Source organism: Duganella sp. BJB1802, from assembly GCF_013369445.1.
In the GTDB taxonomy this organism is placed as follows: domain Bacteria; phylum Pseudomonadota; class Gammaproteobacteria; order Burkholderiales; family Burkholderiaceae_D; genus Rugamonas; species Rugamonas vulcania_A.
The window spans coordinates 281,781-337,220 of the sequence record NZ_JABWEF010000001.1; the positions used below are offsets into that span (position 1 = coordinate 281,781).

Annotated in this window: 54 protein-coding genes (2 of these 54 running past the window's edge); 25 read left to right on the forward strand and 29 right to left on the reverse strand. The window is 67.3% G+C overall.

Going from position 1 to position 55,440, the window contains the following annotated elements; all coding sequences use genetic code 11:
* The 5 genes from HUX88_RS01310 to HUX88_RS01325 form a co-directional block, all read right to left on the reverse strand.
* On the reverse strand, positions 1–351 hold the start of the coding sequence (locus tag HUX88_RS01310) for a quinoprotein amine dehydrogenase (protein ID WP_229219146.1). Its footprint begins 1,845 nt before the window's first position; 351 of the gene's 2,196 nt are visible here — the first part of the coding sequence; its start codon is at positions 349–351; the stop codon falls past the left edge of the window.
* Positions 267–734, reverse strand: a complete 468-nt coding sequence (locus HUX88_RS32035; RefSeq protein WP_229219147.1) for a DUF11 domain-containing protein — start codon at positions 732–734, stop codon at positions 267–269. Before HUX88_RS32035 ends, HUX88_RS01310 begins: the two co-directional genes overlap by 85 nt.
* Before the next feature lie 128 nt (positions 735–862).
* Entirely contained in the window at positions 863–2,047 is a 1,185-nt protein-coding gene (locus HUX88_RS01315; protein WP_176360554.1) for a tetratricopeptide repeat protein, read from the reverse strand.
* Positions 2,048–2,169: 122 nt separating this feature from the next.
* Positions 2,170–3,390 carry a DUF2863 family protein gene (locus tag HUX88_RS01320; RefSeq protein WP_176360555.1) on the reverse strand — a complete coding sequence of 407 codons (1,221 nt, stop codon included), beginning with the start codon at positions 3,388–3,390 and terminating at the stop codon, positions 2,170–2,172.
* Positions 3,391–3,397: 7 nt separating this feature from the next.
* The gene (locus HUX88_RS01325; RefSeq protein ID WP_176360556.1) at positions 3,398–4,264 is read right to left on the reverse strand and encodes an HDOD domain-containing protein; all 867 of its coding nucleotides are present in this window, start codon (positions 4,262–4,264) and stop codon (positions 3,398–3,400) included.
* Between the two features lie 244 nt (positions 4,265–4,508).
* Between HUX88_RS01325 and HUX88_RS01330 the strand changes: the two genes are divergently transcribed.
* Positions 4,509–5,081 (forward strand): DNA-3-methyladenine glycosylase, encoded by a 573-nt coding sequence (locus HUX88_RS01330; RefSeq protein ID WP_176360557.1) that lies wholly within the window; start codon positions 4,509–4,511, stop codon positions 5,079–5,081.
* On the opposite strand, the gene HUX88_RS01335 is transcribed toward HUX88_RS01330, so the two are convergent.
* Positions 4,986–6,644: a methyl-accepting chemotaxis protein gene (locus HUX88_RS01335; protein ID WP_176360558.1), complete on the reverse strand. Its 1,659-nt coding sequence runs from the start codon at positions 6,642–6,644 to the stop codon at positions 4,986–4,988. The two genes, HUX88_RS01330 and HUX88_RS01335, sit on opposite strands and share 96 nt — an antisense overlap.
* A gap of 15 nt (positions 6,645–6,659) precedes the next feature.
* Complete coding sequence (locus HUX88_RS01340) at positions 6,660–7,115, reverse strand: cache domain-containing protein (protein WP_117013904.1); 456 nt, start codon at positions 7,113–7,115, stop codon at positions 6,660–6,662.
* Positions 7,116–7,347: 232 nt separating this feature from the next.
* Here HUX88_RS01340 and HUX88_RS01345 point away from each other — a divergent pair, with 232 nt between their 5' ends.
* The 4 genes from HUX88_RS01345 to HUX88_RS01360 are packed head-to-tail and all read left to right on the forward strand — an operon-like array spanning position 7,348 to position 11,874.
* The gene (locus tag HUX88_RS01345; protein WP_176360559.1) at positions 7,348–8,808 is read left to right on the forward strand and encodes a KamA family radical SAM protein; all 1,461 of its coding nucleotides are present in this window, start codon (positions 7,348–7,350) and stop codon (positions 8,806–8,808) included.
* An 8-nt stretch (positions 8,809–8,816) separates the two neighbouring features.
* On the forward strand, positions 8,817–10,106 hold the full coding sequence (locus HUX88_RS01350) for an MFS transporter (protein WP_176360560.1): 1,290 nt from the start codon (positions 8,817–8,819) through the stop codon (positions 10,104–10,106).
* Entirely contained in the window at positions 10,103–10,978 is an 876-nt protein-coding gene (locus tag HUX88_RS01355; RefSeq protein ID WP_229219149.1) for a 2OG-Fe(II) oxygenase, read from the forward strand. Before HUX88_RS01350 ends, HUX88_RS01355 begins: the two co-directional genes overlap by 4 nt.
* Positions 10,979–11,019: 41 nt before the next feature.
* Complete coding sequence (locus tag HUX88_RS01360) at positions 11,020–11,874, forward strand: fumarylacetoacetate hydrolase family protein (protein ID WP_176360561.1); 855 nt, start codon at positions 11,020–11,022, stop codon at positions 11,872–11,874.
* Here HUX88_RS01360 and HUX88_RS01365 read toward each other — a convergent pair whose 3' ends face one another.
* A complete protein-coding gene (locus tag HUX88_RS01365) occupies positions 11,875–13,206 on the reverse strand; it encodes an aspartate aminotransferase family protein (protein ID WP_176360562.1) in 1,332 nt (443 codons plus the stop codon).
* A 107-nt stretch (positions 13,207–13,313) separates the two neighbouring features.
* Here HUX88_RS01365 and HUX88_RS01370 point away from each other — a divergent pair, with 107 nt between their 5' ends.
* Both HUX88_RS01370 and HUX88_RS01375 read left to right on the forward strand, forming a co-directional pair.
* Entirely contained in the window at positions 13,314–13,868 is a 555-nt protein-coding gene (locus tag HUX88_RS01370; RefSeq protein ID WP_176360563.1) for a carboxymuconolactone decarboxylase family protein, read from the forward strand.
* A gap of 17 nt (positions 13,869–13,885) precedes the next feature.
* Complete coding sequence (locus HUX88_RS01375; RefSeq protein ID WP_176360564.1) at positions 13,886–14,887, forward strand: serine hydrolase; 1,002 nt, start codon at positions 13,886–13,888, stop codon at positions 14,885–14,887.
* Here HUX88_RS01375 and HUX88_RS01380 read toward each other — a convergent pair.
* From HUX88_RS01380 to yjgA, 3 genes are read right to left on the reverse strand one after another with little or no spacing between them, the layout of a single operon-like run.
* Positions 14,884–15,552, reverse strand: a complete 669-nt coding sequence (locus tag HUX88_RS01380) for an alpha/beta hydrolase (protein ID WP_176360565.1) — start codon at positions 15,550–15,552, stop codon at positions 14,884–14,886. The two genes, HUX88_RS01375 and HUX88_RS01380, sit on opposite strands and share 4 nt — an antisense overlap.
* 8 nt (positions 15,553–15,560) lie before the next feature.
* Positions 15,561–16,169 (reverse strand): molybdopterin adenylyltransferase, encoded by a 609-nt coding sequence (mog, locus tag HUX88_RS01385; protein WP_176360566.1) that lies wholly within the window; start codon positions 16,167–16,169, stop codon positions 15,561–15,563.
* Complete coding sequence (yjgA, locus tag HUX88_RS01390) at positions 16,159–16,770, reverse strand: ribosome biogenesis factor YjgA (RefSeq protein WP_176360567.1); 612 nt, start codon at positions 16,768–16,770, stop codon at positions 16,159–16,161. The genes mog and yjgA overlap by 11 nt, the downstream gene beginning before the upstream one ends.
* Positions 16,771–16,864: 94 nt before the next feature.
* Between yjgA and pmbA the strand changes: the two genes are divergently transcribed.
* Positions 16,865–18,217, forward strand: coding sequence for a metalloprotease PmbA (gene pmbA / locus HUX88_RS01395; RefSeq protein ID WP_176360568.1), 1,353 nt, complete (start codon positions 16,865–16,867; stop codon positions 18,215–18,217).
* Positions 18,218–18,220: 3 nt separating this feature from the next.
* Here pmbA and HUX88_RS01400 read toward each other — a convergent pair whose 3' ends face one another.
* The 3 genes from HUX88_RS01400 to paaX form a co-directional block, all read right to left on the reverse strand.
* Positions 18,221–19,342, reverse strand: a complete 1,122-nt coding sequence (locus HUX88_RS01400; RefSeq protein ID WP_176360569.1) for a hypothetical protein — start codon at positions 19,340–19,342, stop codon at positions 18,221–18,223.
* A 103-nt stretch (positions 19,343–19,445) separates the two neighbouring features.
* Entirely contained in the window at positions 19,446–20,576 is a 1,131-nt protein-coding gene (locus HUX88_RS01405; protein ID WP_176360570.1) for a carboxypeptidase family protein, read from the reverse strand.
* 169 nt (positions 20,577–20,745) lie between these two features.
* Positions 20,746–21,672: a phenylacetic acid degradation operon negative regulatory protein PaaX gene (gene paaX / locus HUX88_RS01410; protein ID WP_176360571.1), complete on the reverse strand. Its 927-nt coding sequence runs from the start codon at positions 21,670–21,672 to the stop codon at positions 20,746–20,748.
* Between the two features lie 176 nt (positions 21,673–21,848).
* Between paaX and paaA the strand changes: the two genes are divergently transcribed.
* From paaA to paaZ, 12 genes are read left to right on the forward strand one after another with little or no spacing between them, the layout of a single operon-like run.
* Positions 21,849–22,835, forward strand: a complete 987-nt coding sequence (paaA, locus tag HUX88_RS01415; protein ID WP_176360572.1) for a 1,2-phenylacetyl-CoA epoxidase subunit PaaA — start codon at positions 21,849–21,851, stop codon at positions 22,833–22,835.
* A gap of 10 nt (positions 22,836–22,845) precedes the next feature.
* Complete coding sequence (paaB, locus tag HUX88_RS01420) at positions 22,846–23,130, forward strand: 1,2-phenylacetyl-CoA epoxidase subunit PaaB (protein ID WP_020701068.1); 285 nt, start codon at positions 22,846–22,848, stop codon at positions 23,128–23,130.
* A gap of 12 nt (positions 23,131–23,142) precedes the next feature.
* Positions 23,143–23,895 carry a 1,2-phenylacetyl-CoA epoxidase subunit PaaC gene (gene paaC / locus HUX88_RS01425; protein WP_176360573.1) on the forward strand — a complete coding sequence of 251 codons (753 nt, stop codon included), beginning with the start codon at positions 23,143–23,145 and terminating at the stop codon, positions 23,893–23,895.
* Positions 23,896–23,906: 11 nt separating this feature from the next.
* Positions 23,907–24,452 (forward strand): 1,2-phenylacetyl-CoA epoxidase subunit PaaD, encoded by a 546-nt coding sequence (gene paaD, locus HUX88_RS01430; RefSeq protein WP_176360784.1) that lies wholly within the window; start codon positions 23,907–23,909, stop codon positions 24,450–24,452.
* 7 nt (positions 24,453–24,459) lie between these two features.
* Positions 24,460–25,539, forward strand: coding sequence for a 1,2-phenylacetyl-CoA epoxidase subunit PaaE (gene paaE, locus HUX88_RS01435; RefSeq protein WP_117013885.1), 1,080 nt, complete (start codon positions 24,460–24,462; stop codon positions 25,537–25,539).
* A 22-nt stretch (positions 25,540–25,561) separates the two neighbouring features.
* The gene (paaG, locus tag HUX88_RS01440) at positions 25,562–26,353 is read left to right on the forward strand and encodes a 2-(1,2-epoxy-1,2-dihydrophenyl)acetyl-CoA isomerase PaaG (RefSeq protein ID WP_176360574.1); all 792 of its coding nucleotides are present in this window, start codon (positions 25,562–25,564) and stop codon (positions 26,351–26,353) included.
* Position 26,354: 1 nt separating this feature from the next.
* Positions 26,355–27,947 (forward strand): 3-hydroxyacyl-CoA dehydrogenase PaaH, encoded by a 1,593-nt coding sequence (gene paaH, locus HUX88_RS01445; RefSeq protein WP_176360575.1) that lies wholly within the window; start codon positions 26,355–26,357, stop codon positions 27,945–27,947.
* On the forward strand, positions 27,940–28,410 hold the full coding sequence (paaI, locus tag HUX88_RS01450) for a hydroxyphenylacetyl-CoA thioesterase PaaI (protein ID WP_117013882.1): 471 nt from the start codon (positions 27,940–27,942) through the stop codon (positions 28,408–28,410). The genes paaH and paaI overlap by 8 nt, the downstream gene beginning before the upstream one ends.
* 22 nt (positions 28,411–28,432) lie before the next feature.
* On the forward strand, positions 28,433–29,743 hold the full coding sequence (gene paaK / locus HUX88_RS01455; RefSeq protein WP_176360576.1) for a phenylacetate--CoA ligase PaaK: 1,311 nt from the start codon (positions 28,433–28,435) through the stop codon (positions 29,741–29,743).
* 9 nt (positions 29,744–29,752) lie between these two features.
* The gene (gene pcaF, locus HUX88_RS01460) at positions 29,753–30,958 is read left to right on the forward strand and encodes a 3-oxoadipyl-CoA thiolase (RefSeq protein WP_176360577.1); all 1,206 of its coding nucleotides are present in this window, start codon (positions 29,753–29,755) and stop codon (positions 30,956–30,958) included.
* A 12-nt stretch (positions 30,959–30,970) separates the two neighbouring features.
* Positions 30,971–31,582 (forward strand): phenylacetic acid degradation protein PaaY, encoded by a 612-nt coding sequence (paaY, locus tag HUX88_RS01465; RefSeq protein ID WP_117013879.1) that lies wholly within the window; start codon positions 30,971–30,973, stop codon positions 31,580–31,582.
* A gap of 15 nt (positions 31,583–31,597) precedes the next feature.
* On the forward strand, positions 31,598–33,643 hold the full coding sequence (gene paaZ / locus HUX88_RS01470) for a phenylacetic acid degradation bifunctional protein PaaZ (RefSeq protein WP_117013878.1): 2,046 nt from the start codon (positions 31,598–31,600) through the stop codon (positions 33,641–33,643).
* 19 nt (positions 33,644–33,662) lie between these two features.
* On the opposite strand, the gene HUX88_RS01475 is transcribed toward paaZ, so the two are convergent.
* Positions 33,663–34,172 (reverse strand): MarR family winged helix-turn-helix transcriptional regulator, encoded by a 510-nt coding sequence (locus HUX88_RS01475; RefSeq protein ID WP_176360578.1) that lies wholly within the window; start codon positions 34,170–34,172, stop codon positions 33,663–33,665.
* Between the two features lie 78 nt (positions 34,173–34,250).
* Here HUX88_RS01475 and HUX88_RS01480 point away from each other — a divergent pair, with 78 nt between their 5' ends.
* The 3 genes from HUX88_RS01480 (at position 34,251) to HUX88_RS01490 (ending at position 36,287) form a co-directional block, all read left to right on the forward strand.
* Positions 34,251–35,123: an EamA family transporter gene (locus HUX88_RS01480; protein ID WP_176360579.1), complete on the forward strand. Its 873-nt coding sequence runs from the start codon at positions 34,251–34,253 to the stop codon at positions 35,121–35,123.
* Between the two features lie 34 nt (positions 35,124–35,157).
* Entirely contained in the window at positions 35,158–35,769 is a 612-nt protein-coding gene (locus HUX88_RS01485) for a nitroreductase family protein (RefSeq protein WP_176360580.1), read from the forward strand.
* Positions 35,770–35,858: 89 nt separating this feature from the next.
* Positions 35,859–36,287, forward strand: coding sequence for a hypothetical protein (locus tag HUX88_RS01490; RefSeq protein WP_117013874.1), 429 nt, complete (start codon positions 35,859–35,861; stop codon positions 36,285–36,287).
* Positions 36,288–36,290: 3 nt separating this feature from the next.
* On the opposite strand, the gene HUX88_RS01495 is transcribed toward HUX88_RS01490, so the two are convergent.
* Complete coding sequence (locus HUX88_RS01495) at positions 36,291–37,517, reverse strand: Xaa-Pro peptidase family protein (protein WP_176360581.1); 1,227 nt, start codon at positions 37,515–37,517, stop codon at positions 36,291–36,293.
* A gap of 155 nt (positions 37,518–37,672) precedes the next feature.
* Between HUX88_RS01495 and HUX88_RS01500 the strand changes: the two genes are divergently transcribed.
* A complete protein-coding gene (locus tag HUX88_RS01500) occupies positions 37,673–39,301 on the forward strand; it encodes an S-layer protein (RefSeq protein WP_176360582.1) in 1,629 nt (542 codons plus the stop codon).
* Here HUX88_RS01500 and HUX88_RS01505 read toward each other — a convergent pair whose 3' ends face one another.
* The 12 genes from HUX88_RS01505 to HUX88_RS01560 form a co-directional block, all read right to left on the reverse strand.
* The gene (locus HUX88_RS01505; protein WP_176360583.1) at positions 39,302–41,827 is read right to left on the reverse strand and encodes a M4 family metallopeptidase; all 2,526 of its coding nucleotides are present in this window, start codon (positions 41,825–41,827) and stop codon (positions 39,302–39,304) included. It abuts the gene before it with no gap.
* A gap of 128 nt (positions 41,828–41,955) precedes the next feature.
* Positions 41,956–42,459 (reverse strand): type II secretion system protein, encoded by a 504-nt coding sequence (locus HUX88_RS01510; protein ID WP_176360584.1) that lies wholly within the window; start codon positions 42,457–42,459, stop codon positions 41,956–41,958.
* On the reverse strand, positions 42,434–42,808 hold the full coding sequence (locus HUX88_RS01515; RefSeq protein WP_161085347.1) for a type II secretion system protein: 375 nt from the start codon (positions 42,806–42,808) through the stop codon (positions 42,434–42,436). Before HUX88_RS01515 ends, HUX88_RS01510 begins: the two co-directional genes overlap by 26 nt.
* Positions 42,809–42,812: 4 nt before the next feature.
* On the reverse strand, positions 42,813–43,313 hold the full coding sequence (locus HUX88_RS01520; RefSeq protein WP_176360585.1) for a type II secretion system protein: 501 nt from the start codon (positions 43,311–43,313) through the stop codon (positions 42,813–42,815).
* 2 nt (positions 43,314–43,315) lie between these two features.
* A complete protein-coding gene (locus HUX88_RS01525; protein ID WP_176360586.1) occupies positions 43,316–45,274 on the reverse strand; it encodes a secretin and TonB N-terminal domain-containing protein in 1,959 nt (652 codons plus the stop codon).
* Entirely contained in the window at positions 45,271–45,840 is a 570-nt protein-coding gene (locus HUX88_RS01530; RefSeq protein ID WP_217916187.1) for a hypothetical protein, read from the reverse strand. Before HUX88_RS01530 ends, HUX88_RS01525 begins: the two co-directional genes overlap by 4 nt.
* Positions 45,837–46,433, reverse strand: coding sequence for a type 4a pilus biogenesis protein PilO (gene pilO, locus HUX88_RS01535; protein WP_176360587.1), 597 nt, complete (start codon positions 46,431–46,433; stop codon positions 45,837–45,839). Before pilO ends, HUX88_RS01530 begins: the two co-directional genes overlap by 4 nt.
* Entirely contained in the window at positions 46,421–46,981 is a 561-nt protein-coding gene (locus HUX88_RS01540; protein WP_176360588.1) for a hypothetical protein, read from the reverse strand. The genes pilO and HUX88_RS01540 overlap by 13 nt, the downstream gene beginning before the upstream one ends.
* On the reverse strand, positions 46,978–47,913 hold the full coding sequence (locus HUX88_RS01545; protein ID WP_373886737.1) for a hypothetical protein: 936 nt from the start codon (positions 47,911–47,913) through the stop codon (positions 46,978–46,980). The genes HUX88_RS01540 and HUX88_RS01545 overlap by 4 nt, the downstream gene beginning before the upstream one ends.
* Complete coding sequence (locus HUX88_RS01550) at positions 47,900–49,600, reverse strand: GspE/PulE family protein (RefSeq protein ID WP_176360589.1); 1,701 nt, start codon at positions 49,598–49,600, stop codon at positions 47,900–47,902. The genes HUX88_RS01545 and HUX88_RS01550 overlap by 14 nt, the downstream gene beginning before the upstream one ends.
* Complete coding sequence (locus HUX88_RS01555) at positions 49,597–50,799, reverse strand: type II secretion system F family protein (RefSeq protein WP_176360590.1); 1,203 nt, start codon at positions 50,797–50,799, stop codon at positions 49,597–49,599. Before HUX88_RS01555 ends, HUX88_RS01550 begins: the two co-directional genes overlap by 4 nt.
* A gap of 98 nt (positions 50,800–50,897) precedes the next feature.
* A complete protein-coding gene (locus tag HUX88_RS01560) occupies positions 50,898–53,435 on the reverse strand; it encodes a M4 family metallopeptidase (protein WP_176360591.1) in 2,538 nt (845 codons plus the stop codon).
* Between the two features lie 754 nt (positions 53,436–54,189).
* On the opposite strand from HUX88_RS01560, the gene HUX88_RS01565 reads away from it, so the two are divergent.
* Complete coding sequence (locus HUX88_RS01565; protein ID WP_117013860.1) at positions 54,190–54,846, forward strand: hypothetical protein; 657 nt, start codon at positions 54,190–54,192, stop codon at positions 54,844–54,846.
* 7 nt (positions 54,847–54,853) lie between these two features.
* On the opposite strand, the gene HUX88_RS01570 is transcribed toward HUX88_RS01565, so the two are convergent.
* Positions 54,854–55,440, reverse strand: the 3' portion of a protein-coding gene (locus HUX88_RS01570; RefSeq protein ID WP_117013859.1) for a DUF6445 family protein. The gene runs 70 nt beyond the window's last position; only the last 587 of its 657 coding nucleotides appear in the window; its start codon lies beyond the right edge, outside the window; it ends in the stop codon at positions 54,854–54,856.

Below are 55,440 nucleotides of genomic sequence, written 5' to 3' on the forward strand. Positions count from 1 at the left end.
CAGCGTGGCCGTCAGCGTGGCGCTCTGGCCGTCGCTGGCCAGCACGGTCAGCGTGGTGCTGTACTCGCCCACGGCCAGGCCGGCCGGGTCGAAGGCGGCGCTGAGCGTGCCGCTGCCGCTACCGCTGGCGGGCGTGGGCTGCCAGGCCGCGCCGCTGCTGGCGCTCAGCTGCGGCCCTCGCCGCTGATGGCGATGCTGACCGGGGCCGGCGCCGCTGCGCCTGAGTGGGCGGTGGCGTTGAAGGCGACGGCCGGCATGGCGCTGAGTCAGCTGGCCGGCCGGCTCTGCAGGCTGTAGGGCAGCAGCATGGGCGAGCCGGGGAACTGGCTGGCGCAGCCGCTGTCGCGGCACAGGCGCACGCTGAGGTTGCCGGTGTAGGTGCCGGCCGCCAGCGACGGCGCGGTCTGCAGCACGGCGTGGTACTGGGTGTCGCTGTCGCGGATCAGCTGGGCGGTCGGCAGCAGCACGCCGTTGCTGTCGACGATGCTGGCGACCACGGTGCCGGCGTTGGCGAAGTCGGCCGGACGGGCCACGCTGGCGATGACGTTGAGGGTGAGCGAGGTGCCGGCGTTGACGGTGCCGCGCACGGTGGCGGGGTTGAAGCTGAGGGCGGGCGACACGGCCGGGGTGCCGGGGTCGGGCGCGGCGGCGCTGCCGCCGCCTCCGCCGCCGCATCCGGTCAACAGGGCGGCGAGCAGCAGCGGGAGGAGATAGACGGACCTGGGTCTCAGCATGGCGGTATCCTTGGGGTGAGCACAGCTTGATTTACACATTTTACAATTGTTGCGTAGTTGCAACTATGTGTCAAGCTCCGGGGCGCGTTTGAGGGGCGCGCCCCGGCCAGAATACCACCGCTGCGCGCTTATTTGCCCGCCGCGTGCGCCTCGTACGCGCGGATGCGGTCCAGCTTGGCCGAATACAGGTCGTGGTCGCCGCGCGTGGTGCTGTTGGCCAGCGCCTGGACCATGTGGGCGTCCGCCTCGCCCAGGTTGCCCAGCTGGTAATTGGCCACCGCCAGCCAGAATTGGAACTCGTGGTAGTCCGGCACCCGGTCGACCTCGCGCGCGAACAGGTCGCGCGCGCCGGCGTCGTCGCCGACGCGCATGGCCTCCTGGCCCAGGTTGAAGTAGTGGAAGGGCGGCTCGGGCTCCAGCTGCGCCAGGCGGGCGCGCAGCGTGGCCGCCTCGGCCAGCTTGCCGGGCCGGCGCTGGGCCTCCAGCGCCTGCGCCAGGTTGGACAGGACGATGGTGTTGGCGGGCGCCTGCGACAGCGCGTAGCGCAGCACCTGCTCGGCCTCGGCCAGGTTGCCGTGGTGCTGGTAGACCACGGCCAGCGTGTTGTAGGCGTTCAGGAAGCCCGGATCCTGCTCGACCGCCTTGCGGGCCGACCAGTAGGCCTCGTCCAGCTTGACCTGCGACAGCAGTTCGGCGGCGCGGTTGTTCAGGTACATGGCGACGATGGTGCGCTCCTCCAGCGGCCGGGCGGTTTCGCGCGCCTTGGGCGGGATGGGGATGAAGTCCACCGTCAGCGAGTTCGACAGGTCGACGCTGTAGCCCTCGCCGTAGCTCAGGCGCTGGCGGCCCAGCGCCAGGTTGACGTGGTTGCTGGCGAAATACAGGTCGCCGGCGCGGCTCCAGCTTTCGTCGACATCGACCTGCTGGAACTGCACCACCAGGTTGAGCTCGCGCGCCAGCGCGGCCGTCATGATGGCCAGCGACAGGCAGTTGCCGGCGCGCGCGGCGAAGGTCTGGGCGGCGTTGCGCGTCATCGCCGAGTCGTACTCGAGCTGCAGCTTGTCCTTGCGGTACAGGGCGTCGAACAGTTCGCGCCGGGGATCCTTGTGCGACAGGCCGTGGCCGATCTCGCGGCCCAGGTAGTCGCGCATGGCGGGGCTGACCTCGAAGATGTGGCTGGTGTCGACCGGCGCCGCCGGCGGTTGGAACAATTGATCGTGGAATACCATCGGCGCGGCCGCGCGCGGGGCCGGCGACGGGCCGGCGCAGCCGCACAGCAGCGCGGCGCACAAGGCCAAGGTCCATGGTTGCATGACGAGTCTCCCTTTGCCGCGGAGCACAAGCCGGCGCCGCACGAGGCAGCGGACTCTGTGTTCCGCTTGGGGAAAGTATCCTCGGCTCCCGGGGCGATGTCAAACGGGAATTTGCGTTGGCCTCAGGCCAGCGGACGCGGCTCCACCGGCTGGCCGTCGGCGTCGAAGCGCAGCGCCACCAGCACCTCGGCGACGCCGATGCTGGCCAGCGCGTCGCGCAGGTCGTCGACCTCCAGCTCCAGGTCGGCGCCCAGGTCGAGCGGCTTGTCGCCGTGGGCCAGCACGGCGCCGTCCTCGCTCAGCTGCACGCGCAGCACCATCTCGTCGTCGACGTCGAACGGGGCGATGACCGCGCTCAGCCGGTCCGGCGCGCGCGCGCCGATGGCCTGGTTCAGCGCCGACAGCAATTGCAGCGTCGCGTATTCGGCCTGGCCCTGCTCGCGGGCGCCGAAGAACAGGTCCTGGTACAGGAAGTTCAGGCGCAACGCCGGGTCGGCGCCGCAGCCGCGGCCCAGGCAGCGCGCCACCAGCGGCGCGTGCTGTCCGGTCCATTTCTGGTAGCGCGCGGCGCGCTGGGCGAAGTAGGCGTCGGCCGCCTTTTCGCCGGCCGGCACCTTGTAGAAAGGATCGTCGGCGCGCTTCATGGCGAAGCCGAGCAGGAAGCGCAGCTCGACGGCGGCGTCGTCCGGGCCGAAGCCGGTGGCCGACCAGCCGGCCGCCATACTGCGCTCGAGCGCCGGCGCGGCGGCGATCTTTTTCTCGGTCAGCGACTGCGCCGCCTCGCGCACCATGGCGTGCAGCTGGCCGTAGGTGACGCGCTCGAACTCTTCCAGGTCGTAGGCGTGGCTGACCAGCACCACCTTGGCTTTCGGGCTTTCCAGGCCGGCGTCGGTGAAGCTGTCGAGCAGGGCGTCGTAGGCGGCGCCGTCCTGGAAGTCGTGGGCCGGGTCCAGGCCGCCCCGGCTGTGCACGAACACCGGGATGGCGAAGGCGTCGATCTCCATCTCGGGCGCGCCGTCGCGGCGCAGGATCACGCTGGCCGCGCCCTCCTCGATGGCGTTGCGCAGGTAGCGGTAGCCGTCGCGCGACTCGTCGCGGGCCAGCTCGACGGCGCCGTACAGCACCTCGTCCTTGCCCTGGTTGAGCAGCTTGCGCAGCAGGCGCTGGAAGTCCAGCCCCTTTTGCGCCAGCTCGGCGCGGGTGCTGTCGGCCACGATGTCGTGGTTGAACTCGCCGTCGGCCAGGTCCAGCGCCAGCGCGCACAGTTCGGTGGTTTGTTGTTCGTCTTTCAGTTCCGGGGAATTGGCGGATTTGCGCGGTACGGGGCGCTTATTTTTCGGCATGTTTTTCTTATCGTTCGGTGTGGAAGGCTTCGTGCAGTTCGTCCAGCAGGTCGGCGGTTTCGTCTTCGGACAGGCCCAGGTGGCGGCAAGCCTGGTCGCCGCCTTTTTCCCACTCGTAGGACAGCTGGCGGCTGTGGAAGCGGGCGATGCCTTTTTCCGCCAGCAGCGCCAGCGCCACCAGCGAGCGCACGGCGTCGTCGGTGGCCGGGTCGTCCAGCACGCGGTAGTCGTGGTGCAGCAGGATGGCCCAGGAGACGTCCGGCGACAGCCCCCAGTTGCGCGCCAGCAGGCAGCCGATGGCGGCGTGGTTGGTGCTGTAGCGGCTGTCCTCGATGACGGTGAAGGTCTGGACCGCGTCGTCGCAGGCGTCGGCGTAGGTGGCGGCGTAGTCGGCGAAGCGGTTCATCAGCAGCGGCACGCCGATGTCGCAGAACAGGCCGAAGGTGTGGGCGATGTCCGGCGGGGCGATGCGCAGCTTGCGCGAGAAGAACACCACCGCCTGGGCGCGGCGCGCCGACACTTCCCAGAACGCGTTCAGGTCGGCCTCCTTGCCCTCGATGGCCTGGCGCGCCAGCAGCCCGGTCAGCAGGGCCGCGCACTGGTTGATGCCGAGGAAGTTGATGCCCTGCTCGACCGACTTGGCCTTGCGCGCGGCGCCGAAGAACGGCGAGTTGGCCAGCTTGAGCAGGGCGCCGGACATGCCGACGTCGTTGCCGATGATGCGGGCGATGCGGCGCGGCGACGGGTCTGGCTGGGCCAGCTCGCGCTGCAGGTCGACGAGCAGGCTGGGCCGGGGCGGAATACGGATGGAGCGCATCAGCGCTTCTTCCACCGCGTTTTCTACTGGCATGGCTGGGGCTGCTGCTGTCGTCATTGTCTTCTTCAGGGGGTAAGGGCTGGCGTTGCCAAGGTGATACTATAAACCAGTGCGCCGGCGCATGCCGGGCGTGCCTCACAAGATTATCGCCGCAAGCGCGGGCGGCGCGCACGAATTTCTCCCGATTTTCTGCCGGGGCCGCCATATTTTGTCGCTAAAAGCCGTGGCGCGCGCCGTTTCGATAATCATTTGTCACGCCTTTCGTGGGCGTGCGGTCCAGATTGCCCTTTACAATACGCGGATGGACAAGCATCTGGCTGGCATCGATTTCAGCGCGCCCTCGGCCGAGGTGGCGCGGCGCCTGATCGGCGTCACTTTATTGGTGGACGGGGTGGGCGGGCGCATCGTCGAGACCGAGGCCTACGACCGCACCGAGCCGGCCGCGCACAGCTTCAACGGGCCGACGCCGCGCAACTTCTCCATGTTCGGCCCGCCGGGGCGCAGCTATGTGTACCGCTCGCACGGCCTGCACTGGTGTTTGAACTTCGTCTGCCGCGAGGAGGGCCACGGCGCCGGCGTGCTGATCCGGGCGCTGGAGCCGCTGGCCGGCCTGGAGCGGATGCGCGCGCGGCGCGGGCTGGACGAGCCGCGCCTGCTGTGCGCCGGGCCGGGGCGGCTGTGCCAGGCGCTGGGCGTCACGCGCGAGCACAACAACCTGGCGCTGGACGCGCCGCCGTTCACGCTGCTGGCGCCGGAGGCCGGCGCCGCGGTCGCGGTGCTAGCCGGCCCGCGCATCGGCATCAGCAAAGCGGTGGAGCTGCCGTGGCGCTTCGGCCTGGCCGGCTCGCGCTTTTTGAGCAAGCCCATGCGCTGACGGCGCCTCCACCTTGAACACCGACACCGCCTGCGACAGCTGCACCGCCTGCTCCTGCAGGCTGGCGGCGGCGGCCGCGGCCTGCTCGACCAGCGCGGCGTTCTGCTGCGTCACATCGTCCATCTGACCGACCGCCTGGTTGACCTCGGCGATGCCCTGGGCCTGCGCGGCGCTGGCGTCGCTGATGCGGGCGATCACCTCGTTGACCTGCTGCACCGAGGCGACGATGGCCTCCATGCGCTCGCCGGCCTGCTGCACCGAGGCGCTGCCGCTGTCGATGGTGGCCACCGAGGTGGCGATCAGCGCCTTGATCTCCTTGGCGGCGGCGGCCGAGCGGTGCGCCAGCGTGCGTACCTCGCTGGCCACCACGGCGAAGCCGCGTCCCTGCTCGCCGGCGCGCGCCGCCTCCACGGCCGCGTTGAGCGCCAGGATGTTGGTCTGGAACGAGATGCCGTCGATCACGCCGATGATGTCGACGATCTGGCGCGAGCTGGCGCGGATCGAGGCCATGGTCTGCACCGCCTGGCGCACGGCGGCGCCGCCGGGCGGGGCCAGGTCGGCGGCGCCGGCCGCCAGCTCGCAGGCCTGGCGCGCGCCGGCCGCGTTGTTCTGCACCGCCTGGGTCAGGCTGGCCATGGCGCTGGCGGTCTCCTCCAGCGAGCTGGCCTGCATCTCGGTGCGGGTCGACAGGTCCAGGTTGCCGCTGGCGATCTCGTGCGAGGCGCAGTCGATCGCCTTGACCGAGGCCAGGATGGCGCTCAGCGTCTGGGTCAGGTTGTGCATGGTGTGGTCCAGCATGCGGGCGGTGTCGGCGATCTCGTCGCGGCCGTGGTTGCCGCCCTGGCCGGCCGACAGCCGCCCGGCCGCCAGCGCCACCACCACGTCGGCGATGGCGCGGATGTCGCGCAGCATGGCGCCGCGCACCGCCATCGTCACGCCCAGCGACAGCGCGATCGACAGCAGCACCATCAGCGCCATGCTGTTGCCCAGCGAGTGGAACTCGGCGCGCGCGCGCGCGTAAGCCTGCTCGCTGAGGTTTTTCTCCAGCGCCGACAGCTGCGCCAGCTGCTCGTTGAACAGCAGGAACTGCTTCTCGCCGTGGGCCATGGCGTTGGTGGCGATGCTCTGGTCGATGCTGGCCATCTCCATGGTGTCCTGCACCGCCTTGCGGTAGGCCACCAGCGTCTGCAGCAATTGGCCGGCGATCTTGTGCTCGGCCGCGTCCTCGTCGGACGTGGTCTGCGCCGCCAGCTGGCGCAGCTGGCCCTCGATGGCGGCGTGGCCGGCCTTGAGCTGGCGCGCCAGCGCGTCCAGCCGGGCCTGCGAGAAGCTGCCGTTGACCCAGGCCAGCAGCTGGTAGATGTGGGCGTGGGCGTAGCGCGTCTCGCCGGTGATGTCGGCGGCCAGGCGCAGGCGCGCCGCGCGCACCTGCACCAGGTTTTCCAGCGAGGCGTTCTGGCGCACCATGCCGTAGTAGGCGGCGGCGGCCATGACGATCAGCAGCAGCAGCACCAGGCCGGGCGCCAGCAACAGTTTGGGACCGATACGCAGTTTGTTCAGCATGGTGCTCTCCCGCCGCTATTTTTTGTAGATGCCCGCTTCCAGCACCACGTCGCCGACCCGCAGCACGTAGGTGGTCTTGGGTTCGATCTTGCCGTTGCCGGGGTTCTTGTACTGGTAGTCGACCCAGCCGTGGCCCTTTTTGGCGGCCAGGTCGATGATCTCGCGCCGGTACTTCTTGCCGCTGGCGTCGGGCACGTCGGTCAGGTCCTTGCCGACGATGGAGGGGTTGAACGGGTGCGCCAGCACCACGCCGGTGGCCAGGTCGCGCAGGTCGACGTACAGCGAACCCTGCACGAACTCGGGGTCCTTGGCGGCGACCTTCTTGATCATCTCGTCCTTGCCGTGGGCCTTGATGTAGGCGGCGCCCTTTTCCACCATGGCGATGGCATCCTTCTCGGTGGGCTCGGCGGCGCCGGCGGTGGTGTGCAACAGCGTGGCGGCGACAGCGGCCAGCAGGGCGGTCAGTCTCATGGCGGTTCCTTGTGTGGGGGAGGAGGAGGGACTTGCTCCCACCAACTGTACGCCGCTGCCGCCGCCGGGAATTGCGCTGCCGCAAGTTCTGGCCGTGTGGCAATTTTGCACGCGCTCTGCGTCAAGGGAAAATGTATTTCCGTGGGTCAGTTGATTTTCGGCAATCGCCTTTTCGGCGGGCGGCCTAGCATGCAGTTTCCGCCCTCCCCTTTTATTGCGATAGGAACCAGCGATGACCTCTACTCCGACAGCTTCCTGGAACAGCGCCGGCGCCCAGGCGCCCAAGTTCAAGCCCTTCATCCGCCAGACCATCTCCCATTCCCGCCAGTGGGAATGGCTCACGCCCGACCTGCAGGAAGCGGTGCAGGTGGTGTCGCACGTGCTGCCGTTCCGCACCAACGAATACGTGATGGATCACCTGATCGACTGGAGCAACATCCCCGACGATCCGATCTTCCGCCTGACCTTCCCGCACCGCGACATGCTGGCGCCGGACGACTACGCCCAGCTGCGCGAACTGGTGCTGGGCCGCGCCAACCAGCAGGCGTTGACCGAGCTGGTGCGGCGCATCCGCCTGCGCATGAATCCCCATCCGGCCGGGCAGATGACGCACAACGTGCCGCGCGTGAACGACGCGCCGCTCAAGGGCCTGCAGCACAAGTACAAGGAGACGGTGCTGTTCTTCCCCAGCGCCGGCCAGACCTGCCACGCCTACTGCACCTTCTGCTTCCGCTGGCCGCAGTTCGTCGGCATGGACGACATGAAGTTCGACGCCAAGGAATCGCACCAGCTGGCCGACTACCTGCGCCTGCACCCCGAGGTGACGGACGTCTTGATCACCGGCGGCGATCCGCTGATCATGAACACCCGCTCGCTGGAGGCCTACATCGAGCCGCTGCTGGCGCCGGACCTGGCGCACATCCAGAACATCCGCATCGGCACCAAGTCGGTGGCGTACTGGCCGCAGCGCTTCGTCACCGACCGCGACGCCGACGACCTGCTGCGCCTGTTCGAGCGGGTGGTCGACAGCGGCAAGAACATGGCCATCATGGGCCACTACAACCACGCGGTGGAGCTGCGTCCGGAGATCGCGCAGCAGGCGGTCAAGCGCATCGTCGGCACCGGCGCCACGCTGCGCATGCAGGGGCCGCTGATCCGCCACATCAACGAGGACCCGCGCAGCTGGGCCGAACTGTGGCAGACCGGCGTGCGGCTGGGCGCCATCCCGTACTACATGTTCGTCGAGCGCGACACCGGGCCGCGCGAGTACTTCCAGCTGCCGCTGGTGCGCGCGCACGAGATCTTCCAGCAGGCCTACCAGATGGTGTCCGGCCTGTCGCGCACCGTGCGCGGGCCGTCGATGAGCGCCTTCCCCGGCAAGGTGGTGATCGACGGCATCGTCACCATCGGCGGCGAGAAGGTGTTCGCGCTGCAGTTCCTGCAGGCCCGCAACGCCGACTGGGTGCGCAAGCCGTTCTACGCCAAATTCGATCCCAACGCGACCTGGATGGACGAACTGAAGCCGGCCTTCGGCAAGGACAAGTTCTTCTTCGAGGAGGAGGGCGGCAGCCGCAGCGAGTACGGCGCCGAGCCGCCGGGCCAGCGCAAGGTGATCCCGCTGATCGCGGCGCGCCAGGACGACGGGCAGCGCGGCGGCGCGGCGGCCGGCTGCGGCGCCCACAATTCGGCGTAGGTGGCGCCATGTCCGGCCGCGCGGTGTTCGTGCTGGTGTTCCTGCCGTTCGCGCTGGGCCACTATTTATCGAGCCTGATCCGCACCGTGAACGCGACGCTGGCGCCGCAGCTGATGGCGGCGCTGGCGCTGACCCCCGGCCAGCTTGGCCTGCTGACCAGCGCCTTCTTCCTGGCGTTCGCGCTGGCGCAGCTGCCGGTCGGCATGGCGCTGGACCGCTGGGGCCCGGCGCGGGTGCAGCCGCCGATGCTGCTGCTGGCGGCGCTGGGCGCGCTGGCCTTCTCGGGCGGCCGCAATTTCGCCGAGCTGCTGGTGGCGCGCGCGCTGATCGGGCTGGGGCTGGGCGGCTGCTTCATGTCGGCGGTGAAGGCGGTATCGACCTGGATCGCGCCGGCGCGGCTGCCGTCGGTGCAGGGCTACCTGATCGCGGCCGGTGGCCTGGGCGCGGCATCGGCCACGCTGCCGGTGCGGCTGGCGCTGCACTACACCGACTGGCGCGGCCTGTTCGTGGGATTGGCGGCGGCGGCGGCCGGCCTGGCGCTGCTGATATGGCTGGTGGCGCCTTCCGCGCCGCCGGCGTCGTCGTCATCGTCATCGGCGGCGCGGCCGGCCAGCCTGGCGGTGCTGCGCGAGGTGTTCAAGCATCCGGCCTTCCGCGAGGTGGCGCAGCTGGTCATGGTGCCGCACATGGTGTTCTTCGGCATACAGGGGCTGTGGATCAGCCGCTGGCTGAGCGACGTCGCCGGCTTTTCCGAGGCGGCGGTGACCTATCTGCTGTACCTGGGTATGGCGGCGGTGATCTTCGGCGCCATCGCGGTCGGCATGATCACCGAGTGGGCCGGGCGGCGCGGCGTGGCGCCGATCTGCGTGGCGGCGGCCGGCGTGGCGCTGTTCATTGCGGTGCAGCTGGGCTTCGTGCTGAACTGGGCGCCCAGCTTCCAGCTGCTGTCGGTGGTGTTCACGCTGGTGGGCACGGTGACCGGCATCGAGTACGCCATCGTCGCGCAAAGCCTACCGCCGTCGCTGACGGGGCGCGGCGCCACCTGCCTGAACCTGCTGATCTTCCTGGGCGCGTTCGCGATGCAGGCCGGCTTCGGGCTGGTGCTGGGCTGCTGGCGGCCCGACGCTTTGCAGCACTATCCGGCGCAGGCCTACCAGGTGGCGTTCGGGTTGCTGGTGCTGCTGCAGTTGCGTGGACTGTTGCTATTCGCGCGGCGGCGCTGGGGTGCGGCGGCGCAATCCGGTAGAATCGATCATCCATCCGGTAATCCGGCAACCAGCCCTCCGATCACACGATGACCTCTCCATCCACCCCCTTTGCCTCCCTGCCGGCCGTGTGGCGGGACTGGATCATGGAAAACCTGGAGCGCGCCTGCAATCCGCTGGACATGGCCAACAGCATGGCCGCCTCCGGCCAGCACAGCATGGCGGTGGCGCGCGCCGCCATCGACGAGGCGCTGGCGCTGCACGCCGCAGAAGGGCAGGCGCCGGCGGCCAGCGTGTTCGTGGCGCCGCAGCAGATGCCCTACATCGACCTGGAACGCAACCTGATCGCGGTGCAGGACCGCATGGTGGAAGTGTTGTTCGTGCTGAAGCAGCCGCAGATCATCCTGCTGGGGAATGTGCTCAGCGACGAGGAGTGCGACGCCATCGTCGCCCATTGCGGCACGCGCTACACCCGTTCCACCGTCACCGGCGAGGCCGACGGCGCCAGCGTGGTGCACGAGGGCCGCACCAGCGAGATGGCCTTCATCCAGCGCGGCGAGGCCGAGGTGGCCGAGCGCATCGAGCAGCGGCTGGCCGAGTTGGCGCACTGGCCGGCCGAATGCGGCGAGCCGTTCCAGCTGCAGAAGTACGGCGTGACGCAGGAGTATCGTCCGCACTACGACTGGCTGGACCCGGACAGCAGCGGCCATCGCAGCCACCTGGCGCGCGGCGGCCAGCGGCTGGCCACCTTCATCCTGTACCTGAGCGACGTGGAGCAGGGTGGCGGCACGGTGTTCCCCGGCCTGGGGCTGGAGGTGTATCCGAAGAAGGGCAGCGCGCTGTGGTTCCTCAACACCGACGTCAATCATCAACCGGACAAGCAGACCTTGCACGGCGGCGCGCCGGTGGTCAGCGGCACCAAGATCATCGCCAACAAATGGCTCAGGCAGGGGCGCTACGGTTAGAATGGCGGGCATAGACCCACCGTTTTTAACCTAGGAACCCCATGAGACTCGTTCGTTACGGCCGTCCCGGCAAAGAGAAACCAGGCCTGATCGATGACGAAGGCAAGCTGCGCGACCTGTCCGGCGTGATCGCCGACATCGACGCGGCGCAGCTGGCGCCCAAGGCGCTGCGCAAGCTGGAAAAGATCCCGCACGCCTCGCTGCCGCTGGTGCGCGGCAATCCGCGCTACGGCGTGCCGGTCGCGCGCGTCGGCAAATTCATCGGCATCGGCCTCAATTACTCGGACCACGCGGCCGAATCGGGCATGCCGATTCCGAAGGAGCCCATCGTCTTCATGAAGGCGATCTCCTGCCTGTCCGGCCCGGACGATCCCATCATGCTGCCGCAAGGCTCGAAGAAGACCGACTGGGAAGTGGAGCTGGGCGTGGTGATCGGCACGCGCGCGCAGTACGTCAGCGAGGAGGACGCGCTCAAATACGTGGCCGGCTATTGCGTGGTCAACGACGTGTCGGAGCGCTCGTTCCAGCTGGAGCGCGGCCCGCAGTGGGACAAGGGCAAGGGCTGCGACACCTTCGGCCCGGTCGGCCCGTGGCTGGTGACGCCGGAGGACATCTACGACGTGCAGAAGCTGGACCTGTACCTGGAGCTGAACGGCAAGCGCATGCAAACCGGCTGCACCGACACCATGATCTTCTCGGTGGCGCAGATCGTCAGCTATCTGTCGAAGTTCATGACGCTGGAGCCGGGCGACGTGATCGCCACCGGCACGCCGCCGGGCGTGGGCCAGGGCCGCAAGCCGCAGCGTTTCCTCAAGAAGGGCGACGTCCTGCGGCTGGGCATCGCCGGATTGGGCGAGCAGCAGCAGGACGTCGTCGCCTGGACCGCGCCGAAGTAATCACGTCGCGCTGGTCAGCGCGCGGGTCAGCGCGTCGGCCAGGCGGCTGGTGATCTCCGCCAGTTCGGCCTCGGTGGCGATGAACGGCGGCGCCAGCAGGATATGGTCGCCGTTCCGGCCATCGATGGTGCCGCCCATCGGATAGACCATCAGGCCGCGCGACATGGCCTGCTCCTTCACCGCCGCGTGCAGCTGGCAGGCCGGATCGAAGGGCTGCTTGCTATCGCGGTCGCGCACCAGCTCCAGCGCCAGCAGCATGCCGCGCCCGCGGATGTCGCCCACGTGCGGATGGCCGCCGAAAGCGTCGCGCAGCATGCGGCGGAAGGCCGCGCCGCGCACCGTGACGGCGCCCAGCAGGCAATCCCTCTGTATCACCTTCTGCACCGCCAGCGCGGCCGCCGCCGCCACCGGATGGCCCATGTAGGTGTGGCCGTGCAGGAAAGCGCCGCTGCCGTCGCGCAGCTGGCGCACGATGTGCTCGCGCGCCAGCACCGCGCCGATCGGCTGGTAGCCGGCGCCCAGGCCTTTGCCCAGCACCACCAGGTCCGGCACCACGCCGTCCTGTTCGAACGCGTACAGCGTGCCGGTGCGGCCCATGCCGCACATGACTTCATCGAGGATCAGCAAAATGCCGTACTGGTCGCACAGCTTGCGCACGCCCTTGAAGTAGCCGGGCGTGGGCGGCACCGCGCCGCCGGTGGCGCCGACCACGGTCTCGGCGACGAAGCCGATGATGTGCTGCGGGCCTTGCTCCAGGATGGTCGTCTCCAGCTCGGCCAGCAGGGCGGCGGTGTAGTCTTCGGTGCTCTGGCCGTCGGCGCGGCCGCGGTACTCATTGCAGGGCGAGACGCGCGGCACCTCCATCAGCAGCGGCTCGAACGGACGGCGGCGCCACTCGTTGCCGCCGATGGCCAGCGCGCCCAGCGTGTTGCCGTGGTAGCTCTGGCGGCGGCCGATGAACACACTGCGATCGGGTTGGCCGGCTTCGAGCCAGTACTGGCGCGCCAGCTTGAGGGCGGTCTCCATCGCCTCCGAGCCGCCCGAGACCAGGTAGACGTGATCGAGGTCGCCGGGGGCGTCGTTGGCCAGGCGGGTGGCCAGTTCCTCGGCGGCGTCGCAGGTGAAGAAGGCCGTGTGGGCGTAGGCGTTGCGGTCGATCTGCGCGTGCATGGCGGCCAGCACGTCGGGATGGGCGTGGCCCAGCGAGGAGACGGCGGCGCCGCCGCTGGCATCGAGATAGCTGCGGCCCTGGCTGTCGCGGACAGTCAGGCCGGAGGCGCTGACGGCCAGCGGCGGCGTGCGGCGCAGGTTGCGGTGGATGATGTGGCTCATGGCGTCCTTTCAATCGGGGTGACGAAGAGCAGACGATAGCCGTGATCGGCTTGTGTTCTGTTGATCTATGCCGCACCATGAGCGAATATTGTTTAAGGATGCCTGCCATGGATGATCGTTTGGGACCCATACCGTTTGCCGACATGAGCGCCGCCCAGCAGGTGGCGGCGCAGGCCGTGATCGACGGGCCGAGGGGAGCCTTGTACGGGCCCTTCGTGCCCTTGATCCGCAGCCCGGAGCTGATGGCGGCGGCGCAGCGCATGGGCGAGTACCTGCGCTACCGCAGCGCGATCGGCACGCGGCTGACGGAGCTGGCGATCCTGGTGACGGCGCGGCAGTGGAGCCAGCAGGTGGAGTGGGCGATCCACGAGCCGATCGCGCGCCAGTACGGCATCGCCGACGAGGTGGTGGCGGCGGTGGCGGCGCGGCGGCGGCCGGAGGGCATGGCGGCCGACGAGGCGCTGGTGCACGACTTCTGCATCCAGCTGCACCAGCGGCAGCGGGTCGACGACGAGACCTACGCGGCGGCGCTGGCGGCTTTCGGCGAGCACGGGGTGGTGGACCTGATGGGCATCAACGGCTACTACACCTTCCTGGCGATGGTGATGAACGCGGCGCGGACGGCGGTGCCGGCGTCCGCCGCCACGCCGCTGCCGGATTGACGAGCAAAGCGATCCTGATGAATCAACTGAGAGATTATTTTTTGCGCCTGCAAGCGGCGCTGCCCGCCGACGGACCTGGCTTCAGCGCGCTGGTGGTGCGCGATGGCGAGGTGGCGTTCGAGCTGCATCATGGCCTCGCGTCGCTGGAGCTGGAGGTGTCGTTGTCGGCGCGGTCGGCGTATTACCTGGCGTCGGAGTCCAAACAGTTCACGGCGGCGGCCGTGCTGGCGCTGGTGCGCGCCGGGAAGGTCGGGCTGGATGATGACGTGTGCTCGTTGCTCCCGGAGCTGGCCGGCTTCGAGCAGCCGTTCGCCTTGCGCAGCCTGCTCAATCACAGCAGCGGGATCCCGGACTACTTCCAGTTCTTGCGCTGCCAGCCGGGCAGGCACGAGGCGGACTACTTCAACAACGCCGACATCCTGCGCGTCATCGCGCGCATGGACACGGTCGATGGCGGCGCCGGGCATCGCTACAGCAACAGCAATTACATCCTGCTGGCGGCGCTGGTCGAGCGCCTGAGCGGCGTGCCGGCCGCGCGCTATCTGCGCGAGACGCTGCTGCAGCCGCTGGGGATCACGCGCATGGGCTTCGACGACGACCGCCAGAACGTGCTGCCGCATCGTGTGTGCAGCTACGAGGCCGATGCGGCGCGGCCGGGCGGCTACCGCCAGCATCTGGGCAATGCCAATACGGTGGGCGACGGCGGCATGTACGCCAGCACGCGGGAGCTGGTGCTGTGGGAACGCGCGTGGCACCGGCAGTGGGCCGATCCGGATAGCTTGCTGCACGCGATGCTGCAGCCATCGCCGCTGGCCGACGGCACGGTGCCGGATTACCGCTTTGGTCTGGAGTGGGTGCGGCGCCAGGAGCACGACGTGGTGTTCCATGGCGGTTGCCTGTGGGGCTTCAATACGCTGATCGTGCGCCTGCCGCAGCTGCGCATGTCGGTGATCCAGCTGGCCAATTCCGACCGCGCGCAGCCGGAACTGGAGCCGCTGGTGGCGGCGGCGCTGGCTTAGGCCAAAACCTTTTTCAGCCAGGCGCTGATGTGGTCCACTTCTTCCTGGCACAGCGAGTGCTGCATCGCGTAGTCGTGCCATTCGACGTTGTAGCCGAGCTGCTTGAGCAGGTCGCGCGACTGTTCGGCGCGGGCCACCGGGATCACCGGGTCCATGCGGCCGTGCACCATGAAGATCGGCGTGGCCAGGCTGGCCGCCGTGTGTTCGGCGGCGGCCTTGGCGGCGATCGGCACGTAGCCCGACAAGCACATCATGCCGGCCAGCTTTTCCTGCAGCCGCATGCCGGTCTGCAGCGTCATCGCGCAGCCCTGCGAGAAGCCGGCCAGGATGATGCGTTCGGCCGGGATGCCGCGCGCCTTCTCGCGCTCGATCAGCGCCTCCACCTTGGCTTGCGACGCGCGCAGGCCGGCTTCGTCTTCCTGGCGGCCCAGGTCGCTGGCGACGATGTCGTACCAGGCCCGCATCACGTAGCCGTTGTTGATAGTCACCGGCATGGTGTCGGCGTTGGGGAAGACGAAGCGGATCGGCGGCAGGCCGCGCAGGTCCAGCTCGTGCAGCATGGGCACGAAGTCGTTGGCGTCGGCGCCCAGGCCGTGCATCCAGATGATGGCCACGCTCGGGTTGGCGCCGGTTTCTTTTTCGATGGTTTGCAGCAGGGTGCTCATGGGCGTCCTCAGGGTTGGGGGCGTTGCGCGGATTTGGGCCGGAAGGCCTTGCACACGGCCGGGTCGGTTTCCATGTAGGGGCCGCCGATCAGGTCGACGCAGTACGGCACGGCGGCGAAGATGCCGCCCACCAGCGTGGCGCCGGCCGCGTCCTTCAGGCCGCCTAGCGTCTCGGCGATGGCCTTGGGCTGGCCCGGCAGGTTCAGCACCAGCGCGGCGTGGTCGGCGGTTTCGCGGATCACGGCGGTCTGGCGCGACAGGATGGCGGTCGGCACGAAATGCAGGCTGATCTGGCGCATCTGCTCGCCGAAGCCCGGCATTTCCTTGGTGCCGATAGCCAGTGTGGCCTCGGGCGTGACGTCGCGCCGCGCCGGGCCGGTGCCGCCGGTGGTCAGCACCAGGTGGCAGCGGGCCACGTCGACCAGCTCGGTCAGCGTGGCTTCGATCTGTACGCGCTCGTCGGCGATCAGGCGGGTTTCAACACGGTAGGGAGTGGTCAGCGCGCGCGCCAGCCAGTCTTGCAGCGCGGGCAGGCCGAGGTCCTGGTAGACGCCGCCGCTGGCGCGGTCGGACACCGACACCAGGCCGATGACCAGGGTGTCGGTGTTACTCGTCATCGGACTCGCTGTCTTCGTCGTCATCGCCGGCGTCGGCCGGCTTGGCCTTGCCCTTGGCCGCCTCGATCTGCTTGAGGATCTGGAAGATCTCGCGGTAGGCCTTCGGCGGCTTGTTCTCGGCCTGTTCCTTGCGGGCGTTGCGGATCAGGGTGCGCAGGTGCTGCACGTCCAGTTCCGGATTTTCCGCCAGCAGCGTGGTGAGCGCCTTGTCGTCGGTGAGCAGCTTGTCGCGGCGGCGTTCCAGCGCGTGCATGGCCGCGGTCTCGGACTTGGACGCGCCTTTCCAGGCGTCGATGGCCTGCTGGATCACGGCCACTTCGGTCTCGTCCAGCGTGCGCATCTTCTTGCCGACGAATTGCAGCGCGCGGCGCCGGCCTTCGTGGTTGGTGATCTGCTGGCATTCGAGGATGGCGTCGCGCACGTCCTCGGGCATGGGCACGCGCTTGACGCGGTCGCGGGGCGATTCGACCAGGGTCTCACCCATTTTCTGCAGGGCGTCGGACTGGCGCTTGAGTTCGGATTTGGAAGGACGTTCGTACTCTTGCTCGAATTCGGTGGAGCTGAAGCCCACGCCGCCGCTGCCGCGATTGGGATTTACCATAATATTAACTTTCTGTCAGGCGCGTGGCCGCACCTGTAAACTGTAAACGACTGCTATGATACCTGTTTTAGCGCCCACCCGAAGATTACAGCCCATGAGCGATACCCATTTCACCCACACCCAGGACCAGTTGAAGCAGCTCGCACGCGACGTGCTGGCGTTTGCCAAGGAGCAGGGCGGCACCGATTGCGCCGTCGAAATCAGCGAGGGCAGCGGCCTGTCGGTGTCGGTACGTAAGAGCAAGATCGAGACCATCGAGCAAAACAAGGACAAGGGCATGGGGGTGACGGTGTTTATCGGCCAGCGCCGCGGCAACGCCAGCACCTCGGACTTTTCCCCCGCCGCGCTGAAGGCGACGGTGGAGGCGGCCTACAACATCGCCCGCTTCACCTCGGACGACGATTGCGCCGGCCTGGCCGACGCCGACCAGCTGGAAATGGCGCCGCGCGACCTCAAGCTGTTCTATCCGTGGGACATCAGTACCGCCGACGCGGTGGCGCTGGCCCAGCGCGCCGAGGCGGCCGGTTTCGACGTCGACCCGCGCGTGACCAACTCCGAGGGCGCCGGCGTGCACGTGCAGCAGTCGCACTTCGTGGCGGCCAACTCGCGCGGCTTCATCGGCGGCTATCCGTACTCGCGCCACACGCTGTCGGTGGCCATGATCGCCGGCAAGGGCGCGAAGATGCAGCGCGACGACTGGTACACCTCGGTGCGCGACGCCAAGCAGATGTCGGCGCCGGAGGCGATCGGCCGTTACGCGGCCGAGCGCGCGCTGGCGCGCCTGAACGCGCGCACCATCGACACCCGCACCTGCCCGGTGCTGTTCGAGGCGCCGCTGGCGGCCGGCCTGCTGGGCGCCTTCGTGCAGGCCACCTCGGGCGGTGCGCTGTACCGCAAGTCCAGCTTTCTGCTCGACTCGCTGGGCAAGCAGGTGCTGCCCAAGCATATCCAGATCAAGGAAGACCCGCATGTGGTCGGCGGCGTCGGCTCGGCGCCGTTCGACGAGGAAGGCGTGCGCACCGTCAAGCGCGACGTGGTCAAGGATGGCGTGGTGCAGGGCTATTTCCTGTCGACCTATTCGGCGCGCAAGCTGGGCATGAAGACCACCGGCAACGCCGGCGGTTCGCACAACCTGTCGCTGACCTCGTCGTTGACCAAGAAGGGCGACGACTTCGCCGCCATGCTGCGCAAGATGGGCACCGGCCTGCTGGTGACCGAGCTGATGGGCCAGGGCACCAACTACGTGACCGGCGACTACTCGCGCGGCGCGTCGGGCTACTGGGTGGAGAACGGCGTGATCCAGTATCCGGTGGAGGAGATCACCATCGCCGGCAACATGAAGGACATGCTGGCGCAGATCGTCGCGGTGGGCGCCGATGTGCTGGTGCGCGGCACCAAGCAGACCGGCTCCATCCTGATCGAGAACATGGTGGTGGCGGGCGGTTGACCGTCACTCGCGCTTGCACAGCGCGCTAGCCGGCAGGCCGCAGGTGATCAGGCGGCCGACGCCGGCGTTGGTCAGGTAGTTCAGGTGGGCGTAGTCCGGGCGTTCCAGCAGGCCGAAATAGGTCGGCGCGTTGGAGGCCAGGATGTTGTAGACCACCACGCCTTCGCCGGCGTATCTGTCCGCCGGCAAGGTATACGACAGCAGGTCGTTGGGATCGGTGAACGCCACCAGGGTCAGGCGCTGATCCACGGCGGCCGCCGTGCGCCTGGCGTTCATCCGCTTTTGCAGCAGCCGTTGCAGGCTGTCGGACGCCGGGGCCAGCGGCGCGGCGCCGATCTGCTGGTCCGCCAGCGACAGCAGCGGAATCTGGTTGGCCGCCATCACCAGCAGGCGCAGGCGGTCCACGGCCCGCTGCGCCACCAGCGCCGCCGGCGAGCCGGGCGCTTCCTCCGACATGCGCAGCAAGGTATCGAACAGGATCTTGCTGCCCATGCTATGCGAAATCACCACCAGCGGCACCTCGGGCGAGGTCTCGCTCGTCCCCATCACTTGCAGGATCGCGTCGCGCATGCGGCGCTGGATGTCGTCGCGCGCCACGCCCTGGTAGACCAGCGCGTCGGGCAGGCAGTCGTCGATCAGGCCGTCCTTGAAGCGGGCGTTGAGCCGCGCGCGCGACGGCGTGAACGGCGGCGCGCCTTCGCAGACGGAGGACTTGCCGGTCTGGTCGTAGCACAGCTGGCGCTTGAGCGGCGTGGTCAACGGCGACCAGATCAGCGCGTCGAAGCGCAGCTTGCCGGCCGACGTGGCCACGTTGGACGAGACGATCTGGATCTGCGGCCCGCCGGTGCCGGCCGCGCGCGTGGACGTGGGGCTGGTGGCGGCCGTGAGCGGCTGCATCAGTTGCGACACGACCACGCCGGCCCAGCTGGCGTCGTGGGTGCAGATGCCGTGCACCAGCAGCACATCGGCGGACTTGCCACCGGCGCGGGCGGCCAGGTCGATCAGGCCGGGGAAGTTGGTGTTGGCGTCGAGCGGTTGCGGCGGTTGATAGGGGGTGGTGCAGGCGCACAGCGTCAGCACAATCAGCAACAGTGCGCGGCGTCGTATTTGAGTCAGGGTATTCATGCTGAACCTCCAGTGGCGGCGCGCCAATGCGCCGATGAGGTCCAGTGTATTTTTCCCTGCGGCGGCGACCTTGTCGCGCCGCAGGGAAGGGCTCAGCGAAGGCTTACTGCTGCGCCACCAGCGATTGCAGCACCGGCTGCAGGATGGACTTGCCCAGTTCGGCGCTGCGGGCGCCGTTCCAGCCGGTCTCCGGGTCCGGATCGTTGGCGTTGTCCTTGAACGGCATCTCCAGCGTCAACGACAGGCAGCCGAAGGCGTGGGTGATGTGCGGCGAGCCCATCGTCAACGTCTCGTCGGTGTACGGCGTTTCGCCGTAGCCGTGGTCGTCCTGGAAGTCCGGGCTGGCGATCAGGAAATTGTCGATGAAGTATTGCTGCGCTTCGGCCTGGTCCGGCGTGAAGTCCGGCAGCGACTCGCTGCCCGCCACGAACACGTAAGGCAGGCCCTCGTCGCCGTGGATGTCCAGGCACAGGTCGCAGCCCACTTCCAGCATTTTTTTCTTGACCAGGAACACTTCGGGGCTGCGTTCCATGGTCGGGTTCAGCCACTCGCGGTTCAGGTTGGCGCCGGCCGCGTTGGTGCGCAGGTTGCCGCGCACCGAGCCGTCCGGGTTCATGTTCGGCACCACGTAGAACACCGCTTCCTTCAGGCACTGGCGGCCGAAGGGATTGGCCGGGTCCAGCAGCGCCTCGACCATGCCTTCGACAAACCACTCGGCCATCGTCTCGCCCGGATGCTGGCGCGCGATGACCCAGACCTTTTGCTCCGCTTCCGGATCGCCGATCACCAGCATGTTCAGGTCGCGGCCGTCGATGGTGCTGCCCAGGTCGACCAGCTTGACCAGCGGCGACAGTTGCGCATTGTCCAGCAGCGACAGGTGGCGTTCCCACGAGTACGGCTCGAAATAGGCGTAGTAGACGCTGTCGTATTCCGGCGTATGGTTGATGGTCATCACGGTGCCGTCATAGGTGGTCGGCACGCGGAACCAGTTGTCGCGGTCGTAGCTGGCGACGGCCTGGTAGTCCTTCCAGCCGTCCGGATAGGCGGCGGAGCCGGCGTTCAGGAAGCGCAGCGACAGCGGCGTGGACTGCGCACCCTGCACGCGGAAATAAAACCATTGGGTGATGTCCGCGTGGGAGTCCTTGCGGATGTTCAGGTCGATGGCGGCCGGATCGTCGGCACGCAGGACCTCGATGGCGCCGGCGTCGAATTGCTGGCTGATTTTGATAGACATGGCTGAATCCCGGTAAATTCTATGTAAGAAGTTTGTTTGCGCTTGTGGCGCAGTGGCGACATGATACAGCCTCCGGGGCCACCTCTGGGGTCAAGTCTGCATTCGGACACGAGCTCGCCGTAGCGGCCGCTACGGCAGAGCTCGTGTCCGAATGTCGACTTGACCAGACTTAGGCCAGCCCGCCGAAGCGGTCGAAGAAGGCCGGCTCGGCGGCGGGGGCGCCGGCGTCCTCGCGGCGCAGCGTGGCGTCGATGTGCTGCTCGGCCGCCGCGAACACGGCCAGGTAGATGGCGCGTGTGAGCTCGTAGGCCAGCGCGCCCGGCCACGGCGTCGGCAGCAGCTCGACCGGCAACTGCGGATCGTGCAGCTGCACCCGCCGGTAGGCGTGGATCAGCAAGGTGCGTATCACGTAGGCGTGCTGCGGCGTCAATCCGCCGTCCGCCGCGGCCGCCCGCACCACCGCCAGCAACGGCTCGAATTGCGCGATGAAGTGCTGATAGCCCTGCGCCACGCCGGTCAGATCCCAGCCCGCCGCCACCAGCTCGCTCAACGGCCTCCCGCTGACCTGGCGCATGGTCTTGCCCTGCACCACGTACAGCTTGCCCGCCACGCCCAGCCGCTTGAGCAGCTCGTCGAGCGCCGGACCGTCGGCCGCCGGATGGCCCATGATGCCGGGCGCGATCACGCTGTAGCCTTCCCACAGCAGCTCCTTGCGCACAGCGCTGCGCTCGGCCGCGTCGAGCGCGCCGTCGCCGTTGAGGACCAGGGTCCAGCTGCCGTCCCAGTGCACATTGAGCGGCGCGTAGATGCGACGGTAGGCGTGCACGAAGCGCGCCATCGCCGGCGGCGTGATCGCGTACGAACTGCGCCGCCCGTCGCGCTGCGCGCCCAGCCAACCCTCCTGCGCCAGCCGGAACACCGCCGTGCGCAGCAGCCGGTCGTTGACGCCGAACGGCGCCAAGAGCTCGATCAGGCTGCCCAGCCACACCATGCCCCCGTGCGGCACGATGGCATCGCCGAAAATGGTCACCACCAGCGATTTCGAGCGGGGCGGGTCGCTGGCCAAAAATCCGGCTATCCAGTCGTTGCAATTCATGGGCGAACTTCTCTTTCTATACACACAGACAAGAGTTTACTTTGCCTGACCATCGGCGCAGCATTTATTTCACGTCCCTTGCCAATGGGATACCGATTTGCAATCTGAGTCAAAAAAAACGTAGTCAAACAAAAATATGTATCGTATTATTGCCCATCAGCGATGAGGAGACAGCGATGTATGCACAAATGGTGGAGACGGGCCTGAGCACGGTCCGCACGGCGGACGACATGGCCGCCGACGAGCGCGCCTTCCAGGCGCGCATCGACGAGGGCGTCAAGATCGAGGCCAAGGACTGGATGCCGGACGCCTACCGCAAGACCCTGATCCGGCAGATTTCCCAGCACGCGCACTCGGAGATCGTCGGCCAACTGCCCGAGGGCAACTGGGTGACGCGCGCGCCCACCCTCAAGCGCAAGTCCATCCTGCTGGCCAAGATCCAGGACGAGGCCGGCCACGGCCTGTACCTGTACAGCGCCGCCGAGACGCTGGGCGTGTCGCGCGACGAGCTGCTGGCCGCCCTGCACAGCGGCAAGGCCAAGTACTCCAGCATCTTCAACTACCCGACCCTGTCGTGGGCCGACATGGGCGCGATCGGTTGGCTGGTCGACGGCTCGGCCATCATCAACCAGATCCCGCTGTGCCGCTGCTCCTACGGCCCGTACGCGCGCGCCATGATCCGCGTCTGCAAGGAGGAATCCTTCCACGCCCGCCAGGGCTACGACATCATGATGTCGCTGGCGAAGGGCACGCCCGAACAAAAGGCGATGGCGCAGGATGCGCTCAACCGCTGGTGGTGGCCGTCGCTGATGATGTTCGGCCCGTCCGACGCGGAATCGGTCAATAGCGCGCAATCGGCGCAGTGGCGCATCAAGCTGTTCTCCAACGACGAGCTGCGCCAGCGCATGGTCGACCAGACCGTCCCGCAGGCAGAGTACCTGGGCCTGACCATCCCCGACCCCGATTTGAAATTCAACGCCGACACCGGCCACTACGAATTCGGCGCCATCGACTGGAGCGAATTCCACAACGTCTTGAAGGGCAACGGCCCGTGCAACCGCGAGCGCCTGCGCACCCGCGTCAAGGCCTGGGAAGACGGCGCCTGGTTCCGCGACGCGCTGGTCGCGCACGCCGACAAACACGCCAACGCCAAAGCAGCATAAGGAGATCAAGATGAGCAAAGAATGGCCACTGTGGGAAGTCTTCATCCGCAGCCAGCACGGGCTGGCGCACAAACACGTCGGCAGCCTGCACGCGCCGGACGCCGAGATGGCGGTCAACAACGCGCGCGACGTCTACACCCGCCGCAATGAAGGCGTGAGTATCTGGGTGGTGCGCGCGGCCGACATCGTCGCCAGCAGCCCTGGCGACAAGGGCGCGCTGTTCGAGCCGTCCAACAGCAAGGTGTACCGCCATCCGACCTTCTTCCCGATGCCGGAAGAAGTCAAGAACCTGTAAGCGGAGTCCAACGTGCAGACCAAAGTAAACTACCTGCTGCGCCTGGGCGACAACGCCCTGATCCTGAGCCAGCAACTGTGTCAGCTGTGCGGCAAGGGCCCGGCGCTGGAAGAGGACATGGCGCTGACCAACGTGGCGCTGGACCTGCTGGGCCAGACCCGCCTGTGGTACGAGTACGCGGGCGAGCTGGAAGGCGCGGGCCGCGACGAGGACAAGCTGGCCTACCACCGCGACGCCCACGACTTCAAGAACTGCCTGCTGCTGGAACAACCGAACGGCAACTACGCCGACACCATGGTGCGCCAGTTCTTCTTCGACGCCTGGCACTACTTCCTGATCGTCGGCCTGACGCGCAGCAGCGACGCGCGCATCGCCGCCATCGCCGAGAAATCGCTGAAGGAAGTGACCTATCACCTGCGCCGCAGCGGTGATCTGATCGTGCGCCTGGGCGACGGCACGGACGTCAGCCACGCCAAGACCCAGGCCGCCGTCAACGACCTGTGGATGTACAGCGGCGAGGTGTTCGCCTACGACGCGGTCGACGAGGCGATGGTGGCCGAAGGCGTGGCCCCGGCCGCCGCCGACCTGCGCGCGCAATGGCTGGCGCACGTGGCCGAGATCTTCGCCGAAGCCACGCTGACCATGCCGCCGGCCGACGCCTGGATGCAGAGCGGCGGCAAGCAAGGCCGCCACAGCGAGCACCTGGGCTACATCCTGGCCGAGATGCAGTTCCTGCAGCGCGCCTATCCCGGCGCCACCTGGTAAGCGTGAACGCCATGACAGCCGCCACCAACGCCGCTGACCGTTCGCCCGCCGCCGCCCAGGTATGGGCCTGGCTGGCCGAGGTCTCCGATCCCGAGATCCCGGTCATCTCCATCGTCGACCTGGGCATCGTGCGCGACGTGCAGCTGGCCGCCGACGGCGCCTGCACCGTCACCATCACGCCCACGTACTCCGGCTGCCCGGCCATGCAGGTGATCGCCGACGCCATCACCGGCGCGCTGCACGCCCAAGGCCTGCAAGACGTGCGCCTGCAAAACCAGCTCTCGCCCGCGTGGACCACCGACTGGATGAGCGAGGAGGGCAAGGCCAAGCTGAAAGGCTACGGCATCGCCCCGCCGGCGCAGCAGGTGATCGACATCAGCGGCCTGCATGCCGGCGCCGCCGTCTCGCGCCGCGCGCAACCGCGCCTGACGGTGGCCTGCCCCAACTGCGGCTCCACCCACACCGAAATCACCAGCCAGTTCGGCTCCACGCCCTGCAAGGCGCTGTACAAATGCCTGGACTGCCGCGAGCCCTTCGACTACTTCAAGTGCCACTAAAAAGATCATGAGCAAATTCCACCCGCTGACCGTCTCGCAAGTGCGCCACGAAACGCGCGACACCATCGCCGTCACCTTCGCCGTGCCGCCCGAGCTGCAAGAGAGCTTCAAATTCCAGCAAGGCCAGCACCTCACGCTGCGCGCGCAGATCGGCGACGAAGACGTGCGCCGCTCATACTCGATCTGCTCCGCCGTGCAGGACGGCGCGCTGCGCGTGGCCATCAAGCGCACGCAGGGCGGCCTGTTCTCCAGCTGGGCCAACGACACCATCCAGCCCGGCACCACGCTCGACGTGATGCCGCCGATGGGCCACTTCAACGTGCCGCTGGACGCCGCCAACCATAAGCACTACCTGGCCTTCGCTGCCGGCAGCGGCATCACGCCCATCCTGTCGATCATCAAGACCACGCTGGCGGCCGAGCCGCACAGCCGATTCACGCTCTTCTACGGCAACCGCGCCTCGTCGTCGGTGATCTTCAAGGACGAACTGTCCGACCTGAAGGACACCTACATGGAGCGCCTCAAGCTGGCCTACGTGATGAGTCGCGAGCAGCAGGACATTGAACTCTTCAACGGCCGCATCACCAAGGAGAAGGCCGCGCAGTTCCTCAAGCACTGGGTGTGGGTGGAAGACATCGACGTCGCCTTCATCTGCGGCCCGGAAGACATGATGCTCGGCGTCTCGGAAGCGCTGCAGGAAGCCGGCATGCCCAAGTCGCAGATCAAGATCGAGCTGTTCGCCGCCAGCATCCCCAAGCACCAGCACAAGCCGCGCGCGATCGATCCGCAAGCCGGCCGCCACGAAACCGAAGTCACGGTTATCCTGGACGGCAACGCCACCAGCTTCACCATGGACCAGGACAAGGAGTCGCTGCTGGACGCGGGCCTGAAGGCCGGCATCGACATGCGCTACTCGTGCAAGGGCGGCGTGTGCTCGACCTGCCGCTGCAAGCTGATTGAAGGTAAAGTCGACATGGACGTGAACTACGCGCTGGAAGACTACGAGATCGCGCGCGGCTATGTGCTGAGCTGCCAGAGCTTCCCCATCACCGAGAAGGTCGTCATCGACTTCGACCAGGCCGAATAAGAACCATTCCACCGGAGACGCCATGAACTACGAGAACATCCTCTTCGACATCACCTACGGCGTCGCCACGCTGACGCTGAACCGTCCCGATAAGCTCAACAGCTTCACCCAGGCCATGCACGAGGAAGTGCGCCACGCGATGCAGAAGGTCAGTCACGACAAGAGCGTGCGCGTGATGGTGCTCACCGGCGCCGGCCGCGGCTTCTGCGCCGGCCAGGACTTGTCGGACCGCGCGGTGGAGCCGGGCGCGCGTCCGGTCGACCTGGGCGACTCGGTGGAAAAGAACTACGCCCCGCTGGTGCTGGCGCTGCGCGCCTTGCCGATGCCGGTGATCTGCGCCGTCAACGGCGTGGCCGCCGGCGCGGGCGCCAACATCGCGCTGGCCTGCGACATCGTGCTGGCCGCCAAATCCGCGTCCTTCGTCGAGGTGTTCTGCAAACTGGGCCTGATCCCCGACACCGGCGGCACCTACTTCCTGCCACGCCTGATCGGCAGCGCGCGCGCCATGGGCCTGGCCATGCTGGGCGATAAGCTCAGCGCCGAAAAAGCCGAAGCCTGGGGCCTGATCTGGAAGGCCGTGCCCGACGAGGAACTGGCCGCCGAAACGCAGGCGATGGCGCGCCACTTCGCCACCGCGCCGACCAAGGGCCTGGCCTTCACCAAACAAGCCTTGCACTGCAGCCCGCACAATTCGCTGCAACAGCAGCTGGCGCTGGAGTGCGAGATGATGAGCGAACTGGGTCGCAGCGACGACTACCGCGAAGGCGTGGCCGCCTTCATGGAAAAGCGCGCCCCGCAATTCAAGGGGAAATAACATGGCAGCACTCCACACCGACCGCGCCATCGCCGTCATCGGCAGCGGCGCCATGGGTGCCGGCATCGCCCAGGTGGCGGCCGTCGCCGGCTACACCGTCAAGCTGTTCGACACGCGTCCCGAAGCCGTGGCCAAGGCCATGTCCGACATCGCCGCAGCGCTCAACAAGCTGGTGGCCAAGGAGCGCATGAGCGCCGTCGATTGCGCCGCCTCCATCGCCCGCGTGCAGGCGGCCATCACGCTGAACGACGTCGCCGGCTCCGCGCTGGTGGTCGAAGCCATCGTCGAAGACCTCGACGTCAAGCGCGGCCTGTTCGCCGAGCTGGAAGCCATCGTCGGCGACGACTGCATCCTCGCCACCAACACCTCGTCGATTTCGGTCACCGCCATCGCCGCCAAGCTGCGCGTGCCGGCGCGGCTGGTCGGCATGCACTTCTTCAATCCGGTGCCCTTGATGGCGTTGGTCGAAGTGATCAGCGGCCTGGCCACCGATTCCGCCGTCGCGCAAACCGTGTACGACACCGCCGCCGCGTGGGGCAAGCAGCCGGTGCACGCCAAGTCCACGCCGGGCTTCATCGTCAACCGCGTGGCGCGGCCGTTCTACGCCGAAGGCTGGCGCCTGCTGAACGAGCAGGCCGCCGACGCGGCCACCATCGACGCCGTCATGCGCGATTGCGGCGGCTTCCGCATGGGGCCCTTCGAGCTGATGGACCTGATCGGGCATGACGTCAACTTCTCGGTCACGCAATCGGTGTTCGGCGCCTACTTCAACGACCCGCGCTTCACGCCGTCGGTGCTGCAGCAGGAGATGGTCAACGCCGGCTTCCTGGGCCGCAAATCGGGCCGTGGCTTCTACCACTACGGCGACGCCGCCCCCGCCATGTCGCAGCCGCAGGCCGAAGCCGCGCAGCCCAAGCCGGAATTCGTCAGCTACACCATCGAGCCGGGTGCTGCGGTTGGGCCGTCGCACGCCATCGGCGGCGCCGTGAGCGACGCGCTGGCGGCGCGCCTGCGCGCTTCCGGTATCAACGTCTCGCACCGCAAGACACCGGAAGCGCGCAGCCACGTCGTCGGCACCGACGACGCGCCGGCCTTCCACTGCAACGGCGCCGCCGTCTACTTGACGGACGGCCGCAGCGCCACCCAGCGCGCGCACGACAGCCATCATCCGGACACGGTGCTGTTCGACTTGGCGCTGGACTACGCCAGCGCCAAGCGCATCGCCGTCAGCCGCGCCGACCAGTGCTCGGCCGAGGCCTACAACGCCGTGGTCGGCCTGTTCCAGGCTGCCGGCTTCACCGTCACACGGCTGGACGACGTGCCCGGCATGGCCGTCATGCGCACCGTCGCCATGCTGGCCAACGAGGCGGCGGACGCCGTCAACCAGGGCGTCTGCAGCGCCGCCGGCGCGGATCTCGCCATGCAGAAGGGCGTGAACTATCCGCGCGGCCCGCTGGCCTGGGCGGACGTTGTAGGTATCGGCCAGATCGTGGCCGTGCTGTCCAACCTGGCCGCGGGGTATGGCGAGGACCGCTACCGCGTGTCGCCGCTGCTGCGCCGCAAACACGCAGCGGGAGGACGCTTCCATGACTAAGACCGCAACGCTGGCCGCCGCCCCCGCGCTCAGCGCCGACGAAGCACAAGCGCTGGCGCAAGCCGTCGGCGCCGCCATGTTCGACAGCGATCCCGCCTCGCAGGGGCTGGGCATGAAGGTCGACGCCATCTCGCCGGGCCACGCCCGCATGTCGATGCCGGTGCGCGCGGACATGTTGAACGGCCATGGCAGCTGCCACGGCGGTTTCATTTTCACGCTGGCCGACAGCGCCTTCGCCTTCGCCTGCAACAGCCACAATCTGACCACCGTGGGCGCCGCCTGCACCATCGACTACCTCGCGCCCGCCCGGCTGCACGACGTGCTGACCGCCGACGCCAGCGAGCAGGCGTTGGCCGGCAAGAGCGGCGTCTACGACGTCAAGGTCACCAACCAGGACGGCCGCACCGTCGCGCTGTTCCGGGGTAAGTCGCACAGAGTCAGCGGCCATATCGTGCCGCAGTAAGCAGAACAAGGAGGAGACACCGATGGTTCAACGCATTCCCGCGCCGTCCGATCTGGAACCGATCGAACGCGCCAGCAAGGACGAGCTTCAAGCACTGCAACTGCAACGCATGCAATGGTCGCTCAAGCACGCCTACGACAACGTCCCGCACTACCGCGCCGCTTTCGACGCCGCCGGCGTCCATCCCGACGACCTGCGCACGCTGGCCGACCTGGCGAAGTTTCCCTTTACCGGCAAGAAGGAACTGCGCGACAACTACCCGTTCGGCATGTTCGCCGTGCCGCGCGAGCAGGTGGTGCGCGTGCACGCCTCCAGCGGCACCACCGGAAAACCGACGGTGGTCGGCTACACGCAGAACGACATCGACACCTGGGCCAACGTGGTGGCGCGTTCGATCCGCGCGGCCGGCGGCCGGCGCGGCGACATGGTCCACATCTCCTACGGCTACGGCCTGTTCACCGGCGGCCTTGGCGCGCACTACGGCGCCGAACGCCTCGGCTGCACGGTGGTTCCCATGTCCGGCGGCCAGACCGAAAAGCAGGTGCAGCTGATCGAGGACTTCAAACCGTCCATCATCATGGTCACGCCGTCGTACATGTTGAACATCGTCGAGGAATTCCAGCGCCAGGGCCTGGACCCCGCCGCCAGTTCGCTCAAGGTCGGCATCTTCGGCGCCGAGCCTTGGACCGACTCCATGCGCGGCGAGATCGAGCAGCGCGCCGGCATCGACGCGGTGGATATCTACGGCCTGTCCGAAGTGATGGGTCCCGGCGTGGCCAGCGAGTGCATCGAGAGCAAGGACGGCCCGGTCATCTGGGAGGACCATTTCTACCCCGAGATCATCGACCCCGAAACCGGCGAGGTGCTGCCGGACGGCGAGGAGGGCGAGCTGGTATTCACCTCGCTGACCAAGGAAGCGCTGCCCGTGATCCGCTACCGCACGCGCGACCTCACGCGGCTGCTGCCGGCCACTTCGCGCTCCATGCGCCGCATCGACAAGATCACCGGCCGCTCGGACGACATGCTGATCATCCGCGGCGTGAACGTGTTCCCGTCGCAGGTTGAAGAACTGATACTCAAGATGCCTAAGCTGGCGCCGCAATACCAGCTGGTCATCTCGCGCGACGGCCACCTCGACAAACTCGACGTGCTGGCCGAGTTGCGGCCCGGCGTGGCCGACGGCGAGATCCCCGCGCTGGCGCGCGAACTGGAACACCGCATCAAGACCAACGTCGGCGTCAGCACCAAGGTGCGCCTGCTGGCCCCCAACGGCATCGAACGCACATTGACGGGCAAGGCCCGCCGCGTGGTCGACCAGCGCCCGAAACATTAAGGAGATTCCGTGAACGACGCTTTTATCTGTGACGCCATCCGCACCCCGTTCGGCCGCTACGGCGGCGCCCTGGCCGGCGTGCGCGCCGACGACCTGGCCGCGCTGCCCATCGCCGCGCTGATCGCCCGCAATCCCGGCGTGGACTGGTCCAAGGTGGACGACGTCTACTACGGCTGCGCCAACGGCGCCGGCGAAGACAACCGCAACGTCGGCCGCATGGCCGCGCTGTTGGCCGGGCTGCCGGTCGACGTGCCGGCCAACACCATCAACCGCCTGTGCGGCTCCAGCCTGGACGCGGTGGGCATCGCCGCGCGTTCCATCAAGGCCGGCGAGGCGCAGCTGGTGATCGCCGGCGGCGTGGAGAGCATGACCCGCGCGCCTTTCGTCATGGGCAAGGCCGACAGCGCGTTCTCGCGCGCGGCCAAGATAGAGGACACCACCATCGGCTGGCGCTTCGTCAACCCATTGATGAAGGCGAAGTACGGCATCGACAGCATGCCGGAGACGGCCGAAAACGTCGCCCAGGAATTCGACATCAGCCGCGCCGACCAGGACGCGTTCGCGGTGCGCAGCCAGCAGCGCTGGGCTGCCGCGCATGCCGCCGGCGTGTTCAAGGACGAAATCGTGCCGGTCACGCTGGTGCAGAAAAAAGGCGATCCAAAGATCGTCGACACCGACGAGCATCCGCGCCCGGACACCACGGTCGAGATGCTGGCCAAGCTCAAAGGCGTGGTCAAGCCGGATGGCAGCGTCACCGCCGGTAACGCCTCGGGCGTGAACGACGGCGCCTGCGCGATCCTGCTGGCGTCGGCCGCCGCCGCCGAGCAGTACGGCCTGCGCAAGCGCGCCCGCGTGCTTGGCATGGCGACCGCCGGCCTGGCTCCGCGCATCATGGGCTTCGGCCCATCACCGGCGTCGAAGAAGGTGTTGGCGCAGGTCGGCCTGACCATCGAACAGATGGACGTCATCGAATTGAACGAAGCCTTTGCCGCGCAGGGCCTGGCCGTCACGCGCGACCTGGGCCTGGCCGACGATGCGGCCCACGTCAACCCGAACGGCGGCGCCATCGCCATCGGCCACCCGCTGGGCGCATCCGGCGCGCGGCTGGTGCTGGCGGCGTTGAACCAGCTCGAACGCACCGGCGGCCGCTACGCGCTGTGCACCATGTGCATCGGCGTTGGGCAGGGCATTGCCCTCGTCATCGAGCGCGTGTAAGCGGGCGCCGTCATGGTCAAGGTCTACGAAATCAACGGCGTCACTCCGGTGGTCCACCCGACCGCTTACGTGCATCCCAGCGCGGTGCTGATCGGCGACGTCATCGTCGGCCCGCGCTGCTACGTCGGCCCGCTGGCCGCGCTGCGCGGCGACTTCGGCCGGCTGATCCTGGAGGAGGGCGCCAACCTGCAGGACACCTGCGTCATGCACGGCTTCCCCGGCTGCGACACGGTGGTCGAACGCGACGGCCATATCGGCCATGGCGCCGTGCTGCATGGCTGCCGCATCGGCCGCAACGCGCTGGTCGGCATGAACAGCGTGGTGATGGACAACGCCGTCATCGGTGCCGACAGCATCGTCGCCGCGATGAGTTTCGTCCGCGCCGGCATGCAGGTTCCGCCGCGCAGCCTGGTGGTCGGCACGCCGGCCAAGGTGGCGCGCGAACTGCGCGACGACGAGATCAAATGGAAGACCGAGGGCACCGGCCAGTACCAGGAACTGGCGGTGCGCTCCATGAACACCATGCGCGAAGTGGACGCGCTGACCGAAGTGGAACCGGACCGCAAGCGCATCGAGTGGGAAAGCTCGCTGCCGCTGCATCTTCATAAAAACGCCCAAGCATAAACAACGGAGACAAACATGGCATCAACCCTGCAAAGCTGGATCGGCGGCCGATGGATAGGCGCCGAAGCCTCCGCGCCGCTGCACAGCGCCTTGAACAACTCGCTGATCTACCACACCCACGCCGAGAAAATCGACTTCGACGAAGCCGTCACCTACGCCCGCAAGACCGGCGTGCCGGCGCTGATGAAGATGGACTTCCAGCAGCGCGCCGCGCGCCTGAAGGCGCTGGCGCTGTACCTGGCCAGCCGCAAGGAAGAGTTGTACGCGATCTCGCACCTGACCGGCGCCACCCGCGCCGACAGCTGGGTCGACATCGAAGGCGGCACCGGCACGCTGTTCGCCTACGCCAGCATGGGCAGCCGCGAGCTGCCTTCGTCCAACGTGCTGCACGAAGGCCCGGCCATGGCGCTGGGTAAGAACGGCGGCTTCTCCGGCACCCACATCCTGGTGCCGCGCGGCGGCCTGGCGGTGCACATCAACGCCTTCAACTTCCCGATCTGGGGCCTGCTGGAGAAGTTCGCGCCCAGCTTCCTGGCCGCCATGCCGTGCATCGGCAAGCCTGCCTCCGCCACCAGCTACCTGACCGAAGCCCTGGTGCGTATGATGAACGACTCCGGCCTGCTGCCGGAAGGCGCGCTGCAGCTGGTCATCGGCGGCACCGGCGACCTGCTGGACCGGCTGGGCGGCGCCGACGTCGTCACCTTCACCGGCTCGGCCGACACCGCCGCCAAGCTGCGCACCAACCGCAACCTGATCGCCAACTCGGTTCCGTTCACCGCCGAGGCGGACTCGCTCAACTGCGCCATCCTGGCGCCGGACGTCACGCCTGACGACGCCGAATTCGACTTGTTCGTCAAAGAGGTGGCGCGTGAGATGACCGGCAAGGCCGGCCAGAAATGCACCGCCATCCGCCGCATCATCGTGCCGGAAAATATGGTGGACGCCGTTGGCACACGCCTGCGCGAGCGGCTGGCCAAGGTCAGCGTCGGCGATCCGTCGGTGGAGGGCGTTCGCATGGGCGCACTGGCCTCCAAGGACCAGCAGCGCGATGTGGCGGAGCGCGTCGAGCTGCTCGCGCGCGGCAACGAGGTGCTGTTCAGTGAACGCGACGGCTTCAAGCTGGTCGGTGACGGCGTCGCCAACGGCTCCTTCTTCGCGCCGACGCTGCTGCTGTGCCGCGACGGCATGCGCAACGACGCGGTGCACGACATCGAAGCCTTCGGCCCGGTCAGCACCATCATTAGCTACAACGGCATCGACGAGGCGCTGGCCTTGGCCGCGCGCGGCAAGGGCTCGCTGGTATCCACGCTGGTGACCAAGGAGCCGGCCATCGCCGCCTACGCCGTGCCGATGGCGGCCGCCTCGCACGGCCGCGTGCTGATCCTGGACCGCGAAGCGTCGGTGGACTCCACCGGCCACGGCTCGCCGCTGCCGCAGCTCAAGCACGGCGGTCCTGGCCGCGCCGGCGGCGGCGAGGAACTGGGCGGCATCCGCGCGGTGCGCCACTTCCTGCAGCGCGCCGCCATCCAAGGCTCGCCGACCATGCTGGCCGCCGTCACCGGCGAGTACGTGCGCGGCGCCAAGGTCCAGGAGAGCGAAGTACACCCGTTCCGCCGCTACTTCGAAGACCTGAAGATGGGCGACTCGCTGCTGACGCACCGCCGCACCGTGACCGAGGCGGACATCGTCAACTTCGGCGGCGTCTCCGGCGACTACTTCTACATGCACTTCGACGACATCGCCGCCAAGGACACGCAGTTCGGCAAGCGCATCGCGCACGGCTACTTCGTGCTGTCGGCAGCCGCCGGGCTGTTCGTCTCGCCGGCGCCCGGTCCGGTGCTGGCCAACTATGGTCTGGACAACCTGCGCTTCATCACGCCGGTGGCCATCGGCGACACCATCCGCGCGCGCCTGACCTGCAAGCGCAAAGTGGACCGCAACCGCACCGACGACAAGGGCGTCGGCCAAGGCGTGGTCGCATGGGACGTTCAGGTGACCAACCAGAACGACGAACTGGTGGCCAGCTACGACATCCTGACGCTGGTGATGAAACGCGGCTGACCTTTGCGGCCGGCGGGCCTTACTCCGCCGGCTCCAGCACCGCCAGCAGTTTGATCAGCCCCGTGTCCAGCAAGGCCAGTTCGGCTGGGCTCAGGGGCGACAGGATCTTGTGTTCATTGTCGACATGCGCGGCCACCGCGCGGTCGATCAGTTCCAGCCCCGCCGGGGTTAGCCGCACCAGCAGGCTGCGGGCATCCGTGGGGTTGGGCACCCGCTCGACCAGCGCGCTGGCCTCCAGCCGCTGCAGCCGGTGCGTCATGGTGCCGGAGGTGATCATCATCGCCGAGAACAGCGCGGTCGGCGCCAGGCAGTAGGGCGCGCCCGAACGCCTAAGCGTCGCCAGCACATCGAATTCCCACGCACCCATTCCAAATTCGGCGAAGGTCGCGTCCAGCCTGCGCTGCAGCAGCGCGGCGCAGCGCTTCAGCCGTCCTATCGTCGCCATCGGCGCCACGTCCAGTTCGGGGCGCTCGCGGCGCCACTGCGCCACGATGGCGTCCACGGCGTCCATCGGTCTTTCTTTCGGCATCGCACACTCCAATTTATCTTGACATCAAGATTGTTTTTGATCAGACTTCCATTTTATCTTGAAGTCGAGACAAATGCCATGAGCGAGAAAAGCACGACATCGTCCCTGATCACCACACTGACCACCGCGCTGGCGCCGGCCATCTGGGGATCGACCTACATCGTCACCACCCAGCTGCTGCCGCCGGACCGGCCGTTCATCGCCGCGCTGTTGCGAACCCTGCCTGCCGGCGTGCTGCTGCTGATTTTCATGGGACGCCTGCCGCCGCGCGCGGAGTGGGGCCGGCTGGCGGTCCTGTCGGCGTTGAACATCGGCTTTTTCCAGGCGCTGTTGTTCATCGCGGCCTATCGCCTGCCGGGCGGCTTGGCGGCGGTGGTCGGTGCGATCCAACCCTTGCTGGTCATGGGGCTGGCCTGGCTGCTGGACCGGCGTCCGCCGGCGCGGCTGGCCGTGGGCGCCGCCGTACTGGGCGTGCTGGGGATGGCGGTGCTGCTGCTCTCGCCCGGCGCTGCCTGGGACGCGGCGGGCATCGCGGCTGCGCTGGCTGGCGCGGCCTGCATGGCGGCCGGCACCTACCTCACGCGCCGCTGGCGCAGCGAGCTGCCGGTGCTGGCGTTGACCGGCTGGCAGTTGCTGCTCGGTGGCTTGATGCTCGCGCCGCTGGCCGTGCTGGTCGATCCGCCGCTGCCGGCGCTGGGCACGATGCAGGTGCTGGGCTATGTCTACTTGTCGCTGGCCGGAGCGCTGCTCGCCTACGCCTTGTGGTTCCGAGGGATCGCCCGGCTGTCGCCGGTGGCCGTGTCTTCACTGGGCTTGTTGAGTCCATTGGTCGCGGTGGTGCTGGGCTGGGCCTTGCTTGGGCAGGCGATGAGCGGCTTGTCGCTGGCCGGCCTGGTCACGGTACTGGCCAGCATCCTGGCGGTGCAACGGGCTTCCGCGCAGCCCCGCTGATACGCGCTTTTCAAACAACCACAGAGGGAACCAAATGAACATCAAACACCTGATCGAATCGCGCATCTCCGCCAACCGCTTCGACACCAGCCGTGCGCTGAGCGACGCCGACATCTCGGAGCTGGTACGCCTGGCGACGCTGGCGCCGTCGGCCTACAACTTCCAGAACTGGAAATTCATCGCGGTGCGTACGCCGCAGGCGAAGGAGCGCCTGAAGGAGGTCGCCTTCGGCCAGCAGAAGGTGGCCGATGCGCCGGTCACCTTCATCATCGTCGGCACGCTGGCCGCGCACGTGGGTCTGCCGCTGGCGTTGAAGCCGTCGGTGGACGCCGGGATCATGCCGCAAACGGTTGCCGATGTGTGGGTGGGCATGGCGCTGCACACGCATCCCGGCAATCCGCAGTTGCAGCGGGACGAAGCGCTGCGTTCCGCCTCGCTGGCTGCGATGACGATGATGCTGGCCGCCGAGGGTATGGGGCTGGCCAGCAGCGCCATGAGCGGATTCAACGCCGCCGGGGTAAAACGCGAATTCAACCTGGGCGAGGACGACGTGCCGGTCATGCTGCTGTCGATCGGCTACGCCGCCGCCGGCAACTGGCCGCAGAAGCTGCGCAAGCCGCTGCAGGAAGTGATGGAATTCGTTTGAGCCGCGTCATGGCCGCGCCGGGAATGGCTGGATTTTCCCGGCGCGGCGGCGCAGAATGCAGACTTCTTTCTCACGGCAGGGCAGTGAACATGGCGCAGACTTTCCACAAGCAGTCGATCGGCTTCAATCCATTCCTGAGCACGCGCGACTGGATAGTTTGGGGGTGTCTGGTCGCCGGCTTCCTTGCCGTCGCCTTGTTGGCCAGTTACTGGGAGCCGACTGCGCTCGTGCGGGGAGTGCTGGTCGGCGCGTGCATAGGCCAATTGCCGTCGCTGTTGATGTGCCTTCCGGTACGCGGCACAGTGGATGCGGCAGGGGAGACGGCCTTCATCGGCCGCGTTCAGCAGTTCGGTTTCGTCCCGGCGGGCGAAACCGATGAGGGCCGCATCTTCAACTACAAAACCCCGCGCTGGATGCGTTGGGACTCCAACCGTGTCGTGATCCGTCCCGCCGACGGCGTCCTGCATGTCACCGCGCCGCTGTACTTCTACAACCGGCTCAAGCGCATGCAGGCATAAGGCTTACTTGCGCAGGCCGAACGGATCGTCGATGCTGTGCGCGGGCTCGGTGAACCATTTCGGGCCGTTCTCCGTCATGTAGAAATGGTCCTCGTGGCGCACGCCGAATTCGCCGGGGATGCAGATCATCGGCTCGTTCGAGAAGCACATGCCCACGTCCAGCGGCGTCTTGTCGCCGCCGACCAGGTAGGGCCACTCGTGGATATCGAGGCCGATGCCGTGGCCGGTGCGGTGCGGCAGGCCAGGCAGCTTGTAGCCTGGACCAAAGCCGTCGGCCTCCAGCGAACGGCGCGCCGCCATGTCCACCTGCTCGCACGGCACGCCCAGCTGCGCCGCGTTGAAGGCCGCCAGCTGCGCCGCCTTCTCGCTGTTCCATACCGAGCGCTGACGCTCGCTGATCTCGCCGTACACATAGGTGCGCGTGATGTCGGAAATGTAGTTGTGCAGTTTGCAGCCTGTATCGATCAGCACAGTGTCGCCCCGTTGCAACGTTTGCACATAGCTCACGCCATGCGGATACGCGGTCGCCTCGCCAAACAGCACGATCACGAAGTACGAACCGGACGCGCCGACCTTGCGGTGCGCGCGGTTGATGAACTCCTCCACTTCGGTGGTGGTGATCCCTTCGCGCAGCATGCTGGCGGTGGCCACGTGCACGGCCAGCGTCATGTCCTTGGCGCGCTGCATCAGCGCGATCTCGTTGGAGGATTTACGCGTGCGGCAGTGCGCCGTGACCTGGCGCGCGTTCTCCAGCGTGTAGCCGTCGGCCAGCGGACGGATGCCGTCGTAGATGAAGAAGGCCGCGCTCTCGCAGATGCCGATGCGCGGCGCGGCGGCGCCGGCGGCAGGCGCGATGCCCATGCGCTTGAGCGTGTCGATGAACAGCTGGTACGGGCTCTCATGCTCGTGCCACGTATTGACGTTGCCCTCGACCAGCATGAAGTCCTTCAGCGTGCTCTCTTCGAAGGCCGGGGCGATGTACTCCACCGCGCCGCTGGCCGGCAGGATGGCGCCGACCATGCGTTCGCTGGGGTACCACTTGGTGCCGGTGAAGTAGGTCATGTTGGAGCCGGCGTTGACGTAGATCGCCGCGATGCCCTGGTCGCGCATGTAAGCCTGCGCGCGCGCCAGGCGCTGGAGGTGTTCGTCCTTGCCGATGGGGACCGCGCCTGCAGTCATGTCGGACAGCGAGGCCAGTGCCTCTTCCATGGTTTTTCCGCCAATAGTCATTTTTATAACCCTGATTTAATTTGCGTGGCCGCGCGGAGCTTGGTCTGCGCCAGCCGGGGATCATAGCAGTTTTGCACGCGCCGCCAAGTCACAGGCGCGTAATAGTCCGATGCTAGTGTGCCGAATTCCGCATCTACTTTCAGGACTCACTTATCATGTCGTTCGTCTCCCATTTTCGCCCACGCCAATTGCTGATCCCCACCGCCATCGCCATCATGCTGACCGCAGTCGCCTGCGGCGGCGACCAACCGGCCGACATCGTCGTGCCGCCGCTGCCGGCCGGCCGCTGGATCGCCGGCGACCTGCACACCCACACCACGCAGTCGCCCGACACGGACGTCAGCCAGACGCTGGACAAGGTGCTGGGTAAGGCCTTCACCAATTATGGCCTGGACTGGATGGCGATCAGCAACCACCTGCGCCTGTCGTCGCGCGACGAGAAGGGCGCATCGCTGCCTGCGGGGATTCCGCTGTCGATCGGCGTCGAACGCTATGAGATCCCGCACGTGCAGGCCTTGCAGGCGGCCGGCACCTACGCCGACAAGTTGATCTTCTCCGGCTTCGAATGGGACATGCCGACCCATGACCACATCGGCATCGGCCTGTTCGAGGGCGGCGACAAGCTGGCCTCCAGCACCAAGGGCATGAAGGAATTCGAATACCTGTTCACCACCCGCGACCCGGCGCTGTTCGATGCCGCCGATGTCGCCGCGTGGAAGAGCAAATACGGAACCACCCGCTACAATGCCAGCGCAGACGACGCGCTCAAGGCTATCAGCTGGTTGAAGGACAACTACCCGGACACCAGCTACGCCGTGGTCAACCACCCGTCGCGCAACAAGGGCAGCTACACCGTCGACGACTTCCGCCGCTTCAACGATATCGCGCCGAACATCGTGTTCGCCATCGAAGGCATGGTAGGCAACCAGATGGAGCCGGACCGTGGTGGCTACACCGCCGCCTACACGCCGGAGAACGCGCCGTTGCGCGCATACGGTGGCGTCGATTACATCGTCGCCAAGGTCGGCGGCGTGTGGGATGCGCTGCTCGGCGAAGGCCGCCGCATCTGGAACCTGACCGACTCGGACACCCACTTCAAAATCGTCGGCGGCAACAGCAGCGGCTACTTCCCCGGCGAGTACGCGAAGAACTACGTCTTCAACAGCGCCCAGGGCAAGCCGGCCGCGAAGGACCTGCTGCAGGGTCTTCGCTCGGGCAAGATGTTCTCGGTCTACGGGGACTTGATCAACGCGCTGGATTTCAACCTGGCCAGCAAGGACGACCGCAAGGAGATGGGCGGCGAATTGAAGGTCGCCAGCGGCGACAAGGTGACGATCACCATCCGCTTCAAGTCGCCGGCGAAGAACAACTACGAGAAGCCGGTCGACAGCGGCACGGCGGCCAACGTCAAGCCGGTGGTCGACCACGTCGACCTGATCGTCGGCGACGTGAACGCCAAGGCCACGCCGGGCAGCGCCGCCTACAGCGTGGCCACCAACGCCAGCACGCGCGTGGTGAAGCGCTTCACCAGCGCGGACTGGAAGGTCGATGCGGACGGCTACTTCAGCATCAGCTACGAAACCACCGCCAGCAAGAACCAGTACTACCGCCTGCGCGGCACCAACCTGGGCACCGATGTCGCCGGCCTGACCCAGGACGGCGAACCGCTGGCGGACCAGCGCACCGGCACCACCGACAACACGGCGCGCTTCAACGACATCAACGACCGTAACTACCGCAGCCTGTGGTTCTATTCGAACCCGGTGTTCGTCAGCCTGCGTTGATTACTTCGCCAGCAGGCTGACTTTGTCGAGCACAAAGGAGGTCTGCTTGCCGCTGTCTTCGCGCATGACGAACGACAGCGTCACTGTGCGGCCCTTGAAGGCCGACAGGTCGTAGCTGCGGATCTGGTAGCCGTCGGCGGCGTCCAGGTTGGACCAGGTGGCCAGCGTGCGCAGCACCGCGCCGCTGCCGCTCCTCACGGTGACGGTCAGCCGGTCGTAGACCCTGCGGGCGGTTTCGTCGGTGTCGATGTGCAGCGCGAAGGTCAGCATCGCCGACGTGGCGTTCGACGGTATCGTCACCGACTGGGTCAGCGTTTCGATGGCGTAGAAGCCATTGCCGCCCATCCAGGCGTAGCGCGTGCCCTCGTAGGCCTGCTGGCCGGAGAAGCTGCCGATGTCGCCGGTGCTGCCATGCCAGCCCGTGGTGCCGTTTTCGAAGCCGCCGTTGGTCACCAGCTCATTGCCGCCACCGCCGGCGGCCACCGTCAACGTCGCCTTGGACGAGGTGGCGCTCTTCTGCGGCGATGACGTATCGCTGACGACCGCGTTGAACATCGCGCCGTTGTCGGACAGCTGCGCGGTCAGCGAGTAGGTGGCCGACGTGGCGCCGGCGATCTCCGCGCCATTGCGCATCCACTTGTAGGAGTAGGGCGGCGTGCCGCCGCTGGCGCCCACGCTGAACGACGCGGTGGCGCCCGGCGCCACGGTCACGCTGGCCGGCTGCGTGGTGATCGTGACGTCGCTGCCGGTGGAGCCACCCTCGTCGACGTCCGCGCCGACGTTGATCGCCGCGTAGGCGCGCTGCACCGCGATGGCCTCCTTCGAACCGGCGCCGTACAGTTCCTGCGCCGACGCCAGCACCTTGGAGCGCGCGTCGGCGTAGTTGGTCGTCGAGGTGAACTTGGTGGTCAGCGATTTGAACCAGATGCGGTAAGCCTTGTCGTTGCCGATGCCGGTCATCGCGGCCGGGTTCTTGACCAGGTATTTGCTGTAGTAGTCGGAGGCCGGGTCGGAACTGGAACCCTGCGACAGGAAGTAGTACATGCGGTTATTCGGCCCGCTGGAATAGTGCACGTCCAGGTATTTCAACGTGCTGCTCCACGCGTCCGGGCTGCTGCCATCCTTGCTTGGCTTGTACATCCAGCGCAGCGGCTGGCCGGACTTGCTGATCTCCTTGCCCATCATCCAGTCGTTGCCGGTGGCCGGAATCACCGCGCCGGTGCCGCCGTTGCGGGCATAGGCCTCGATCATTTCGCCGCCGATGTCGGAGTTCGATTCGTTCAAGCCGCCGGACTCGCCGGAGTACACCAGGTCCGCCGTCGACGCGGTGACGCCGTGCGACATCTCATGGCCGATCACGTCGATGGAGCCCAGGCTGTAGAAGGTGTCGCCGTCGCCGATATACATGCATTTGCAGCTGTCGTCATAGAAGGCGTTGTCGTAGGCCGTGTCGACGTGTGCCGCGATGTAGGTGGCGGTGTTGTTCCCGTCCAGCGAGTGCCAACCCAGCGCGTTCTTCAAGCCGTCGTAGGTGTTCATCAGGCCCCACAGCGCGTTGACCGCGGCGGTCTGGCCGTTGGCGTTGGTGGTGCTGCCGCCGTTGTAGTTTTGGCCGTCGCCCCAGACGTTGGTGCCGTTGACGTAGATGGCGCCGGGGTCGGGATTGTTGGCCGGGCTGTGGTTGGCGTTGGTGATCGCCATGCCGCCGAATTTTCCGCCGGTGCCACGCGTGCTGTCCAGCATCTGGTAGCCGCTGCCGGTTTGCGAGGTCTGGATCGGCACCTGTCCGTTGTATTGACTGTTGCCGGTGCCGACCACTGTCTTCAACGCCTGCCACTGCGCGATGATGGCGCCGGTCCTGGCGTTGACGATGGTGTCGAAATAGACTGGCTTGCCGTCTTCGGCCAGGCGCAGCTTGACGTAGTAGGCCAGCTCGTAGCGGTCCACCACTTCCTCCACGTCCAATGCATTGAGCTCGGCGTCGGCCTTGCCGGCGGCCGAGGGCATGCGTACCGTCTTCATGATCGGGTAGATCGTCAGCTCGGCGCTGGGAGGCCAGCGGTTGGAGGCGCGCGGCGCGACAGATTTGGCCGCCATGGCGATGGCGTCGGCGGCGCTCAGCGTCGGTACCATGTCGCCGATGGAGGTGGGTGCCAGGCCGGCGGCCAGCTGGCCGCGCCGGTCGGCGGTCGAGACGCTGACGATATTGCCCGCCGCGTCGGTGACCACCACCGACTCCGAGCCGAACACCGGCAAGCCTTTGTACGTGTGCCGGGTGCGGACGATCTTCTGTCCGGCCGCGCCGGGATGGACGCTGCTGATGCGGAAGCTCAGCTCCGGCGCCACTCCGCGCGCGGCCTCCATCGCGGTCAGCTTCGCCACCAGGCCGGAGCTGTCCTGCGGCGTGAGCGTGTTGACCGGAGGGGCCATCAGTTGGTCTGCCGCGAGCGTCGCGGTGGCGGCCAGCAGCGACGTCGCGGCGGCGACGGCGGTGGTGACGGTAAGCAGGCGTGTACGCAGGATCATCTCATCCTCCCAATTTCAACCGTTCCAGCTGGCATCGAATGATGTCGCCGATTCCGCGTGGCGGATGAATCACGCTAGATCGCGGATGAATGGGACGTTCTGTCCAAGATCAATAACTGCGCAACAAGTCAGCGTTTGGCGTCCGCACTCTGCGGCACGGTGAACAGGTCGTGCGGATAGGTGAACAGCCAGTCGGCGTAGCGCGGCTTTTTCGCCAGGCCGGCGTCGTCGTCGTCGAAGTTGTCCTGCTTGATGGGGCGCTGCGCGGAGGTGGAGCGGATGCCGACGATGCGGCCCTGCTGCAGCACCAGGGCCCAATCGGGCTTGCCGGTGATCGGATCGTTGTACAGGCGGCGCAGGTGGCGTTTGGCGCTGGGGAAGCGCGGGTCCTTCAGCAGCTCCTCCAGTGTCAGCGGATACTGGCCGGCGCCGTTGGCTTTGTTGTAGGCCTCCAGCGCGTGGCGAAACTCGTGGCCGATGAACAGCAGCTCGCGCTCCTTGTCGCGCCGCATGGCGGTCGCATACAGGTCGGCGGCGATGGTCAGGCCGACGCCCATGAAGGCCACCAGCATCAGCGTCCACAGATAGGCGAAACCGCGTTGCCGTTTAAAGCTGTTCGTACGGCGTGCCATCGCGGGTCTTTCCTTTTGCGCCGCTGCGGATGTCGGCCACGCCGGGTTTTTCGGCGTCGGCGGACGGCAGCAGCAGCCAGGTGGTGGCCGATTCCGTCACCGGATCCAGCGGCACCTTGCGGAAGTAGCGCTGCGTGACGAGGTCCGCCAGCGCCGCCGGGTACTCGCCCTTGTCGGCGTAGTATTTGTCGATGCCGCTGCGGAGCACTTGCAGGTTCTCCCTCAACGCCACTTCCTTCGATTTGTCGACCGAACTGAAATAGCGCGGCAGCGCGATGGTGAGAAGCAGCGAGATGATCGCCAACACCACCAACAGCTCGACCAGCGTGAATCCCTTGTTGCGCTTCATGGCGTCACCATTGTTTGAGGGGGATGCCGTTCAGGCCCATGACGGTGGAGCGGGAGCTGACGTCGAACACGTCCTCGCCTTCGGTCGGGTTGTCCGGCGGCGAGGCGTAGGAGCGTACGGCCCAACCGCCGCTGGCCGCGCTGTTGGCGAAGCCGTTGGCGTTGCCGTCGGCCGGCGCGAACGGATCGCGTGGAACACGGCGGAGGAAGTACATGTTCTGCTTGCGCGGGCTGCGCTGATCCGGCACGCCGACGACCAGGTCTTCCAGCTTTTTAGGATAGCCGGAATCGCCCATCGCCAGCTTGATGCGGCCGTTGTCGGCGGCGCGCTTGTAGGCGTCGATGGCTTCGCGGATCTCGATCAACGCGGCGCGCAGCTGGTGCTCCTTTTCGCGCTGCAGCGCCACCTGCGCCATCGGCGCAGCCACCATCGCCAGCGTGGCGAGGATGGAGAGCGTGATCATCAACTCGATGAAGGTGAAGCCGCGTTGGGCCTTGCGCTGCATGGCTACTGGCCTTTCTTCGGCGGCGTGCGGCGGACCGGGTCGACCGGCTCCGGCTTTGCCTGCGGTGCCGGCGGCGGCGCGGCGCCGCCTGTCATGCCGGAGCCGCCGGTCATGGCCGAGCCGCCGGGCGCCAATGCCGGCGCGGTGTCGCGCGGAGTGGGCGCCATGTCGGCCGCCGTGTCGGGTACGGCGGCCAGCGTGGTGCCCATCTGGCTACGTCCGCCGATATCGGTTTCGGTGCCGGAGTTGAATTCCGCCGCCGACAATTCCGGCCTGCGGATGGAGCGCAGCACGCGCGGCGTGATCGACAGCACGATCTCGCTGCGGGTCGAATCGTCCTTCTGGGTGCCGAACAAACGGCTCAACACCGGCAGCTCGCCCACGCCGGGCACCTTGTTGGCGGTGGTGCGGTCCTCGTCGCTGATCAGGCCAGCCAGCACCTGCGTCTCGCCGTCCTTCAGGCGCAGCACCGTGGCCGCGCTGCGCGTGCCGATCTGGTAGGCCTGCGTGCCGGATTTACTGACGATCTCCTTGACCACGCTGCTGACCTCCAGGTTGATCTTGATCGCCACCTCGTCGTCCAGGTAGACGTTGGGTTCCGCGTCCAGCTTGAGGCCCACGTCCACGTAGTTCACGCTGTCCGAGCTGACGCCGTTGTTGGTGGTGACGGTGATCACCGGCACGCGGTCGCCGATCAGCACCTTGGCCTTGTCCTTGTTGCGCACGCGAATGCGGGGATTGGCGAGGATGTTGCTGTCGGTGTCGTTCTTGTTGGCGTTGATGGACACGGTGCCGAAGCCAAGGCCGATGGTGCTGCCGCTGATCTTGTGCAGGTCGCCCACGTTCAGCGAACCGTATTGGCCGCTGCCCAGCAGGGTCAGGCCGACGGTGTCGGGCCAGCGCACGCCCAGCTCCTGGATACGCGAGCGCTTCACTTCCAGCACTTCCACCTCCAGCATGACCTCGGGATCGGCCACGTCCTGCACGGCGATGATGCGTTCGGCCATGCGTATCATCTCCGGCGTGTCGCGCATGATGATGGTGCCGATGCGTTCATCGGTGACGATGTCGCGCGCCTTCAGCAGCGTCTTGAGCGAGAAGGCCACCGTCTTCACATCGGAGTTCGCGAGGAAGAAGCTGCGCACCAGCAGCTGCTGGTAGTCCTTCTGCTTCTGCGGGTTGTTGGGGTAGATGGTGATCGAGCGGTCGCCGGTGATGCTTTGCTCCAGCTGGTTGGCGCTCAACAGCATGCCGATGGCTTCCTCGATGCTGGTGTCGCGCACCGAGATGGTGGCGCGCAGGTTGGGATCGACGTCGCGGTCGAACACGAAGTTCAGGCCCGACACCTTGCTGATGAAATCGAACACGGCGCGCAGCGGCGCGTCGCGGAACTCCAGCGTGACCGGCTTGCGGTAGGCCATCGCCAGTCGTCCGCTGGCGGGGCGCAGGCGGGTCTGGGCGTCGTTGATCTGGGTCTTGAGCCGCAGCAGGTCGCGCTGGTTGGGGCGCTCCACCAGCAGGGGGCGCAGCAGCTCCTGCGCCTGCGCCAGATTGGCGTCGCCGCCGCGCTGCAGCAGGGCTTCCGCTTCGCCCATCGTTTGCTGGTGGCGCTGGTCCTGTGCGAGCATGGCCTTGCCTTGCCGCGCCACCAGGTTGGCCGGGTCGATGGCCAGTGCCTGTTCGTACAGCGCGCCGGCTTCGGCGGCCTGGCCTTTCAGGCGCAGCGTGTCGGCGCGGCTGTTCATGGCGTTGACCAGTTTGAGCTTGCGGTTCAGCAGGACGATGCGGTATTCGGCGTTGTGCGGGTCGTCGCGCGAGGCCTGTTCCAGCTTGGCCAGGCCTTGGTCGATCTGGCCGGCGTCCAGCAGGGCGTTGCCTTCCTTGAAGGTCTGGCTGCCGGCGCAGGCGCTCAGCAGCAATGCGACGGCCAGCAGGTGCAGGCGGTGGGCGGTTGGTTTCAATTGGCGTCCCCTACGACTAAGGTTTGTTTCTGGTTGAGCGGCAGGTAGACGAAGTTCATCGTGTTGCCGCTGACGCTGTCGAGCAGGTAGCTGTCGTTGACTTTTTCGCCGGGACGGGCGACCACGTTCTGGCCATCGACTTGCAGGAAGTAGGCGGTTTTGCCTTCGTCGGTGAAGCGGCCCATGAACTGGAAGGGCAGGGTGGGCGGGCCGGATGGTGGGCTGGCCTGTTGCGCCGCTTGCTGCGCCTGCGCCTGGTCCATCATGATTTTCTTCGGTGTCTCCGGCGCCCAGCTTTGCTTGGCGAAGACATTGCCCATCTCGTCGTCGGCGACACGCGGGTGGATTTGCAGGTCGACGTTGTCCGCAGCGGGGACGGGCGTGGTGGCGGCTGCGGTGCTGGTGGCGTCGGCTGGCGGGGTGGCGATGGCTGTCGCCACCGGCGCTGGCGTGGTCTCGCGCGTGGTGGCGGCTGCTGGGCCGACCACGCCGCCGTCCTGGTCGGGCGCGAACCATGCGGCCAGCAGGGTGGCGACGGCGGCGGCGCCGATCACGATTTTTCTCATCGCCGCGCCTCCTGTCGCACCAGCAGCACGAACTGGATGCGTGCGTCGATCTCGCCGGACTCGATCTGCTCGCGTTTGAATGCGACCGAGTCGAGCGTCAGCGTCGGCAACGCCTGCAGTGCGCCGATGATGAAGGTCTGCACGCTCGCGTAGTCGGCCTTGACCGGCAGCGTGATGCGATAGCGCAGGAAGCCGGCCTTGGTGTCCATCTCTGGCTTGTATTCGGCCTTGTTGAGCGCTATGCCGCTTTGCTGCGCCACCTTCACCAGTTCCTTGAGCTGGTCGGGGATCGCCTCGTGCGCGGGCAGGTAGGCGTAGAACGCGGCCACGCCGCCGGCGGCGGTCGGCGCGGGCGTGTGCGGCGCGGCTGCCGCGCGGGCGGCAGCGTTGAGCTGTCGCGTCAATGTGGCCTGGCGCTGGTCGAGCTGCGTGGCGTGCCATTGCGCCAGCACGGCCAGCAGCGCGCAGGCGATGCCGGCCACCGCGCCGGGACCGGCCTGGCGCAGCAGGCGGCGTGTCTGCCACGCCAGCCTTGGTGCCAGATTGGGCGCGAGCTTCAACTTGGGCTGCGCGCCTGACTTTATTGCCGCCATTGGGCCTCCAGCTGGAAATGATAGGGACGTTCTCCAGCGCCGGCCGCCATCTCGTGCTTGATCAGGTACACGGAGCGGAACATCGGCTGCTGGTTGAGGAAGGCCAGGTAGTTGATCATGTCTTGCGCGGTTTCCGCTTCGGCGGTGATCTTGAGCGCGCCGGAAGGCACGGCGGTGTCGGCGCCGTCCTGCGGCGGTTGTCCGTTCAAGTCGAGCGCCAGCAGGGCGACGCGCACGTCGGCCGGCGCGACGACGGCCTTGATCAGCCGCGTGACCGGGAGGTTGAGCTGGCGTACCGCTTCGGCTACCGCCTTGACCTGCAGATCCAACTCGCGCTGCTGCGCGGGCGCCAGCGCGGGGCGTGTGAGGCGCGTTGGCTGCACGGCGGCCGTTTGGGCCTCCAGGCGAGCCGTCAGCCGATTGACCGTTTGCAGTTGCGTGATCCAATTGACGGCGGCGGGCAGCAGCATCAGCACGCCGACGGCCAGCAAGGCAAGGCGCCAGCCGGTCGGTTGCGTGGCGCGCGGCAGGAAGTTCAGGTGCGTCATGCCGCCACCTCCGGCTTGGCGGTGGACGATGGGGCTTGCGGCGGCGCTGCGCTGGCCGTGGCACGCTCGCCGAAGGGATTGGCGTTCAGATGGAAGCGCGATGGCAGTGCGCCGGGGACCAGGTGCAACGCGGTGGCTGGTGCGGGAGCGTGGGCTGGCGGCATCGCGCTCAGGTCCGTGACGGCGATCCGTTCGATGGCGGCCAGTTCGGGCGCGCGCAGTGTCCAGCGCTGCCAGGCTTGCGGCAGTTCGAGCCGCCACGCCTCGCTGGCCGGCTGCGATTGAATGGCGACGATGCGCCCGTCGCGCAGCGCCGCCATCGTGATGCGGCCAGGCTCGATCAGCGCCAGCGCGCCGACGGCGTCGGCTGCGCCTTTGCGCGGTCGCTTAGGCTGCGATGCCTCCAGCGCGCGCAGGGCGGTGGCGAGCAAGGGCTCGATCACGCGGCAGGCATGGCCGCATTCGGCGGCGACGTCCTTCAGCGCTTGCAGCAGCGTGCTGTCGACGCCGCAGACCAGGCGTGTGTGGCCGTATGGCGCATCGTCGCCGACCACGCTCCAGCCGCGCGCGTTGTCACCGTACAGGGCCGCCATTTGCGTTTGCAGGAAGCGGCTGGCCGATGGTTCGGACAGCAGCGCGTCGCTCCACGGCGCTAGCACCAGCTGGCTCCAGCGGCCCGACAGACTGATCTCCAGCGGCAGCTTGGCCATCGCGATGTCCGGCTGCTGCAACAGCGTGCGCAGCGCGTCGATGGCGGCCTGCCAGTGGCCGCCGGCGCCATCGACGGCGATCTGCCGTGCGCTGCCTTCCACCAGCCGCCCGCCTTGGCGGACCACACACAACACCTGCTGCGGCGACAGCAGCACACGCAGGCGGCGCGGCGTCAGCGGCCCTGTCGGCACCAGCCGCGCAAAGCGTTCAATAAGTGACACGATTGAGCTCCAGTAAAGTCGTTTCCCCCTGCCGCACCAGATCCAGCCCGGCGCTGCGCGCCAGCCGGAAGCCCATGGTGGCGGCTTCCTCCTTCATGCGGCTCACCGGTGCGCGGGTGCAGATCATCTCGCGCATGGCGTCGTTCAGTATCAGCACCTCGGCCACCGCCTTGCGGCCCTTGTAGCCGGTGCCGCGGCAATGGCCGCAGCCGCCGCCGGCCTTGAAGCGCCACTCGCGCACGTCGCCGGCGCTCAAGCCGCTGTCGGCCAGGTCCTGAGGATCGGGCGCCACGTCCACCGCGCAGTGCTCGCAGTTCAGCCGCAGCAGCCGCTGGGCGACGATGCCGTTCAGCGCCGCCGCGAAGCTGTACGGGTCCACGCCCATGTGCAGGAAGCGGCCCACCACGTCGAACACGTTGTTGGCGTGGACCGTGGTGAACACCAGGTGGCCGGTCAGCGAGGCCTGCACCGCGATCTGCGCGGTCTCGTCGTCGCGGATTTCGCCGATCATGATCTTGTCCGGATCGTGGCGCAGGATGGAGCGCAGCCCGCGCGCGAAGGTCAGGCCCTTCTTCTCGTTGACGGGAATCTGCAGCACGCGCGGCAGCCGGTATTCGACCGGGTCCTCGATGGTGACGATCTTGTCGCGGCCCGTGTTGATCTCGGTGATGGCGGCGTACAGCGTGGTGGTCTTGCCCGAGCCGGTCGGCCCGGTCACCAGCAGCATGCCGTGCGGCTTGGCGGCCAGGCGGCGGATCTGCGCGATGGCGTCGCCGTTCAGGCCCAGGCTCTCCAGCCGCAGCGCGGCGGCGGCCTCGGTCAGCGCGCGCCGGTCCAGCAGCCGCAGCACCGCGTCCTCGCCGAAGATGTTGGGCATGATGGAGACGCGGAAGTCGATCTCGCTGCCCTTGACGCGCACCTTGAAGCGGCCGTCCTGCGGCACGCGGCGCTCGGCGATGTCCAGCTCCGCCAGCACCTTGATGCGCGAGATGATCTGCTCCGCCATCTGCAGGCCCTGCACCGTGCCGGCCTGCACCAGCACCCCGTCCACGCGATACTTGATCACCAGGCTGGCGGCGTCGCATTCCAGGTGGATGTCGCTGGCCTGGAACTTCAGCGCGTCGTAGATGGTGGAGTTGACCAGCTTGACCACCGGGCTGCTGTCTTCGCTGATGCGTATCAGCGAGATGTCCTCGATGGTCTGGTCCAGGCCCGCCGTCTCGCCATGGCTGCCGTCCTCCATCATGTCCTGCATGGCCTGCTGCACGCTTTCCTGCTGCACCAGGTAGGCGGTCAAATCGTCGGGATGGGCCAGCGCCACTGTGTAGGCGCAGCCGATGGCGTAGCCGGCCCACTGCAGCGTGTCCTCGGCGAAGGGATTGCCGATCACCAGCACCGGCACCGCGCCGGCATCGCCTGCATCGCCGCCTTCGCGCAACAGCACGCAGTCGCGCTGCGCGCAGTCGGTGTAGGACAGCAGGTCGAACGCCGGCGACGCCGCCTGCAGCCTGCCCATCGGCCAGGCCGGATAGCAGAACAGCGCGGCCAACTGGCGCGTGAGCTCCTCCGGCGTCAGGCCGCAGGCTTCCTGCAGCAGCGCCATGGCCGGCCGGCCCTGCGCCATCGCGGCGGCGCGCGCGCTATGCAGCATCTCGGGGCTGAGGACAGCCGGTTCGCGTGCGTTCATGACAGACTCCCGGCCAACTCGAAGATCGGCATGTACATCAATACGACCACGCCGCCGATCACCACGCCGATCACCGTCATCAGCACTGGTTCCAGCAGGCGCGAGGCCCAGTCCACCCAGCGGGCGAATTCCTCGTCGTGGAACTTGGCCGAGCGTTCCAGCATGTCGCCCAGGCGGCCGGTGTTCTCGCCGACCTTGAGCAGCGACTGCGCCACCGGCGTGGCCAGCGCGTTCTGTTCCAGCGCGGTGGAAAACGGCAGCCCCTGTTCGACCGCGCGGCGCGTCTGCACCAGCTGCACCTGCTGCGCCGGCAGCAGCATGGCGCCGGTCATCGCCAGCGCCTTCGATAAAGGTATGCCGGCGTGCAGCAGCAGCGACAGCGCGCGGTAGAAGCGCGCCAGGCGGAACTCGGCGGCCTTGGCCGACAGCACCGGCAGGCGCAGGATGGCCAGCACCAGCCGGCCGCGCAGCGCCGCGTTGCCAAGGCCGAGCACCACGCCCAGCACCACGCCGGCCAGCGCGCCGGCGCACAGCCACGGATGCGCGGCCAGCGCCTGGCCGAACGACAGCAGCATGCGCGAGGCCCACGGGATCTCGCGCCCCGAGCCTTCGTACACCACGCTGAACTTGGGCACCACATACCCCATCAGGAACAGCGTGACCAGCGTGCCCACCACCAGCAGCATGGCCGGGTAGATGGCCGCCGAGACCAGCTTCTTGCGGATGGCGTCGAACTGCAGCTGGTAGCCGACGAAGCGCGCCAGCGCCTCCGGCAGGTTGCCCGAGCGCTCGGCCGCGTGCACGGTGGCGACATACAGTTCCGGGAAGACGGCCGGGAAATCGGCCAGGGTGTCGGAGAAGCTTTTCCCCTGTTGCAGCGAACGCTGGATCGCGGCCAGCGTGGCGCGCGCGCCGCCGCGGGTTTCCTTGTTGAGCAAGGTGGCGGTGGCCTCGCTCAGGTTCAGGCCCGCCTCCAGCAGGGCCAATAGCTCCTGGCTGAATTGCAGCAGCGGGAAGGCCTGCTTGCCCGGGCGCGCGGACGCACGCGCCCCCGCACCCATGGATTCGGTACTGCCGATGGCCAGCACGCGCCAGCCGTTGCGCGCCGCCTGGCGGATCGCCTCCGCCTCGCTGGCGGCGTCGATCGCTATGGTTTGCGGGCCTGACGGTCCGCCCTGCACTTGGAGATGAAACTGCATCGCTTGCTCAGCCAGGAAAAAAAAGCGAGGCGGCGATGGACTGCCGCCCCGGCAAAAAAACAGCCCCGTCGGGTCAGGCGGGGACTGTCTTACCACATTTACTGGGTGATCAGGCTGACCTTGTCCACCACGAACGACGTTTGCAGCGACGAGTCCTCGTTCATCGCGAACGACAGCGTGACGGTCTGGCCTTTGTACGCGAGCATGTTGAAGGTGCGGACCTGGTAGCCGGTCGCCGCGTTCACGTTCGAGTACGTGGCCAGGGTGCCCAGCACCGAGCCGGCGCTGTTCTTCACGGTCACCACCATCTTGTCGTAGGCGGTGCTGCCCGTTTCATCGGTGTCGATGTGCAGCGCGAAGGTCAGCGTGGCCGCGGTGGCGGTCGACGGGATCGTCACGGCCTGGGTGATGGTCTCCGAGGCGGTGGTGCCGTTGCCGCCCAGCCAGGCGAACATGGTGCCCTCGTAGGCGCTCTGGCCGCTGTAGTTGCCGATCACGCCGGTGGAGCCACTCCAGCCGGTGGCGCCGGACTCGAAGCCGCCGTTGGTCACGCGCTCGGTGGTGCCGCCGGTCGAGCCGACGGTCAGCGTGGCGTTGCCCGAGGTGGCGGTCTTGACCGGCGACGACGAGTCGCTGACCACGGCGTTGAACACCGCGCCGTTGTCGGCCGTCTGCGCCGTCAGCGAGTAGGTGGCCGAGGTGGCGCCGCTGATGACGGCGCCGTTGCGGTACCACTTGTAGGTGTACGGCGAGGTGCCGCCGCTGGCGCCCACGCTGAACGAGGCGGTGGAACCGGCCGCCACGCTCACGTTGGACGGCTGGGTGGTGATCGACACGCCGCCGGTGGCGCCGGTTTCGTCGATGTCGGCGCCGACGTTGATCGCCGCGTAGGCGCGCTGCACCGCGATCGCTTCCTTCGAGCCCGCGCCATACAGCTCGGTGGCGGCGGCCAGCACCTTGTTGCGGGCGTCGGCGTAGTTGGTCGACGAGGTGAACTTGGTGGTGTTGGCCTTGAACCAGATGCGGAACGCCTTGTCGTTGCCGATGCCGGTCATCGCGGCCGGGCTCTTGACCAGGTATTTCGAGTAGTAGTCGCTGGTCGAGCTGGAGTTCGAGCCCTGCGACAGGAAGTAGAACATGCGGTTGTTCGGGCCGCTGGAGTAGTGCACGTCGAGGTTGGAGATCGAGCTGCTCCAGGCGTCCGGGCTGCCGCCGTCCTTGCTCGGCTTGTACATCCAGCGCAGCGGCTGGCCGGACTTGCTGATCTCCTTGCCCATCATCCAGTCGTTGCCGGTGGCCGGGATCACGCTGCCGGTGCCGCCGTTGCGGGCGTAGGCTTCGATCATCTCGCCGCCGATGTCCGAGTTCGATTCGTTCAAGCCGCCCGATTCGCCCGAGTAGTTCAGGTTGGAGGTCGAGGCGGTGACGCCGTGCGACATCTCGTGGCCGATCACGTCGATCGAGCCCAGGCTGTAGAAGCTGGAGCCGTCGCCGATGTACATGCACTTGCAACCGTCGTCGTAGAAGGCGTTGTCGTAGGCGGTGTCGACGTGGGCGGCGATGTAGGTGGCGGTGTTGTTGCCGTCCAGCGACTGCCAGCCCAGCACGTTCTTCAGGCCGTCGTAGGTGTTCATCAGGCCCCACAGCGCGTTGACCGCGGCGGTCTGGCCGTTGGCGTTGGTGGTGCTGCCGCCGTTGTAGTTCTGGCCGTCGCCCCAGACGTTGGTGGTGTTGGTGTAGATGCTGCCGGCGTTCGGACTGTTGGCCGAGCTGTGGTTGGCGTTGGTGATCGCCATGCCGCCGTAGGTGCCGCCGGTGCCGCGGGTGGAGTCCAGCATCTTGTAGGTGCTGCCCGACAGCGAGGTCTGGATCGGCACCTGGCCGTTGTACTGGCTGTTGCCGGTGCCGACCACGGTCTGCAGCGCCTTCCACTGGGTGATCACGGCGCCGGTCTTGGCGTTGACCATGGTGTCGAAGTACACCGGCTTGCCGTGGTCGGCCATGCGGGTCTGCACGTAGTAGGCCAGCTCGTAGTGGTCGACCACCTGCTCCAGGTCCATGGCGTTGAGCGCCGACTCGGCCTTGTTCACGGCCGACGGGATGCGCACCGATTTCATCACCGGATAGATCAGCAGCTCGGCGCTCGGCTGCCAGCGGTGCGTGCCGCTTGGCGCGACCGCCTTGACCACCAGCGCGATGGCGTCGCTGGCGCTCAGCGTCGGCGTCCAGTCGGCCGGGGCGACGGTGGTCGAGCGGCCCCCGCCCGTGGCGGCCGGCGCGTCCAGCGCGGCGCGGCGGTCGGCCACCGACTCGCTGATGATGTCGCCGGCGTTGTTGGTGACGATCACCGATTCCGAACCGAACACGCGCAGGCCCTTGTACGTGTGGTTGGCGCGGGTGATCTTCTCGCCCACCACGCCGGGGTGCTGGCTGGCGATGCGGAAGCTGTGGTCGGCGGACAGGCCGCGCTGGCTGTCGAGCGCGGCCATCCTGGCCACCAGCCCGGCGCTCTCTTGTGGAGAGGACTGGGCCACCGGCGCGGACATGAGCTGTGCCGCCGCTTGGGCTGCGTTGGACGCCATCATCGGCAATGCGGCGACGACGGATGCAGCGAGTAGGGTCTTACGTAAATTCATCTCTTCTCCATGGGGTCTGATTGTTTTCGCTAGGTGCGGCCTTGGCCGGGATAGTGGCCAACTCGGCGTTCCCGGCGCCGCGGCGGCGGTTGGCCGCGCGGCGTTTTTGTGCGGCTAAAACGGCGAGTAGGGGCGACACTATTCCTGTCGCGCTCACGAAGTCAAAAAACTTGGAAAATTAGTCACAGAAGAAAAAAATGTCTGAAATGAGACACTCCGGCGGGGCGCCGGGGAAGCTGTCATACCAGAAGTTGAGGGCAGGATCCCGCACGATAGGCGCGGTTTGTCTTAAATCAACAACGAACTAGACGCCGCCCTCTATTTTCGGTGGCTACGCAACACTATGCCCAATTTTTCAGCAAATCGTGGTTGCAGAGTTCTAATATTGCGAATTAAACTAGTTGACGCCAGCGCGAATTATGGTTCGTGACTGGCATATAAAAAGCGCAGGGCACGACCCTTGGTAACAAGCGCAACGGGAACCACAGGAAGAAAACGATGACCGCACACCCAACGCACAATGTCAGTTCCGCCCGCGCTCTGCGCGCCGCCCACACCACGGCGCCGCCACCGCTCTAGCATCGTCCTCCATTTGTCACCGCTTGCCGCATCCTGACTGCCGCCGCGCCTCCATCCGGGGCGCCGGCAGCGGGTTTGCGTCGCCGCGCGGGCGCCGACCACGGCGCGGCGCGCGGCGCAGCGCCTGCTGTTAGTTGAGTTATTGTCCGCCGGCGCGCGGACAGGGGGAGCTTGTATGCTGTCGATTGCTACCAAAGTTGAACGCATCGTCATGGATTCGTCGTTTCTCACCGAGGGGTTGCGGCGCAATCTGATCAATTTGTCGGAGTTGGCGCGCCAGCTGCAGCCGCAGTTGGAGAGCGACATGTGGAAGCCGGTCGGCCAGGCGGCCGTGGTGATGGCGCTGCGGCGCGTGGCCGAGCGCCTGCCGGAGGCCAGCAACCAGCCGCTGGCGCTGGCGCAGAAGACCGGCGAGCTGACCACCCGCACCGAGCTGACCGAGTACACCTACCGCTATTCGGACAGCATCAACGAGTGCCACCGGCGGCTGCTGTCGAAGGCCGAGCCGATGCGCGGCGCCTTCGTCACGGTCACGCGCGGGGTCAACGAGGTGATGGTCATCAGCAGCCGCGTGCTGACGACGATGGTGGAGGAGGTGTTCGCCGGCGAGCGGCTATTGGCGCGCCAGGACAACCTGAACGCGGTGACCCTGCACCTGAACCCGGACACCAGCCGCACGCCCGGCATCTATCACGCCATCCTCAAGCAGCTGGCGTGGGACAAGATCAACCTGGTCAACATGATCTGCACCTACACCGAGCTGACCATCCTGCTGGAGCAGAACCAGACCGGCGCGGCGTTCTCGGTGTTGTCGAAGATCGTGACGCAGTAGGCGCCGCTCAGGCCATCCAGAAGAAGACCGCGGTCATGCGCTTGTCGTCGTGGTCGCAGCCGAAGTAGCCGCTGGCCGAGTGCACCAGGTTGGCGCGGTACAGCAGCATGCGGTTGAAGCGGTTGTCGATGCGCTGCTCCTCGTGCCAGGCCTGCGGGGGCAGGCTGGTCACGCCCAGCGCCTCGCGCAGGTTGGCATGCGGCGGGCTGCAGTAGTTGCCGCCCAGCGTGCCGTCCGGGTAGCGCAGGCGGTAGAACGAGGTGCCGGCCGCCGGCAGCGGATCGGGCGACAAATAGATCACGGCGGCGTAGCGGCACAGCTTGAGCGAATCGGTGTGCGGACGCGGGCCCGATTCGATGCCGCCCACCAGCTGCACATAGTTGTGGTTGAGGGTGCTGCCCTGCGGCGTGGCCTCCTGCCACAGCTTCTTGGCGCCCGTGACCTTCTTGACCCAGGCTTCCACCAGCGCCAGTTCGTCCGGCAGCAGCGCGCCCTTGCTGCGCATGCCGGGCCACGGCTCCGGGCGGTGCGGCGCGCCCAGCTCCCAGTCCTCGCGCGCGAAGCAGCGTTGCGCCACTTCCTGCGCGTTGGGCA

Excerpts from the sequence above, each read along its gene's own strand:
- HUX88_RS32035 (WP_229219147.1), bottom strand. The coding sequence starts at position 734 with ATGCTGAGACCCAGGTCCGTCTATCTCCTCCCGCTGCTGCTCGCCGCC.
- HUX88_RS01315 (WP_176360554.1), bottom strand. The coding sequence starts at position 2,047 with ATGCAACCATGGACCTTGGCCTTGTGCGCCGCGCTGCTGTGCGGCTGC.
- HUX88_RS01320 (WP_176360555.1), bottom strand. The coding sequence starts at position 3,390 with ATGCCGAAAAATAAGCGCCCCGTACCGCGCAAATCCGCCAATTCCCCG.
- HUX88_RS01325 (WP_176360556.1), bottom strand. The coding sequence starts at position 4,264 with ATGACGACAGCAGCAGCCCCAGCCATGCCAGTAGAAAACGCGGTGGAA.
- HUX88_RS01330 (WP_176360557.1), top strand. The coding sequence starts at position 4,509 with ATGGACAAGCATCTGGCTGGCATCGATTTCAGCGCGCCCTCGGCCGAG.
- HUX88_RS01335 (WP_176360558.1), bottom strand. The coding sequence starts at position 6,644 with ATGCTGAACAAACTGCGTATCGGTCCCAAACTGTTGCTGGCGCCCGGC.
- HUX88_RS01340 (WP_117013904.1), bottom strand. The coding sequence starts at position 7,115 with ATGAGACTGACCGCCCTGCTGGCCGCTGTCGCCGCCACGCTGTTGCAC.
- HUX88_RS01345 (WP_176360559.1), top strand. The coding sequence starts at position 7,348 with ATGACCTCTACTCCGACAGCTTCCTGGAACAGCGCCGGCGCCCAGGCG.
- HUX88_RS01350 (WP_176360560.1), top strand. The coding sequence starts at position 8,817 with ATGTCCGGCCGCGCGGTGTTCGTGCTGGTGTTCCTGCCGTTCGCGCTG.
- HUX88_RS01355 (WP_229219149.1), top strand. The coding sequence starts at position 10,103 with ATGACCTCTCCATCCACCCCCTTTGCCTCCCTGCCGGCCGTGTGGCGG.
- HUX88_RS01360 (WP_176360561.1), top strand. The coding sequence starts at position 11,020 with ATGAGACTCGTTCGTTACGGCCGTCCCGGCAAAGAGAAACCAGGCCTG.
- HUX88_RS01365 (WP_176360562.1), bottom strand. The coding sequence starts at position 13,206 with ATGAGCCACATCATCCACCGCAACCTGCGCCGCACGCCGCCGCTGGCC.
- HUX88_RS01370 (WP_176360563.1), top strand. The coding sequence starts at position 13,314 with ATGGATGATCGTTTGGGACCCATACCGTTTGCCGACATGAGCGCCGCC.
- HUX88_RS01375 (WP_176360564.1), top strand. The coding sequence starts at position 13,886 with ATGAATCAACTGAGAGATTATTTTTTGCGCCTGCAAGCGGCGCTGCCC.
- HUX88_RS01380 (WP_176360565.1), bottom strand. The coding sequence starts at position 15,552 with ATGAGCACCCTGCTGCAAACCATCGAAAAAGAAACCGGCGCCAACCCG.
- mog (WP_176360566.1), bottom strand. The coding sequence starts at position 16,169 with ATGACGAGTAACACCGACACCCTGGTCATCGGCCTGGTGTCGGTGTCC.
- yjgA (WP_176360567.1), bottom strand. The coding sequence starts at position 16,770 with ATGGTAAATCCCAATCGCGGCAGCGGCGGCGTGGGCTTCAGCTCCACC.
- pmbA (WP_176360568.1), top strand. The coding sequence starts at position 16,865 with ATGAGCGATACCCATTTCACCCACACCCAGGACCAGTTGAAGCAGCTC.
- HUX88_RS01400 (WP_176360569.1), bottom strand. The coding sequence starts at position 19,342 with ATGAATACCCTGACTCAAATACGACGCCGCGCACTGTTGCTGATTGTG.
- HUX88_RS01405 (WP_176360570.1), bottom strand. The coding sequence starts at position 20,576 with ATGTCTATCAAAATCAGCCAGCAATTCGACGCCGGCGCCATCGAGGTC.
- paaX (WP_176360571.1), bottom strand. The coding sequence starts at position 21,672 with ATGAATTGCAACGACTGGATAGCCGGATTTTTGGCCAGCGACCCGCCC.
- paaA (WP_176360572.1), top strand. The coding sequence starts at position 21,849 with ATGTATGCACAAATGGTGGAGACGGGCCTGAGCACGGTCCGCACGGCG.
- paaB (WP_020701068.1), top strand. The coding sequence starts at position 22,846 with ATGAGCAAAGAATGGCCACTGTGGGAAGTCTTCATCCGCAGCCAGCAC.
- paaD (WP_176360784.1), top strand. The coding sequence starts at position 23,907 with ATGACAGCCGCCACCAACGCCGCTGACCGTTCGCCCGCCGCCGCCCAG.
- paaE (WP_117013885.1), top strand. The coding sequence starts at position 24,460 with ATGAGCAAATTCCACCCGCTGACCGTCTCGCAAGTGCGCCACGAAACG.
- paaG (WP_176360574.1), top strand. The coding sequence starts at position 25,562 with ATGAACTACGAGAACATCCTCTTCGACATCACCTACGGCGTCGCCACG.
- paaH (WP_176360575.1), top strand. The coding sequence starts at position 26,355 with ATGGCAGCACTCCACACCGACCGCGCCATCGCCGTCATCGGCAGCGGC.
- paaI (WP_117013882.1), top strand. The coding sequence starts at position 27,940 with ATGACTAAGACCGCAACGCTGGCCGCCGCCCCCGCGCTCAGCGCCGAC.
- paaK (WP_176360576.1), top strand. The coding sequence starts at position 28,433 with ATGGTTCAACGCATTCCCGCGCCGTCCGATCTGGAACCGATCGAACGC.
- paaY (WP_117013879.1), top strand. The coding sequence starts at position 30,971 with ATGGTCAAGGTCTACGAAATCAACGGCGTCACTCCGGTGGTCCACCCG.
- paaZ (WP_117013878.1), top strand. The coding sequence starts at position 31,598 with ATGGCATCAACCCTGCAAAGCTGGATCGGCGGCCGATGGATAGGCGCC.
- HUX88_RS01475 (WP_176360578.1), bottom strand. The coding sequence starts at position 34,172 with ATGCCGAAAGAAAGACCGATGGACGCCGTGGACGCCATCGTGGCGCAG.
- HUX88_RS01480 (WP_176360579.1), top strand. The coding sequence starts at position 34,251 with ATGAGCGAGAAAAGCACGACATCGTCCCTGATCACCACACTGACCACC.
- HUX88_RS01485 (WP_176360580.1), top strand. The coding sequence starts at position 35,158 with ATGAACATCAAACACCTGATCGAATCGCGCATCTCCGCCAACCGCTTC.
- HUX88_RS01490 (WP_117013874.1), top strand. The coding sequence starts at position 35,859 with ATGGCGCAGACTTTCCACAAGCAGTCGATCGGCTTCAATCCATTCCTG.
- HUX88_RS01495 (WP_176360581.1), bottom strand. The coding sequence starts at position 37,517 with ATGACTATTGGCGGAAAAACCATGGAAGAGGCACTGGCCTCGCTGTCC.
- HUX88_RS01500 (WP_176360582.1), top strand. The coding sequence starts at position 37,673 with ATGTCGTTCGTCTCCCATTTTCGCCCACGCCAATTGCTGATCCCCACC.
- HUX88_RS01505 (WP_176360583.1), bottom strand. The coding sequence starts at position 41,827 with ATGATCCTGCGTACACGCCTGCTTACCGTCACCACCGCCGTCGCCGCC.
- HUX88_RS01510 (WP_176360584.1), bottom strand. The coding sequence starts at position 42,459 with ATGGCACGCCGTACGAACAGCTTTAAACGGCAACGCGGTTTCGCCTAT.
- HUX88_RS01515 (WP_161085347.1), bottom strand. The coding sequence starts at position 42,808 with ATGAAGCGCAACAAGGGATTCACGCTGGTCGAGCTGTTGGTGGTGTTG.
- HUX88_RS01520 (WP_176360585.1), bottom strand. The coding sequence starts at position 43,313 with ATGCAGCGCAAGGCCCAACGCGGCTTCACCTTCATCGAGTTGATGATC.
- HUX88_RS01530 (WP_217916187.1), bottom strand. The coding sequence starts at position 45,840 with ATGAGAAAAATCGTGATCGGCGCCGCCGCCGTCGCCACCCTGCTGGCC.
- pilO (WP_176360587.1), bottom strand. The coding sequence starts at position 46,433 with ATGGCGGCAATAAAGTCAGGCGCGCAGCCCAAGTTGAAGCTCGCGCCC.
- HUX88_RS01540 (WP_176360588.1), bottom strand. The coding sequence starts at position 46,981 with ATGACGCACCTGAACTTCCTGCCGCGCGCCACGCAACCGACCGGCTGG.
- HUX88_RS01550 (WP_176360589.1), bottom strand. The coding sequence starts at position 49,600 with ATGAACGCACGCGAACCGGCTGTCCTCAGCCCCGAGATGCTGCATAGC.
- HUX88_RS01555 (WP_176360590.1), bottom strand. The coding sequence starts at position 50,799 with ATGCAGTTTCATCTCCAAGTGCAGGGCGGACCGTCAGGCCCGCAAACC.
- HUX88_RS01560 (WP_176360591.1), bottom strand. The coding sequence starts at position 53,435 with ATGAATTTACGTAAGACCCTACTCGCTGCATCCGTCGTCGCCGCATTG.
- HUX88_RS01565 (WP_117013860.1), top strand. The coding sequence starts at position 54,190 with ATGCTGTCGATTGCTACCAAAGTTGAACGCATCGTCATGGATTCGTCG.